The following is a 57,671-nucleotide window of genomic DNA, read 5'->3' on the forward strand; positions in this document are numbered from 1 at the left end:
TCTTGCCCATCTCGACGAAGCGCCCGCCGGGTGCGAGCAGCCGCAGTGAGGCGTCGGTGAACTCGCGGGCCAGCGAGTTGAGCACCACGTCGACGCCGCGTCCGCCGGTCGTGCCGCGGAAACCGGTCTCGAAGTCGAGGGTGCGCGAGGAGGCGATCCGGTCGTCGGCCAGGCCCTGGGCACGCAGCGTGGGCCACTTGGCCGGGCTCGCGGTGCCGTGCACGTCGGCGCCCCGATGGCGGGCCAGTTGTACGGCGGCCGTGCCGACTCCGCCGGTGGCGGCGTGGACCAGCACCGATTCGCCGGCGCGCAGGCCGGCGAGTTCGATCAGGCCGTGATACGCGGTCAGGTAGGCCACCGGGACGGTTGCCGCCCGGGCGTACGTCCAGCCGGCCGGGATCGGGGTCAGCAGTCGGTGGTCGACCACCGCGTGTGCGCCCAGGTTGCCGGGGAGCAGCCCCATCACCCGGTCGCCGACCGCGAGTTCGGTGACGTCCGGGGCGATCTCCAGGATCCGGCCGGCGCCCTCCGCGCCGATCCGGGCGGCCCCGGGGTATCCGCCGAGCGCGATCAGTACGTCGCGGAAGTTCAAGCCGGCGGCGCGCACCGCGATCCGCACCTGGCCGGGCGCCAGGGGGGCGGCGGCCTCGGGGGCGGGCAGCAGCGCGAGGTGGTCGATGCTGCCGGGTTCGGTGACGTCCAGGCGCCAGGGGGTGGGCGGGGCGGGTGGTTCGAGGGCGTCCTCGGGGCGCACCGGGGCCAGCCGGGGTGCCAGGATCGCACCGGCGCGCAGCGCGAGTTGCGGCTCGCCGCCGGCCAGCGCGGCGGGCACCGCGGCGGCCGAGTCGGGGTGTCGGTCCAGGTCGAGCAGGCGAAGTCGGCCGGGGTGTTCGCCCGCCGCCGCCCGCACCAGACCCCACAGGCCGGCGGCGGTCAGGTCGCGGACGTCCTCGCCGGCGTGCGTGGCGACCGCCTCGTGGGTGACCAGGACGAGTTCGGTGTCGATCAGGCGTGGTTCGGCCAGCCATTCGCGCAGCAGCGTGACGGCCCGTTCGGTGACCGCGTGGGTGGCGACGGCGGTGCCCAGGGCCGGGATCGGCCGTTCGAAGGGCACCAGCGCGTACGCGGGCGGCGGCGCTCCGGCGGCGAGCGCGGTGCGCAGCGCGGCCAGGTCGGGCAGCACCCGGACCGCCCGGCCGAACTCCGCGGTGTGGGCGGCCGATCCCGCCGGGTTCGGGTCGCCGTCGCCGAGCACGACCCAGTCGCCCGGCTCACCGACGGCCTCGGCGCCGGGCACCGGATTCGGCAGCGGCACCCAGTGCACCTGATACCAGGCGTCCTCCGCAACGGCCGGACGAGCGCCGAGTCGTTCGGCGGGGATCGCCCGAAGGGTCAGCCGGTCGATCGACAACACGGGCGTGCCCTCGGCGTCGGTCGCGGTCAGCGCGACCGCGTCCGGACCGATCGGCGCGATCCGTACCCGCAGTTCGCGGGCACCGGCGGTGTGCGCCCCGACCCCGGCCCAGACGAACGGCAACCGGGTGGGCCCGCCCGCCGGGCCGCCGGGCAGCAGCCCGACCACGCCGTGCAGTGCGGCGTCCAGCAGAGCCGGGTGGATCAGGTGGCCGGCCTCCTCGGTCGGCTCCGGCAGCGCGACCTCGACCAGCAGGTCGTCGCCGTCTCGCCAGGCGGCGAGCAGGCCGCGGAAGGTCGGGCCGTAGTGGTAGCCCAGCTCGGCGAGCCGCTCGTACAGGTCCGCCACCTCGATCGCCGCGGCGCCCGGCGGCGGCCAGGCGCCGTCGGCGCGGCCGGGTTCGGCGCTCTCGACCGGGCTCAGCCGGCCGGCGGCGTGCCGGGTCCAGTCGTCGGCGTCGGCGGCCCGCGAGTGCACGGTCACCGGCCGGGTACCGTCCGCCTCGGCGGCGCCCACCGCGAGTTCGATCCGCACGGTGCCGGTCTCGGGCAGCACCAGCGGTGCGGCCAGAACGAGTTCGTCGATGCCGCCGGCCCCGGCCTGCGCGGCGGCGTACAGCGCGAGGTCGACGAACGCGGTGCCGGGCAGCAGGACCGAGTCGTGCACGGCGTGGTCGGCCAGCCACGGCGTGCGGTGCGACAACACTCCGGTCCAGACCAGGCCGGAGCCGTCCGCACGGGCGAAACCCGCGCCGAGCAGCGGGTGTTCGCTCGGATCGAAGCCGGCGGTGCTCGGGTCGGCGCCGGGCCGGGGCGCGTCCAGCCAGTGTCGGCGGCGTTGGAAGGCGTACGTGGGCAGGTCGACGCGGCGCACCGCGCGGCCGGACCAGACCGGGCTCCAGTCCAGCGGTGTCCCGGTGACGTGCAGTCGGGCCAGGGCCAGGGTGAAGGTGTGTGCTTCCGGGCGGTCGGCGCGCAGCGCGGCGAGCACGACCGGCGTGAGGTCGTCCAGGCTTGCCAGGGTCAGGGCGGTGAGCACGGCGTCGGGGCCGAGTTCGAGGTAGGTGGTGGTGCCGAGTTCGGCGAGTCGGCGGATGCCGTCGCGGAAGCGGACCGCCTCGCGGATGTGCCGGACCCAGTAGTCGGGATCGGCCAGTTCGGCGGCCTCGGCCACGTCCCCGGTCAGGTTGGAGACGATCGGGATGCGCGGTGCGGCGAAGGTCAGACCCGCCGCTACGGCGCGGAACTCGTCCAGGACGGCGTCCATGTGCGGCGAGTGGAACGCGTGGCTGACCCGCAGTCGTCTGGTCTTGCGGCCGGTGGCACGCCACTTCGCGGCCAACTCGTCGACGATCTCGGCGGTGCCGGAGACGACCACGGAATCGGGGCTGTTGATCGCCGCGATTCCCGCGTCCGCCTCGTGCCCGGCGACCAGTTCGGCGACCTCGCGTTCGGTGCCCTGGAGCGCGACCATCGCGCCGGTCGGCGGCAGCGCGCCCATCAGCCGGCCGCGGGCCACCACCAGGGTCGCGGCGTCGGCCAGGGTGAGCACGCCGGCGATGTGCGCGGCGGTCAGTTCGCCGATCGAGTGGCCGATCAGGTGATCGGCGCGGATTCCGTACGACTCGGCGAGTCGGTACAGCGCGGTCTCCACCGCGAACAGCGCGGGCTGGGTGTACTCGGTCGCGTGCAGCAGCGCGGCCTCGGGGCCGGCCGGGTCGGCGAACAGCAGGTCGCGCAGGGAGCGGCCGAGGGCCGCGTCCAGGTGCACCAGCGCCTCGTCCAGGGCCCGGGCGAACACCGGTTCCACCGCGTAGAGTTCGCGGCCCATCCCGACGCGTTGGCTGCCCTGGCCGCTGAACAGCACGGCCAGCGATCCGGCCGCTCGGGCCTCGCCTCGGCTCAGGTTCACCGCGTCGAGTCCGTCGGTCAGCGCGTCCAGGCCGCGCAGCAGGTCGTCGCGGCCGCTGCCGGTGAGCACGGCGCGGTGGGCGAGGGTGTCCCGGCCGTCGGCGAGCGCGAAGCCCACGTCGCCGAGCGCCACTTCCGGGTGGTCGGCGAGGTGGCCGCGCAACCGCGCCGCCTGGGCGCCCAGCGCCTGCTCGCTCGCGGCGGACAACAACCACGGGCCGGCCTGGTCGGTGCCGCCGGCCGGCGGGGGCGGTGGGGCCTGCTCCAGGATGACGTGTGCGTTGGTGCCGCTGATCCCGAACGAGGACACCGCCGCGCGGCGCGGCCGCTCGTGCCGGGGCCACGCGGTCCGCTCGGCGAGCAGTTCGACGCCGCCGCGCGACCAGTCCACGTGCGGGGATGGCGCGTCCAGGTGCAGGGTGCGCGGGAGTTCGCCGTGTCGCATCGCCTCGATCAGCGCGATCACCCCGGTCACCCCGGCGGCGGCCTGGGTGTGGCCGAGGTTGGATTTGACCGAGCCGAGCAGCAGCGGGCGGTCGGCGGGCCGGTCCGCGCCGTAGGTGGCGAGCAGCGCCTGGGCCTCGATCGGGTCGCCGAGCATGGTTCCGGTGCCGTGCGCCTCGACCGCGTCGACGTCGGCCGCGCTCAGCCGGGCGTCGGCCAGCGCCTGGCGGATCACCCGCTGCTGGGCGGGGCCGTTCGGCGCGGTCAGGCCGTTGGAGGCGCCGTCCTGGTTGACCGCGCTGCCGCGCACCACCGCGAGCACCGGGTGGCCCAGCCGGCGGGCGTCGGACAGGCGCTCGACCAGGACCAGCGCGACGCCCTCGGCCCACGCGGTGCCGTCGGCGGCGGCCGAGAACGGCTTGCACCGGCCGTCGGGGGCGAGGCCGTGTTGCCGGCTGAACTCGGTGAACATGCCCGGCGTGGACATCACCGTGACGCCGCCGGCCAGCGCCAGGGTGCATTCGCCCGCACGCAGCGCGCGGACCGCCAGGTGCAGGGCGACCAGGGACGAGGAGCACGCGGTGTCGACGGTCAGGGCCGGGCCCTCCAGGCCCAGGGTGTAGGCCAACCGGCCGGAGGCGACGCTGCTCAGGCTGCCGGTGAGCAGGTGGCCGCCGTAGCCCTCGGGCGCCTCGTGCAGCCGCGGTCCGTAGTCCTGCGGCATCGCGCCGACGAACACGCCGGCCCGGGTGCCGCGCAGCGTGCTCGGGGCGATGCCGGCCCGCTCGACCACCTCCCACGCGGTCTCCAGGAGCAGCCGCTGTTGCGGGTCCATCGCCGCCGCCTCGCGCGGGCTGATCCCGAAGAAGCCGGCATCGAACGTGTCGGCGTCGTGCAGGAAGCCGCCCGCGCGCACCGAGGACGTGCCGGGCCTGGCGAGTTCGGGGTCGTAGAGCGCGTCCAGGTCCCAGCCGCGGTTGTCCGGGAACGCCCCGATCGTGTCCGTTCCGTCGGTGAGCAGCTCCCACAGTGCCTCGGGGGTGTCCGCGCCGCCGGGCCACCGGCCGCCCGTCGCGACGATGACGATCGGATCGTCCTCGGCTGCGACCGGCGCCGGCGCGGCCCCGGACGATCCCGCATCCGCGGGCACGGTGCCGGCCGTGTGATCCGCGAGGTGGCGGGCCGCCGCCCGGGGGGTCGGGTGGTCGAAGGTCAGCGAAGTGGACAACGGGATGCCGCTCGCGGCGGCCAGCCTGTCCCGGAACTCCAGCGCGCCGACCGAGTCGAAGCCGAGGTCCTTGAACGTGCGGTCCGGGTCGACGGCACCGGGGCCGGCGTGGCCCAGTACGACGGCGGCGGTGGCACGGACCAGGATCAGCGGGTCCGGTCCGGTCGCGACGGCCGGCTCCGGCCCGGTGGCCGGGTCCGCCGGGTCCGCCGGGGCGGGCGTGGCGGGCGTGGCGGCGGCGCGCGTGGCGGTGGGCGCGGCCGGCTCCGCGATCCAGTGCCGGGTGCGCTGGAAGGCGTACGTGGGCAGTGTGGTGCGGCGCGCGGTGGCCGGCAGCGCGGCGGTCCAGTCCACCGGTGTGCCGTGCACGTACACCTGGGCCAGCGAGGTCAGCAGCCGACGCGGCCCGCCGTCGCCGCGGCGCAGCGTGCCCACGGTCAGCGCGGGTGCCCCGGCGGCCTCGTCCGCGTCCAGGGTCTGCCGCAGTCCCATGGTCAGCACGGGGTGCGGGCTCGCCTCGACGAAGGTGCGCCGGCCGTCGGCGAGCGCGGCGCGGACCGCGTCCGCGAAGCGCACCGTGCCGCGCAGGTTGCGGTACCAGTAGTCGGCGTCCAGTGCGGTGGTCTCCAGCAGGCCGCCGGTGACGGTGGAGTAGAACGCGATCGGGCTCGGTGCCGGTGCGATCCCGGCGAGTTCGCGAAGCAGGTCGGCGCGCAGCGGCTCGACGTGCGGCGAGTGCGACGCGTAGTCGACCGGGATGGACCGCACGTCCACGCCGGCCTCGGTGTACTCGGCGAGCAGCGCGTCCAGGGCGTCCCGATCGCCGGACACCACGGTGGAGGCGGGCCCGTTGATCGCCGCGATGCCAACCCGGTCAGCCCGGTCGCCGAGTCCGGCGCGCACCTCGTCGGCGGGGCGCGGGACGGAGGCCATGCCGCCGCCGGGCGCGAGGCCGGTCAGCAGGCGACTGCGTCGGGCCACCAGCCGGGCGGCGTCCGCCAGGGTCAGCGCACCGGCGATGTGCGCGGCGGCGATCTCCCCCTGCGAATGCCCGATCACCGCGTCCGGGCGCACCCCGAACGCCTCCCACAGTCGGGCCAGCGAGACCATCACCGCGAACAACACGGGCTGTACCACGTCCACGCGCTCCAACGAGGGCGCGCCGGGCACGCCGCGCAGGACGTCGTGCGGCGACCAGTCCACGTGCGCCGCGACGGCGTCCGCGCAGGCGTCCAGATGGGCGGCGAACACCGGGGAGGCGTGGCGTAGTTCGACGGCCATGCCGACCCATTGCGAGCCCTGTCCGGGGAAGACGAACACGGTCGAGGTGTGCGGGTGGGCGCTGCCGGTCACCGCGCCGGCGGTCGGCACCGCGCCGGCCAACGCGGCGGTGGCCTCGGTGAGTTCGGCGAGATCGGCGCCGAGTACGACGGCCCGGTGCGCGAACGCGGTGCGGCCCTCGGCCAGGGTCAGCGCGACGTCCTGGGGCGCGGGGTGCTCGGGGTGCGCGGGGTGCGCGGTGGTCGCCGCGTGCAGTCGCTCGGCTTGGCCGCGCAGCGCCCGGGGGTCGCGGGCGGACAGCGGCCAGGGGAGCACGGCGGCGGCCTCGGTGAAGGCGCGCGCTCCGGGCAGGTCGCGGGGGCGGACGGCGGGCGGCTCGCCCAGCACGACATGGCAGTTCGTCCCGCCCATCCCGAACGAGCTGACGCCGGCGAACAGTGGGCGATCCGGGTGCGGCCAGGGTCCGGGGGTGGTCTGTACCCGCAGGCCGGCCGCGTCCAGGTCGATCGCCGGGTTGGGCGTGGTGTGGTTCAGGGTCGCGGGCAGGGTGCGGTGCCGGATGCCCAGCACGGTCTTGAGCAACCCGACGATCCCGGACGCGCCCTCCAGGTGACCGACGTTGGTCTTGGCCGAGCCGACCGCGACCCGATCGGCGCCCGTTCGGCCCGCACCGTAGGCCGCACCCAGCGCGGCAGCCTCGATCGGGTCGCCGACCCGGGTGCCGGTGCCGTGCAGTTCGACGTATTGGATGCGCTCGGGAGCGACACCGGCCGCGTGGGCCGCCCGGCGCAGCACGTCGGTCTGCGCGCCGGTGTCCGGCACGGTGAGCCCGTCGGTGTCGCCGTCGCTGGTGATCGCGCTGCCGTGGATGACCGCGTGGATCGCGTCGCCGTCGGCCAGCGCCGCCGCCAGCGGCTTGAGCAGCAGCACCGCGCCGCCCTCGCCGCGCACGAAGCCGTTGGCCCGGGCGTCGAAGGTGAACGAGCGGTGGTCGGGCGAGAGGCCGCCGAAGCGCTCCGCGCCCACGGTGCTCTCCGGCGCGAGGTTGAGGTGCACGCCGCCGGCGAACGCGAGGGTCGACTCGCCGTTGCGCAGGCTCTCGCAGGCCAGGTGCACCGCGACCAGCGAGGAGGACTGCGCGGTGTCGACGGTCAGGCTCGGGCCGCCCAGGTCCAGCGCCCAGGAAAGCCGGTTGGCGATCAGGCCGCGGGCGACGCCGGTGAAGGTGTGCCTGGTGATCGCGTCCGTGCCGTGCCGGTGCACGACGGTGGACCAGTCGTTGGCGATGGCACCGACGAAGACGCCGGCCCGGGTGCCGGCCAGGACTTCGGGTGGGAGGCCGGCGTCTTCGGCGGCCTCCCACCCGAGTTCGAGGAACAACCGCTGGTGCGGGTCCATCGCGTCGGCCTCGCGCGGCGAGATCCCGAAGAAGGCCGGGTCGAAGGCGTCCACCCGGTCCAGGTAGCCGCCGGGCCGCAGTTCGGCGCCGCGCCGGCGCTCGGCGGTGGGTTCGCCCACCGCGCTGACGCCCTCGCGCAGCAGCTCCCAGAACGCGGCCGGATCGGCGGCGCCGGGCAACCGGCACGCCGTTCCGATGACGGCGATCGCGGTGCCGTGCCGGTCGTTCCTGCTGGTGGTGGTGTTCTCGCGGCTCATCATCGCGGAGTGGTCGCCCCTCATCCGAACGGTCCGTTGCCGAACGGCGACGACTGCGCCGAACGGCCTCCAGATTCGTCCGCCGCACCCCACCGGAATAACCCCTGTCGATCCCCTACCGACCCCATAGGGGAGGACCCGCTTCAGCCGGCGATCTCCTCCTCCAACCACGGCGGCAGGTCGAGTCGGCGCGCCACACCGAGTTTGCGATAGACCCTGGTCAGGTGTTGTTCGACGGTGCTGACCGTGATGAACAACCGACGGGAGATCTCCCGGTTCGTCTGGCCCTGGGCGGCCAGCGCGGCGACCCGGCGCTCGGCGTCGCTCAGCCCCGCGCCGGGTTGTTCCTCGTCGACGGCGGCGGACGCGGCGACCATCGCGGCCGGCTCCGGGGCCCGCACCCGGCCGGGCTCGGCGACCCGGCCGGCCTCGCCGATCCGGGCCGGTTCGTGCAGCGCCGCCGGCTCCCGCGCCTCGGGTATCGCCCCGTCCCGGTCGGGCACCGCGGCCAGCCGGTCACTGCGCGACAACGTACGCGGCGGCGCCGCCTGGCACACCTCGGCCAGGTGCTGAGCCCGCCGCGCGGCCCGCCGGGCCCGACCGAACTCGCCCAACTCGCGGTATGCGTGCCCGAGTTCGGCGAACACCAGAGACAGCTCGAAACGATCACCGCAGGCTTGCAGTTCGCGGATCGCCTCCCACAACAGCGCGGGTCTGCGCCGCAGTTCGACCACCGACGCCTGCACGCTCAGCGCCAGCCCGCGAGTCCGGGACGGCTCGTCGGGCAAGCGCTCGAACTGCTCGGCGAGCAACTCCCGGGCCGCGTCACGGTCGCCCAGCCGCACCTGGGCGCGGGCCGCCTCGACCCGCCACGGCACGATCCCGGGCAGGTCGATGCGCCACGCCGTCATCAGCTCGCCGCAGGACATGAAGTCGCGCAGGGCCGCGTCCGGGCGGTCGGTGGCCAGGTTGTACCGGCCGCACGCGTGCAGGTAGTGCAGCCCGGCCGGGGTGTGGAACATCGCCCCGGGAACCGGGAGTTCCAGGAATCGGGCGGCCTGCTCGTGGTCCCCTCGGGCCACCGCCGAGGAGATCCGCGCGGCCAACGGCACGCCCACCGCGACCCCCCAGCCCTCCGGCGCGATCCGGGTCAGCGCGGTCTTGGCACCGTCCTCGGCGCCGAGCAGGTCCCCCTGGCGGAGCGCGATCTCGCCGAGTACCGCGCTCAACATGGCGTGTGCGATCGGGCTGCGCCGGGCGGCGGCCTGATCGATCAGCGCGACGCACCATTCCTGCGCCGCCGCGGCCCGGTCGGCGTAGACCAGCGCGGTCAGCGTGGAGGTGAGCGATTCCATCGTGGTGTCGTCCAGGCGCGAGCCGCGCAGGATGCGCTCGGCCCGGTCGTACACCCGATCGCCGTCGAGTCGGCCGGCCAGTACGGCCGTCAGCAGGTCCAGCCCCTCGATCCGGCCGATGGTCGCGGGCAGTACGGACACCTCCGGTTCCGGCTCGGGCGAGTCCGCGTCCACGGCCGGGTACCAGTACTTGAGCCAGACCCGGGCGGCCCGCGCCTCGGCGGCGGTGACCCGCGCGTCCGCCTCGCCGGGCCCGCAGGTGCGCCAACCGGCGTCGATCACGGCCTTGGCCTCGTCGAGCCGGCCGTACCAGGCCAGGTAGCGCACGCACACCAGCGCGTCGCGACCGCTGAGCCGGCCGTCCCGGACGGCGCCGGCCAACCACGGCACGTGTCGGGCCGCGGCGGCCGGGTTGACCAGCCATTCCAGTCCGATCAGGAACGCCTTGATGGATACCCGGGTGCATTCGTCCGGCGCGATCCGCTCGGCCAACTTGAGGTAGTCCACGGCGAGCCGCAGATCGCCCTCGGCGACCACCGCCTCGGCCGCCTCGCGCAGCGTGCGTACCGCCCACGGCGCGCGGAAGTCCCCGGCGCCCGCGAGGTGTTTGGCGACCGACTCGGACGGGGCGCCGTCGATGTGCAGCAGGGTCGCCGCCCGGGCGTGCCCACGCTCGCGATCCGGGCGGGTCATCGTGTCCAGCACCGCCGCCCGGGCCCGGTCGTCGCGGAATCGGCCGCAGGCCACCAGTCCGGCGTCGTTGAGGGTGCGCGCCGCGCGGGTGGCCGTGGCGGGTTCGAGTTCGAGCAATTCGGCCAGCCCCCGGGTGGTCTCCGATTCACCGAGCACGGCCAGGCCGCGGGCGACCTGCACGGTGGCCGGGTCGAGTCGGTACAGGCAGCCGACCACCGCCCGGCAGTACGCGTCCGCGACGGTGGGCCGCAGTGGGCGCCGGGCCGGGTCCAGGCGCGCGGCGGGGCCCATGTCCTCCAGCAGCGCCCGGATCAACAGCGGGTTGCCGCCGCTGAGTTCGTGCACGTCGGCGGTCAGCCGGGCGGCGGCGGCCGGGCCGAGTTCGTGACCGAGCAGTTCGCCGACCGAGCCCTTGCCGAGCAGGGCCAGGCGGATGCGCTGGTGATGCGGCTGGCGTTCGACGTCCGCGGCGAACGCGGCGAAGGCGGCCGAGGGCGGGGCGGCGTGCTCTCGCTCGCCGAGCAGCACCAGGACCGAGGCGCTGCGGATCCGGCGGATCAGGTGGGCCAGGAATTGCAGGGACACCGGGTCGGCGTGCTGGATGTCGTCGACCACCACCACGACCGGGCGCGCGGCGGCCAACGTCAGGATCAGCGCGCACAGTTCGTGCACCGCGCGCACCGTGGTGGCGTCCAACGCGTCGGTGCCGCCGAAGGCGGCGGTGTGCGCGCCGTCGTCCAGGAGCCGGTCGATCCGCTGCGCGTCCTCGTCCGGCAACGGCGCGGACTGGACGAGTTGGCGGACCACGCCGAGCGGGAAGTCCTGTTCCATCGGGGTGCCGACGGCACGCAGGAAGAGCGCGCCGTCGGCCGCGGGCCGATCGCCGAAGCTGTGCAGGAGTGCGGTCTTGCCGACCGCGACCGGCCCGCACACGGTGGTCACGCCACCGACGCCCGTCGCGCAGCGGGCCCGCGCGGTATCCAGTCGGCTGAGTTCCTCGGTTCGCCCCACGAAAAACACGTGCCACTCCCCCGGCGGAAATCCAAGTGTTTCCGCGTGTTGAATTCGCTATTAACTCTGATTAATATTTCCCCACGCACGTACCATGCCCGGCCCGAATCGCGGCGGGATATCCACGCCTCGATACGACCGGAACACGCGATTTCGGGGTCCGAGGTGCCGGGTGGGCGCCGGGCGGGCCGGCGGGTCCGAGCGGACCTCGGCAGCGGAGCGGGATCGTTCCGATCCTGGTCGGATGTACGGGCGCGACGGCCGAATGCCCCCGACTATCGGGCAATCCGGGCATCGACCCGACGAACGATCCCTACGACGACGGATTCAGCGACACAGTCCGCTGGACATGCGGGCGAGATCCACGTCGAGGCGGGACACCAGGGCGAGTCGCGAGGCGCTCGCACCACGGGTCCCCTGCACGGCCATCTCCGAGGAAGAAGTAGAAAAGCTCCGAGCCGGTGATCCGGACTTTCGCTTCATAGCTGAACGGCAGTCTAGAAATCCGCCCGCGTCGCGTCAACACGAAGGTGTCGCGAAAGAAAGCCGACACCCGGACGCGCCGTTCGTCCGCTTATGCCGCGGACAGCGCGCACGAACGACCCCCACTCGGACAATCCCGGCCAATTTCCCGATCACGCCCGTACCCACAAGGGTCGGTAGGGGTCCGCTAGGGGTGCTGGGGGTCGGCGCGACGCCACTACTTTCCTGGAAGTGCCGGCGGCGGCCGTTGCTCCGCCCTGGGCGTCTTCGCCCCATCCCCCACTCTCGACAGGACTCGACCATGCGCGCCATCCGTCCACCCGGAATCGTCGGAGCGGCCTTGGCCGCCGCGCTCGTCCTGTCCGCCTGTACCTCCACCACCAAGTCCGGCAACGTCGCCGCCCAGGCGGACGCGGGTCCGCCGGTCCGGGGCGGCTCGGTCACCGTGGCGATCAACACCGAGCCGACCTGCTTCGACATCCACGTCAGTCCGCAGGACATCACCGCGTCCATCCAGCGCAACGTCTTCGACTCGCTGGTCGCCGAGGACGACCAGGGCAACTTCCGCCCCTGGCTCGCCACTTCGTGGGAGGTCGCGCCGGACCTGACCAGCTACACGTTCAAACTGCGCACCGACGTCAAGTTCACCGACGGCACCGCGTTCGACGCGAACGCGGTCAAGGTCAACTTCGACCGGATCGCCGCCAAGAGCACCAAGTCCCAGTACGCGGCCAGTCTGCTCGGCCCCTACACCGGCACCGAGGTGCTCGACCCGGCGACCGTACGGATCCGCTTCGCCAAGCCTTTCGCGCCGTTCCTCCAGGCCGCGAGCACCGCCTACCTCGGCTTCTACTCGCCACAGGCGCTGGCCGCGGCCGGCGACAAGCTGTGCGCGGGCGGCGCACAGTCGGTGGGCACCGGGCCGTTCAAGTTCGCCGCGCACACCAAGGGCCAGAGCCTGACCCTGGAGAACAACCCGGCGTACAACTGGGCCCCGACCGGAGCCGGGCACCAGGGCGCCGCCTACCTGGACAAGCTCACCTTCCGCTTCCTGCCCGAGGACTCGGTACGGGTGGGCGCGTTCGCCGGTGGACAGGTGGACATCGCCGGGTCGATCCCGCCGGTGAACGTCAAGGGCCTGGAGGGGCGCGCGGACGTGCGCATCCTGCGGCACGACTTCGCGGGCGCGGTGTACAGCCTGTTCCTGAACACCACCCGGGCACCGTTCGACGACGAGCGGGTGCGCAAGGCGGTACAGCGTGGGATCAACATCGGGCCGAACGTGCAGTCGATCTACTTCGACCAGTATCGGCGCGCCTGGGGCCCGCTGGGGTCGGCCACGCCCTCCTACGACAAGACGTTGGAGAACAGTTGGCCCTACGACCCGGCGCTGGCCGGGCGGTTGCTGGACGAGGCCGGGTGGACCGGGCGGGACGGGGACGGCTATCGCACCCGGGACGGCAAGCGGCTGAGCGTGCAGTGGCCGAGCGCGCCGGCGGCGGTGCGCGAGCAGCGCGACATCCTGGCCCAGGCGGTACAGGCGGACCTGAAGAAGATCGGCGTCGAGGTACAACGACCGGCACTGGATCTGGGCGCGTTCACCACGAACGCCTACGCCGGCAAGTACGACGTGCTCGACATGAGTTGGGCCCGGTTCGAGCCGGACGTGCTGCGGCTGTACTTCAACTCGTCGAACCTGCCCAGCGCGGGCGGGCAGAACGCGGCCTGGCTGAGCAACCCGCAGATCGACGGGTGGACCGACTCGGCGGCCGCGACGCTGGATCGGCCCACCCGGGACCGGCTCTACGCCCAGACCCAGGCATGGGTGATCGAGCATGCCGCGGTGGTGCCGCTGTACTCGGCGACGACGCTGTTCGCGACCGGCAAGCAGATCAACGGGCTGCGTCTGGACCCGAACGCCTGGCCACTGTTCCACGACGTGTGGAGCGCCCGGCGATGAGCTCCGCCGTGACCCCGGCCGAACCGGCCCGCCTGCCGCGCGTATTGCGTGCGGTGGGCGGGCGGCTGGTGGCGATCGCCTCGGTGCTGCTCGGCGCTGCCACGCTCGCCTTCGCCGGACTCAAGCTGCTGCCGGGTGATCCGGTGGCCACGCTGCTGGGCCCACAGACCACCGCGTCCCCGGCCGTGCGGGCGCAGATCCGCTCCGACTACGGCTTCGATGACCCCGTGATCAGTCAATATCTGCACTATCTGGGCGAGTTGCTGCACGGACGATTGGGTGAGTCCTATCAACTCCAGCAGCCGGTGTCCGCGCTGATCGCCGAACAGTTCGGCTCCACCTTCGAACTGGCCATGTCTGCGCTGGTATTGGCCGTGGTGATCGCCACGGTCTCGGCGCTGGCCACCGCCGGGCGCCGGTCGGCGCTGCGTTCGGCGCTCGGGGCTTGGGAGTTGGTCGCCGTCTCCACGCCGTCGTTCTGGCTGGGCATCGTGCTGCTGACGGTGTTCTCGTTCCGCCTGCAGTGGTTTCCGGTGGCCGGCACCGAGGGCGTGCAGACGCTCGTGTTGCCCGCCGTGACGCTGGCCCTGCCGATCGCCGGGGTGCTGGCCCAGGTATTGCGCGAGGGCCTGGAGAAGGCGCTGGCCGAACCGTTCGTGGTCACCGCGCGAGCACGCGGGCTCGGGCGTGGCGCGGTCCGGGTCCGGCACGCCTTCCGGCACGCGGCGATTCCGTTGCTGACCCTGTCCGGCTGGCTGACCGGCACCCTGCTGGGCGGCACGGTCCTGGTCGAGAAGGTGTTCGCCCGGCCCGGCATCGGTGCGCTGACCCTCCAGTCGGTGAACACCAAGGACATGCCGGTGGTGATGGGCGTGGTGTTGCTGGCCGCCCTGGTGTTCGTGCTCATCTCGCAACTCACCGACGTGCTCTACGCCGTCATCGATCCACGACTGCGGAAGGGATGAGCGGATGACCGCGACACCGACGGCCGACAAACGGCGGGTCCGGATCCGCCGCCGGCCCGCCCCGCGGGCGAGCGTCGTGGTGGCGCTCGTCGTCCTGGTGCTGTTCGCGCTGATCGGGCTCGCGCCCGGCCTGTTCACCGGCACCTCGCCGATCGAGACCGATCCGCTCGCCGCCCTCCGCGGGCCCGGCGCGGAACACTGGTTCGGCACCGATCAGCTCGGCCGCGACGTGTTCGCGCGGGTCCTGCACGGCGCCCGGCCCTCGCTGCTGCTGGGCCTGGGGGCGACCGTCTTCGCGCTGGTCGGCGGGACCCTGTGGGGTCTGCTCTCGGCGCTCGGCGGGCGGGCCGCCGACCAGGTGTGCATGCGCCTGGCCGACATCATGTTGTCGCTGCCCGAGTTGTTGCTCGCGCTGTTCGTGGTCACCCTGCTCGGCCGCGGCACCGTGGACGTGATGGTCGCGGTGGCCATCGCGGCGATGCCCGGTTACGCACGTCTGGTTCGCGCCGAGGCGCTGGTGGTGCGGCGCTCGGGCTATGTCGAGGCGGCGGCGGGCCTGGGGCTGCGCCGACCGGTGCTGATCGTGCGGCATGTGCTGCCCAATGCGATCGGGCCGCTCCTGGTGCTGGGCACGGTCGGCTTCGGCACCTCGCTGATCTACGCGTCCGGGCTCAGCTTCCTGGGTCTGGGCGCCCAACCGCCCTCGCCGGAGTGGGGCGCGATGTTGTCCGAGGGGCGTGGCTTCCTGGAGACCGCGTGGTGGATCGGGGTGTTCCCCGGCGCCGCGGTGACCTGCGCGGTGATCGCGGTGAACGTGGCCGGTCGGCACGCCCGCACCCGATTCGCCGGAGGGACGGCCCGATGACCGGTACTGCCGCGACCGAACCACTGCTCGTCGTGGACGGACTCGATGTGGCCTTTCCCGGCCGCGAACCGGTGGTGCGCGACGTGTCGTTCACCCTGGCGCGCGGCGAATGCCTGGCGGTGGTCGGCGAGTCCGGTTCCGGGAAGAGCGTCACCGCGCGCACCCTGGTCGGCCTGACCGGCGGCGGCGCCCGGGTGAGCGCCCGGCGACTGGCCTTCGCGGGCACCGACCTGACGGCCCTGTCCGAAGCGCGCTGGCGGGCGTTGCGGGGCCGTCGGATCGGCCTGGTCCTGCAGGACGCGCTGGTCTCGCTGGATCCGCTGCGCACGGTCGGCGCGGAGGTCGCCGAGGCGCTGCGCACGCACGCGGTGGTGCCGCGTGACCGGGTCGGCGAGCGGGTGCTCGAACTCCTGGAGGACGTCGGCATCCCGGATCCGGCGCGCCGGGCCCGGCAGTATCCGCACCAGCTCTCCGGCGGCCTGCGCCAGCGTGCCCTGATCGCGTCCGCCCTGGCCGGCGGTCCCGAGTTGTTGCTGGCGGACGAGCCGACCACCGCGCTCGACGTCACCGTGCAGGCCCAGGTGCTCGCCTTGTTGGGCCGACTCAAGGAACAGGGCACCGCCGTACTGCTGATCAGCCACGATCTGGCCGCGGTGGCCGAGCTGGCGGATCGCATCGCGGTGATGTACGCGGGCGAGATCGTCGAACAGGGGCCCACCGAACGGGTCCTGGCCGAGCCGGAGCATTCCTACACCCGGGCGCTGCTGGCGGCGGTGCCGTCCGGCCGGGCGAAGGGCAGCCGGTTGTCCGGACCGGTCGGCCCGACCCGGGCGCCGGTACCCGCCGCGCCGCCGGTCGGTGCGGTGTTGCTGGAGGTGGCCGGGATCGGCAAACATTTCCGGGCACCCGACGGGACCCGGCACGACGCGGTCCGGGACGTCTCGTTCGAGCTTCGGGCGGGCGAAACGCTGGGCGTGGTGGGCGAGTCCGGGTCCGGCAAGACCACGGCGGCGCGGATCGTGCTGGGTTGGGAGCGCCCCGACGCGGGAGCGGTGCGTTTTCGGGACGCGCCGTGGAGCGAGCTGCCCGAGTCCGCGCGACGCCCCTCGCGGGGACGGATCCAGGCCGTACAGCAGGACCCGCTCGGCTCGTTCGACCCCCGGTATCCGGTCGCTCGGATCCTCGGCGAGGCGGTCGCCGCGGCGGGCCTGCCGGGCGGCAGATGGCGTGCCACCAGAGCGGCGCATCGGGCCCGGGTGGCCGAACTCCTGGATCTGGTGGGCCTGTCCACGGATCTGCTGGATCGGCGGCCGCGCGACATGTCCGGCGGTCAGCGACAACGGGTGGCCATCGCCCGGGCCCTGGCGCCCTCGCCCGAGTTGATCGTGTGCGACGAACCGGTGTCCGCGCTGGACGTGTCCATCCAGGCGCAGATCCTGGACCTGCTCGCCGATCTGCGCGCCGAGTTGGGTCTGGCGCTGCTGTTCATCTCGCACGACCTGGGCGTGATCCGGCACGTGAGCGACCGCATCCTGGTGATGAAGGACGGCCGGGTGGTGGAAAGCGGCGACGCCGAGCGGGTGTTCACCCGGCCCGAGGCGCCCTACACCCGCGAGCTGCTGGCCGCCGTACCGCGCCCGATCGCGACCGTCGGGGCGGTGGCGGACCCGGCGGCGCAGGCGGCGGACCCGCACGCGCGTGGTGGACGGGTGCTCAGCGGCGGGGCGGCGCCGTGATCGCGCCGGAGCGCGGGGCGAACGCGCGCAGGAACGTGGTCACTCCGGCGGTGACCGCCCGATCCAGCGCCGCGTCGTCCACCGGCCGGGTACCCAGCGCGGTCAGCGTGGGCAGGTCGCCGGAGATCAGCGCCAGGAACTGGTTCGCGGCGGTGACCGGGTCGTCGATGTCCAGGTGTCCGCCGTGCGCGAGCCGGGCCAGTCGGCCGGCCAGGGCGTCGATGATCCGTACGGTGCCGCCCTCGCGGATGGTGTCGTACAGGTCCGGGAAGCGCGCGGCCTCGGCGTACACCAGCCGTTGGAGCGCCCAGCCCTTCTCGCCCGCCTGACACTGCACGACACGGTGGGCGATCGCGGTCAGCCGCGGATGCAGTTCCTCGGCATCGGTGGGAAACGCCTCCAGGGCTGCCAGGATCCGGCCGCTGGACTCGATCGCGGCCTCGACCACGACGGTGCGGAAGAGGCTCTCCTTGCCGCCGAGGTGGTTGTAGATGGTCGGCTTGGACACGCCGGCCTCGGCGGCGATCGCGTCGATCCCGGCCAGCGTGTAGCCCTCGCGGGTGAACACCGCCTCGGCGGCGGCCAGGATCGCCCGCCGTTTGTCGATCCGTCCGCGCGTGTCGCCGGCGGTTCGCGTCGTCGACCTCTTCGTTCCCTCGACCATGTTGCGACGTTACCAGACGTGCTGTTAATTTTTACTTGCGAGTTTAGTTAACTGATCTCATCGGTAACTTGGAGGCGTTCATGGCCACCGCACCCCCCGATCCGGAAACGAAGATCGACGGACCACTCCTGCGCCTGATGCTGGTGATGCTGCTCGGCGGCGTGATGGGCATCCTGGACACCACGATCGTCAACGTCGGCATCGAAACCCTCGGCGACGAGTTCGACGCACCCCTCAAGACCATCGAATGGGTGGCCACCGGCTACCTGTTGGCCCTCGCCGCGACCGTGCCCCTGGCCGGCTGGGCCGCGGCCCGGTTCGGCGGCAAGACGGTCTGGCTCACCGGCCTGACCGTCTTCCTGGCCGGCTCGGCCCTGTCCGCGATCGCCTGGAACGCGGAGAGCCTGATCGCGTTCCGGGTGCTCCAAGGCGTCGGCGTCGGCGCCCTGGAGCCGACCCTGCTGACCATGCTGGCCCTGGCCGCCGGACCCAAGCGGGCCGGAAAGATGATCGGCATCGTCGGCGCGGTGGTCACCCTGGGGCCGATCCTGGGCCCGGTCCTGGGTGGCGTCCTGCTCGAACACGCCGACTGGCGCTGGATGTTCATCATCAACCTGCCGATCGGGGTGATCGCCCTCGCGCTCGCCTACCGGCAGATCCCGGCCGACCCGCCGCACGCGGGCGACCCGCCGCCGTTGGACGCGCGCGGCATCTCGCTGCTGTGCCCCGGCTTCGCGGCGGTCGTCTACGGCCTGTCCCAGGCCGCCGGCGACAGCGGCTTCGGCGCACCACAGGTGCTCGCGGCGCTCTTCGCCGGCGTCGCGCTGATCGTGGGCTACGTCCGGCACGCGCTGCGCACCGAACACCCGCTGATCGACGTCCGGTTGTTCCGGATCCGCGGCTTCGCGGGCGGCATCGGCGCGGTGTTCCTGACCGGCATCCTGCTGTTCTCGCTGCTGTTCCTGATCCCGCTGTACTACCAGGTGGCCCGCGACCGCGGCGTGCTGGCGGCGGGCCTGCTGCTGGTGCCACAGGGGATCGGCGTCTGGATCGGCATGCCGATCGCCGGCCAACTCTTCGACCGGATCGGCGCCCGGGCGCTGATCCCGTTCGGCGGCCTGCTGGCCGCGCTCGGCATCCTCGGCTTCAGCACCGCCGACGCGGGCACCAACACCGCCGTTCTGGTCGGCTATTCGTTGGTGACCGGCGCGGGCCTGGGCTTCGTCGGCGCGCCCGCGATGTCCTCCGTCTTCGGCTCGGTGGCCCCGGAATCGGTGCCGAGCGCGACCGCGGCCGTCTACCTCGCCAACCAGATCGGCGGCACGCTCGGCATCGCGATCGCCGCACTGGTCCTCCAGAACCGCACCGAAAGCCACGACGTGGTACCCGCGTTCCAGGGCACCTTCGGCTATCTGATCGCCATCGCGGTGGTGGTCGGCGCGGTCGGCCTGGTGCTGCGCCGCGCACCGGCCGCCGCCGCGCCGGACGCCTCGCCGGCCCAGGACACGCCGCTGCCGGAACCGGCCCACCAGGAGGCGTGACCGGCCCCGGGCCCGGCCCGCGACCGCTGCGGCGGCGCGGACCGGGTCCGCCGGCGGATTGCTCGCGCGCCGAGCGTGAGGATCCGCCCGCCGCGGTGTCCCAAGGAGGCAGGACCCGGCGGGAAGCCGGGCCATCTCGGGGGGACGCATGGGGGAAATCGTGCACGGCGGCGCTCGATCGGTCGATCCGGTTCCGGTCGAGCTACGCAAGGGCCCGGCGGCCGACCAACCGGTGACGGCTCCTCGGGTGGCCGCGTCCGGGTCGGAACCGACCGGTCTGCTCTACGACCTGATCCGCTGGCCGATCCGGATCGTCGCGGTCGTCGTGTTGTTGCCGATCCGGCTGGCCTGGGAACTGCTCAAGGTGCTCGGCCGGGGCATCCGGGATCGGGTCCTGTCGCCGGCCGGTCGCCTTGTGCTGCTGCTCGGGCGCGGCCTCGGGTTCGCCATCCGGAATTGGCTGCTGATCCCGGCCGTGCGAGCGCTGCGGGCCGTGGGACGCGCGCTCGATGTGTGGATTTGGGATTTCCTCCTGGTCCCCCTCGCGAAGGCCGCCCGCGCCGCCGTGTTCGCACTCGGCCGCGGACTGCGGTGGCTGGCCGTCGAGGTGGTGTGGCGCGGGCTGTGGTTGGTCGCCCGGTACGGGGTCGTCCGGCCGTTGCGCCGGCTCGGCGCGGGGCTGCTCGCCCTGGCCCGGCTCGCGATCCGCGCCGCCGCACTGCTGGGCGCCGCGATCGCACGCGCCTGCCACTTCCTGGTCGTCGTACCCGCCCGTTGGGGTTGGCGGGCCGCCCGGGTGGTCGGTCGCGGCTTCTGGCGGTGGCTGCACTACGTGCTGATCGTGCCGCTGAAGTGGCTGTGGCGCGGGGTGGTGGCCGGGGCGCGGGTCGCCGGACGCGGTCTGGTCGTACTCGGGCGAGGCGTCGGCTTCGTGCTCCGGCACGCCGTGCTGACGCCGGCCCGGTGGTTGTGGCGTGCCCTGGTCGGCACCGCCGGCCTGGTCGGGCGTGGCCTGCTCCTGGGCGCACGGTTCGCCGTACGTGCGCTGTACCTCGGCGTCGTCGTCCCGATCCGCTGGGCCGGCCGAGGCGCGCTGCACACGCTGCGGCTCGTCGGGCGCGGCCTCGTGGTCGTCGGGCGCGCCGTCGGGGTCGCGTTCGTGCTGGTCGTCGCCCGACCGGTGGTCTGGGCCTGGCATCGGGTCGTCCGGCTCGTCCGCGCGCTGGGCCGGGCGCTGGGCCGGGCGCTGCGCTTCCTGATCGTCCTCCCCCTGCGCTGGGCCGGGCGCAAGGCCGTGCTCCTGGCCCGATGGATCATCCGGGCACTGCGCTTCCTGATCGTCCTCCCACTGCGCTGGGCCGGGCGCAAGGCCGTGCTCCTGGCCCGATGGATCATCCGGGCACTGCGCTTCCTGATCGTCCTCCCACTGCGCTGGATCGGCCGCAGGGCCGTGCTCCTGGCCCGATGGATCGGCCGAACATTGCGCCTGCTGACCGTGCTGCCCGCGCGTTGGGCCGGGCGCAAGAGCGCGTCTGCGGCCCGGCTGGTGATCGGACGACCGTTGGTCTGGGCGAGGACGGCGGTCCTGGCGCCCGCCATCCGCACGATCGCGCACACCTGGCGCGCGACGCTCGCCCCGATCGGCGCGATCTCGCGCACCGTCCGGGCCCAATCCCGCGCGGCCGGCCGCGACGTGCGCCGCGCCCTCTCCTTCGGCACCCGGTCGTCCGACAAGTAGCCGGGCCCGCCGCCCGCCCGCGACCCGCATCCGCATCCGCATCCGCATCCGCATCCGCATCCGCCCGCACCAATACCTGCAAAGCGACCGAACCACCCCGAATCCTGTCCCGACCATGGGGTGTCCATTGCCTGCAACGGCTTCTGGAATGGGCCCAAATCTCGTTGAATGTCGTCGTGGATACGAATGTGGCGACGATTCGGCGTGTGACGACGGTGGCGGACGTGATCGCGGCCGGGGACCTGTTCGACGACCCGGTACGCCCGGACTGGGCGGCCCGCTTCCTGGGCGAGGCGGGGCATCACATCCTGCTCGCCTACCTGGGCGCCGCCCCGGTCGGGATGGTCACCGGCGTCGAGACGACGCACCCGGACAAGGGCACCGAGATGTTCCTGTACGAACTGGCCGTCGCCGAGGACCACCGGCGCCACGGCATCGGCCGCGCCCTCACCGAGGCGCTGGCCGAGCTGGCCCGCAAACGCGGCTGTTACGGCATGTGGGTACTCACCGACCGCGACAACGACGCCGCCGTCGCGACCTACCGCACCGCCGCCGCCGACACCGAGTCCGACCACGTCATGTTCGGCTGGACCTTCGACGACTGAGCCGGCGCGCTCGTCCGTGTCGGGTCGGCCGAATCGGGCACACGTATCCGCGAGCCGGGTCGGCGAGCTCCGGATCCGTCCACCATCCGCCCCCGCGTGGCGTGCGACCGCCCGGTCGAGCCCCTCGCGACGCCCCGAGGAAGCAGGTGCGTGCCATGGCCGAGGTCGTGCGTGAGATCGAGCGCAAGTATGTCGCGCCGGAGGGGGTCGGGGTGCCCGACTTCGCCGGGATGTCGGCCGGGGTGCGGGTCGAGGTCGGCAAGACCGTCGAGCTGGACGCGATGTACTTCGACACGCCCGGTCTGGCGCTGGCCGCGCACGGGATCACGCTGCGCCGGCGGACCGGGGGCGCGGATGCCGGGTGGCATCTGAAGCTGCCCGCCGGGGTGGACGCGCGGGACGAGGTGCGGGTGCCGCTGGGCGCGTCCGAGCGGGTGGTGCCGGCCGAGCTCGCGGTGCGGATCCGGGCGCACACCCGCGACGGCGAGCCGGTGCCGACCGTGCGGCTGCGGACCGTGCGCGAGGTGCGGCTGGTCCGGGCGGGCGGGCCGACCCTGGCCGAGATCGCGCACGACTCGGTGACGGCCGAGGTGTTCGTCAAGTCCGGTGTGACCACGGTGTCCTGGACCGAGGTCGAGGTCGAACTGGTGGACGGTGAGCCGGCGCTGCTCGACGCGCTGGATCGGCGGCTGGTCAAGGGCGGTTGGCGGCGGGCCCCGACGGCGTCCAAGCTCGGACACGCGCTGACCGAGGCGGGTCTGCGACCGCGCCGCAAGGTCGCGAAGCCGCGCGCCGGAAGCGCCGGGGCGGTGGCACTGGACTACGTGCGCGAGCAGATCGACACGCTGCTCGCGTACGACCCCCGGGTCCGGCTCGACGAACCCGACGCGGTGCACCGGATGCGGGTCGCCACCCGGCGGCTGCGCAGCGCGTTCCGGGTCTTCGCACGTGTGCTCGACGAACGGGTGACCGGCATCCTGGGCGCCGAACTCAAATGGCTGGCCGCCGAGTTGGGCCGGGCTCGGGACCAGGAGGTGTTGGCCCAACGGCTGCGCGACCGCCTCGACGCGCTGCCCGCGGAGGCGGTACTGGGGCCGGTGGAGGCCCGGCTGACCGCGTGGGACGCCCGGCGCACCGCCGAGGCCCGGGTCCGGATCCTGGGCGAACTCGACGGCGCGCGCTACTTCGCCCTCCTGGACGCGCTGGACACCCTCGTCGCCCGCCCACCGTTCACCGCCCGAGCGGCCCAACCGGCCCGCCGTCCGGCCGCGGCGGCCCTGCGTCGCAGCGACCGGCGGATCTCCAGGCGGGCCCGCGTCGCGCTGCGCTCCCCCGCCGGGCCGGCCCGCGACGCCGCCCTGCACGAGGTGCGCAAGGCCGCCAAGCGGGTCCGCTACGCCGGCGAGGCCACCCGCCCGGCGCTGGGCAAACCCGCCAAGCGGCTCGCCAGGCGAGCCAAGGAGTTGCAAAGCCTGCTGGGCACCCACCAGGACACCGTGCAGACCCGAAAGGCCCTGCGCCGACTGGCCATCGGGGCGCACAGCGCGGGCGAGAGCGCCTTCACGTGGGGCCTGCTCTACGGCGAGGAGGTTGCTCTCGCACGGCGCATCGAGGCGGAATTCCCGGCCCAGTGGGCCGACTACGCCCGCCCGCGAGTACGCCGGGGCCTGTAGCCGACCGGGGCCGACCGGGCCTCGATCCGAGCGCGCGCAGATCACGAGTCGGGCGTTCCGCTTTTGGGTTGCCGAGCCAACCGCTACGGTCGGTCCCAGCGCACGTGGGGCGGGCGCGCGACTGCGCGCACCGAGGGTGTGGGATCCAGGGGTGGGCATGGACGACTGGCGTTTCGACGTACCTACGAGCGGCAGCAAGCACCTGCCTCCGGATCCCGGGTACATCAAGGGACTGGCCAGTCAGGGCTACCGCTTCGAGGAAGCCGTGGCCGACCTGGTGGACAACTCGATCGACGCCGGCGCCTCGGACGTCGTCGTGCATTTCCAACGCAGCGGCGACCTGCTGACCTCGCTGGTCATCGTGGACAACGGACGCGGGATGACCGAGGCCGAGTTGGACACCGCGATGACCGTGGGCAAGCGGCGCGCGTACGACGACCGGGCGCTCGGCATGTTCGGGATGGGCCTGAAGGCGGCGTCCTTCAGCCACGCGGACAGCGTCACCGTGATCAGCCGGGCCAAGCGGGCCGGCACGGTGGGCCGGCGCTGGCGTACCGAGCAGGCACAGGAGAGCTTCCAGTGCGACATCGTCGAGTTGGAGTTCGCCAAACGATTCCTGGATCGCTACGACGAGTACGTGATGTGGAACGGCACGGCGGTGCGCTGGGACGGCGTCCGCGACTTCCCGGCCCGCGGCGACGCCGGGCAGACCGACATCTACCTGACCAAGACGATGCGCTCGTTGGCCGACCACCTCGGTCTGCACCTGCACCGGTTCCTGGCCGACGGGCGGATCCGGATCACCATCGCGGTCTCGGGCAGCGACGAGGAAACGCCCCCGATGACCTGGCAGGTGATCGGCGTCGACCCGTTCGGCTACCCGATCTCCGGACTCCCGGGCTACCCGCGCACGTTCACCACCACCCTGGAGGGGGTCGGTCCGCTGGAGCTGACCGCCCACGTGTGGACGCCGCGCTCCAACGCCGAGCAGTTCCGCCTGCCCGGCGGCATCGTGGCCCGCCAGGGCCTGTACGCCTACCGCAACGACCGCCTCGTGCAGGCCGGCGGCTGGCACGGGCTGCGTCAGAGCGAGCAACACCTGTCGCTGGCCAGGATCGAATTCGACCTGCCGGCCGAGTCGGAACACGCCTTCGGACTCACCGTCAAGAAGGCCGAACTCCAGCCGATCCCGGGCTTCGTGGACGCGGTCGAACGCGCGACCGACGCCGAGGGCCGGACCTTCCTGGACTTCCTGAAGGACGCCGAGGGGGCCTACCGCCAGGCCCGCACCACCACCCGCGAGCGCAAGGCGGTGTTGCCGCCCGGGAAGGGCTTCGCCCCGGAGCTGCGTGCCGCGATCGAGGAGGAACTCCCGTTCGTGCCGGGTGAGGAGCCGATCGACGTGCGCTGGGTGCCGCTGGGCGGCGACGTATTCTTCGAGATCGACCGGGAGGAGCGCAGGCTGCTGCTGAACAAGCAGTTCCGCGCGGCGCTGCTCGGCGGACGACGCGCCGTCCTCAACGACGTGCCGGTGCTCAAGACGCTGCTGTACCTGCTGATGAACGAGGCGTTCACGGGCGAGCGGATCGGCCCCCGGGTCAAGGACAACCTGGACCTGTGGCAGTCGCTGTTGTTGGCCGCGGTGAAGAACGAGACGGCGAAGTACGGCTCCGAGGGGGCCTCTTGAGTGCGGACCGGCGCAGCAGGCATCTGAGCTGCGACGCGCTGCGCGACCATCTCGACAACCGGATGCCGATGCTGATCCCGGTCGAGGGCGACCCGCCGTTGTTCTGGCACCTGGAGGCGGGCGGACAGCGGCCGGCGCTGCGTATCCCGGTCGAGCCCGGGACGAAGGCACCGCGGTTGGGGATGCAGGGCATTCGGGCGGTGTGCGTGCTGGACGGGGGTCAACAGTTCCTGCACGTGTTCATCGAACGCGTGGATCTGCTGCGCGAGTTCCACATCGTGTGTTGTGAGATCGCCGATCGCATCCAGCAGGAGGACACGGCGCCGGTCGTTGCCGTGCAGACCACGGTGCTGGCGTGGCGCAGGTTGTTGGCCCGGGGGCGGCGGATGTCGCTGGAGGAGGAGATCGGCCTGTTCGGCGAACTCCTCACGCTGATCGGCCTGGCGGCGGTCCGCGGCTGGCACGCGGCCATCGCGGCGTGGCAACACCCGGAGTGCACCGACCACGACTTCACCGTCGGCCCGTACGACGTCGAGGTCAAGACCGTGGCCGGGCCGGCCCGCATCCACACCATCCACGGCCTGGGCCAACTCGCGCCGCACTCGAAGCGACCACTGTGGTTCGTCTCGCATGTGCTGGAGCAAAACGACCACGGCCGCACGGTGCTCGGCCTGATCGAGGGCATCCGCTCGACGATCCGGGTGCGTGCGCCGGGCGCGCTGGACGACTTCGACGCCCGCCTGAAACTGGTCACCGGAAACGAGAGCGCGATCCCGCGCGAACATCACTGGGCCCCCGCCGGCGTCCCCCTGGCGTTTCCCGTCGACGCGGCCTTCCCCCGACTGACCGACGACATCTTCGCGCTGCTGCCCGAGCCCGCGGTGGCCCGCATCAGCGACATCGACTACCGCATCGACGTCGCCGATCTGATCCCCTCGATCGCGCCCTCCCCGGACGGGCTCGATCGCGCGGTCGACCTGCACGCGCTGCCGCCCGACGTCGCGTCGGACCTGTCCGAGCCGAACCACCCGAAGGACGAGCACCGATGACCGACGACCTCGCGCTGCTCGCGCTGCACCGGGCGGCCTTCGGCGGCATGTCGGTGCGACCGAAGAACCTGGCCAAGGCACTGGCCTACCAGGCCGACGAGCACACCGGGGCACTTCCCGACCTCGGCGAGGGGGCGCTGCGCCGCAGACTGCATCACGCCCACCCGGACGATCCGCTGCTGATCCTGTGGCGCGATCGGCTCAGCCGCTGGGACTTCGCCGACGGCGAGACCGCGCCGAACACCGAGGAACGCCGCACCGCGACCTACCAGGCCCTCGGCCTGGAGCCGGCCACCCGTGAACTGCTGGACCGTCGCTCGCCGTTCGCGCGGAGCAGCGGCGCCGTGGTGATCACCGACGAGGGTTGGGATCCCTGGTACACCCAGGAAGTGGCCCGACACCACAGCCACTACTGGGATGCCTACCGGGACACCCTGCTCGGCAAGAAGTGGGCCCCGGAGGCGGTTGCCGCACTCGATCGCAACACCAGCCGCGTGGTCGAGCGACTGGCCGACCCGACCTGTGAACAGCCGTACCAGTCCAAGGGCTTGGTCGTCGGCTACGTGCAGAGCGGCAAGACCGCGAACTTCACCGGCGTGATCGCCAAGGCGATCGACGCGGGCTATCGGCTGGTGATCGTGCTCACCGGCACGATCGAGGCGCTGCGCGCCCAGACCCAGCGCCGCCTGGACATGGAACTGGTCGGGGTCGAGAACATCTACTACGGCCAGGACCCGGATTCGGGCACCCTGGCCTTCCGCGACTACGACTACCTGGACGACCGGGACCGGCTGGACGGCGGGTTCCTGCGGCACGGCGCGCTGCCGTCCCGGCTCGGCGGCTTCGACATCGTCCGGCTGACCCGGCATCAGGACGACTACCAGGCGCTGCGCCAGGGGCTCAGTGCGCTGGAGTTCGAGAAGGCCGACCGGTTCACCCCGCTGTACGCGCCGGAGAACCTGCACCGCAGCTCGGCCCGGCTGATGGTGGTCAAGAAGAACGCTTCGGTGCTCAAGAAGCTGGTCAAGGACCTGGGGCGGATCAAGACCGAGCGCGGCGAGATCCCGACGCTGATCATCGACGACGAGTCCGATCAGGCGTCGGTGAACACCTCGGATCCGAAGAAGTGGGCGCAGGACCAGGTCCAGCGCACCGCGATCAACGGGATCATCTCGGAGTTGCTCGGGATGTTGCCGCGCGCCCAGTACATCGGCTACACCGCGACGCCGTTCGCCAACGTGTTCATCGATCCGGCCGACGCCGAGGACATCTTCCCCAAGGACTTCGTCATCTCGTTGGACCGCCCGGACGGTTACATGGGCGTCGCCGACTTCCACGACATCGATTCCACCATCCCCGTCGACGAGCGCACGGTGGCCAATTCGGCCGGACTCGCGCACGTGCGTTCGGTGCGACCGCTGCACGACGACGACGAGACCGACCTGTGCACGGCGATCGACATGTTCGTGTTGACCGGCGCGATCAAGTTGTTCCGTGAGGACCACGGCCTGGGCGCCGACCACTTCCGACACCACACGATGCTCGTGCACGAGTCGGTGAAGACGCATGTACACCGGGACCAGGCCGAGTTGATCAACGCGATCTGGCGCCGCGCGGGCTACCTCGGCTCGGGCGCGCAGGCGCGGCTGCGGCAGTTGTACGAGCAGGATGTGCGGCCGGTCAGCGAGGCGCACGCGGCGGGCGCGGCGATCCCCGCGTCCTACACCGACATCGCGCCGTACATCGGCATCGCCGCGATGCGGATCGAGGACTCGATCGGCAGCCCGGTCGTGGTGATCAACGGCGACAAGGAGATCGAGCAGCGCACGGCCGACTTCGACCGGCAGAAGGTCTGGCGAATCCTGGTCGGTGGCGCCAAGCTCTCGCGCGGTTTCACCATCGAGGGCCTGACCGTCTCCTACTACCGGCGCAAGACGCTCGCCGCCGACACGCTCATGCAGATGGGGCGTTGGTTCGGATTCCGCAAGAACTACCGGGACCTGGTCCGGCTCTACATCGGCCGGGACGAGGGTGGCCGCAACGGCGACCTGTACGAGGCGTTCGAGGCGATCTGTCGGGACGAGGAGGAGTTTCGCGACCAACTCCGGCTGTACGCCGAACTCGTCGACGGGGCGCCGCAGGTGACGCCGGCCCAGATCCCGCCGCTGGTCACCCAGCGACTGCCCTGGCTCAAGCCGACGGCACGGAACAAGATGTTCAACGCGGAGTTGGTGGAGACCCGGTCGCCGGGGTTGTGGGTGGAGCGGGCCGGATATCCGACGAAGGCGGCCGAACTGCGTTACAACGTCCAACAGTTCGCCCCGGTGATCGAGGCATTGCAGCCCGAACAGGTCGAACTGGCCTTTCCGCAGGAGGATCGGCTGCGCCGATTCCCGGCCTACCTGGGTCGGATCACGAACGAGCGGCTGCTGCCGGTGCTGCGTGAGCTGCGCTGGTCCGACCCCGGCCAGTTCGGCCCCGACCTGATGTACCTGGAAAACCCCAAGATCTCCGGCCACATCGAGGATTGGGTGGTGATCGCCCCGCAGTTGCAGAGTCCCGACCGCGATTCGGTGACCCTGCACGGTTTCGGCCCGCTCGCCGTGGTCAGCCGCAGCCGACGTACCGGCACCCTGTTCAACCGGGTCAGTTTTCCGCAACACCGCTATGTCGCCCGGCGCATCGCCGGCAGCGCCGCCTCGATCGGCGACACCGTCGCGGACGGCCTGGTCGCGCCCCGGCGCGGTTGTCTGCTGCTCTACCCGACCATGGAGCCCGATCGCAACGAACTGGTGATGGCCTTCGCCCTGGTCCCGCCCAGCACCGCGGTCTCCCCCGACCGCCGCCTGGTCGCCTTTCGCGCCAAGGACTCCTCCCGAGCCGCCTCGGCCATCGTGGCCACCCCGGTCTGACGCCGCGCGCATCCGGTCGACAGGCTCGGCCGGTCGAGGGCTCGGCCGGCGGGCGCGGGGACGGGGAGCCGGACTCGTCCCGGCCGCCGGCCGACCGCGGCGCCCGCTGTCCATCGGCGACCGGCCGGTGGTCTCGGCGGCCTTGGTGCCGCCGTTTCGCCCACCTGTTCGGCCGCCGGGCCGACGGGCCCGACCGGACCCGGAGCATCGCCGAGCGGTGATCGCGAGCGGCGCCGCCCTCCGCCCCAGCGAGGCCGACGCCCTCGGCTCCAACTGGTCCCGGACGACCCGGCGGTGCGCTACAACCGGGCGTTCATCCCGCAGGAGGTGGGGCGTTGGGACGACGCGCCGGCCGATCTGGATGTGGCCGCGGAGCTGGTTCCGGACGACGAGGACATCCGCGCGGCTCGCCGGGAGTGTCTGGCGAGAGTACCCGCCGCGACCTGATCGGCGACGGGGACCGGGATCCGTTCGCCGCGTACCCGAGAGCCCGCACGAACGACGAGGCCACAGCCCGTGCGCCGTGGCCTCGCCGGTATCAGTGCGGTGCCTCCGCCGGTGCGCCCGGGGCGGGTGGGCCCGGCGCCGTTGCACCCGCAGTCGATGCGCCCGCAGTCGGTGCGCCCGGAGCTAGTGCACCCAGAGCGACCACACGGTGCCGCCGTTGTTGAGACACAGGTACACCGGGCCGTGTGCCGGCGCGGCGGCCCGGCCGGCCGCGTCGCAGGACGCCTGCGTCGGGTAGTAGCCGTACAGGAAGAAGCTGCCGCCCGGTGACGGATCGGCCATCGCGGGCTGCGCGGCAGCCCCTACACCCAACAACGCCGCGGTCAACGCGACACCCGCCATAGCCTTGCGCATGTGCTCGACTCCATTTCTCGCCCCGAGGGCAACTCGGGTCAGTGGAACGGTAATTCGGGCCGTGCTGCGGTACCGGCGCGCACTCGGAAAACGCTAGCCGCCGGCCGGGTCGCGAGCAATAGGTCTATACCAATCGAATCGATCCACACGCTTCTCACACGGAGCGCGGACGACCGGCTCGCGCACCGCGCCGGAATGCTTCGCCGACCGCGACCGTTGCACGTAGGACGGCCGGCGGCGCCACGATCGCCGGCGGCACCGGAGGAGATGCGCATGCCGACACCCCCGCAGGGCCACCTCGTGACGACCGTGCACAGCACACAGACCGTGACGGTCGAGATCGACGGCGAGATCGTCGCTCGATCCGAGCGCCCGGTGGTGCTCTACGAGACCGGACTGCCGATCCGGTACTACCTCCCGCCGGACGACGTGGAGTTGACCCGCTTCGAGCCCACCGACACGCACACCACGTGTCCGTTCAAGGGTGAAGCCTCCTACTGGACCTATCAGGGCAACGGCGGCACCGGCCCGCGCACCGACGTGGCCTGGGCGTACACCGATCCGATCGACTCGGTCCCCGACATCGCCGGCCACCTGTGCTTCTACGACACGGTCGCCCGGATCACGGTCGAGGGAGAGCCGCCCGCGCCGCCGGCCTGACCCACGATGGCGTGCGCGCGGGGCGGGCCGCCGGACCGGTCCGCCCCGCGCTCATGCTCAGCAGCTCAGGTTGTTCCCGGCGGTGGTGCCGAGAACGGCCACGAACGACTGGTAGCTGTTGATCCGGCTCTGCACCTGTGCGGGGTTGCCGCCGTTGCATTCCAACGCGCCGTTGATGCTGCGGATCGTCTCGCCGAAGCCCGCCCCGTTGACCATCGCGTTGTGCGGGGTCATGGTGCCGGGGCCGTTCTGGGTGTTCCAGTACCAGAGGCCGGTCTTCCAGGCGACGGCCGGATCGTTCTGGACCAGGTTGGGATTGTTCAGCAGGTTGATGCCCAGGGCGTCACCCGCCGCCTTGTAGTTGAAGTTCCAACTCAGTTGGATCGGGCCGCGCCCGTAGTAGGCGGCCTGACCGGCCGGACACCCGTACGGCTGACTGGCGTCGCAGTAGTGCGGGTAGTTAGCGGTGTTCTGCTCGACGATGTGGACCAGGCCGCCGGTCTCGTGGTTGACGTTGGCCAGGAAGGCCGCCGCCTCCTGCTTCCTGACCGTGTCGCTGCCGGTCTTGGCGAAGCCCGGGTAGGCGCTCAACGCGGCGGTCAGGCCGGCGTACGTGTAGAACGGGTTCCGGCTCGGGAACATCTGGTTGAACTGCGCCTCGCTCACCACGAAGTCGCCCGGATTGCCGCCGTTGCCGCCCGTGCTTCCGCCGGTGGTGCCACCGGTGGTGGATCCGGTGCAGGTGAACGGCTCCCAGAACCAGGTGCTGATCACCGGGTCGTAGCCCGGGTTCGCGTTCTTCGCCCGGTAGAGGTTGCCGTTCGTGTAGCGCACCACGTCACCGACCGCGTAGTCGTGGCCCGCGACCCAGTTCGGATACGTACAGGTGCCGCCCCCACCGCCGGTCGAACCGCCGGTCGAGCCACCGGTGGTCGGGTCGCCCCCGCCACCACACGAACCCTGGTCCGCCCAGACGTCGGTGGTGCCGGGCGTCTCACCCTGCGTCCACCACTTCGCACCCCAGTTGTGGCCGTTGTACGAGGCGGTCGCCCCACCCGTGTAGACGGCCGACGAACTCCATCCGGTCGCGCAGCCGGCCGCGGCCGCGGTCGAGGCGAACGGCAACACCGCCGCACACGCGCCCACGACCGCGATGGCCAACAGGAACACCATGATCCGGCTTCTGGGCACGGCGAGCCCGGAGGACGGCCCGGACCTGGAAAGTCTCGACATGGAAAGCCAACTCCCTCACGCGGGGGACATACCGCGCTTGATCGACGACGGGAAGTACCGCTAGGCGTACTCCAACTGCCGTACCGGGACCGGCGCGTGCCTCGTTCGAGGCCCCTGGACGGGATGTTGCGGGGCTCACTCAATACGAATGGTCTATACCAGTCAAGGGTCTGTGCGACATTCGTCCCACCCTCCGGGTGCCGCGCGTCGTCCGGCAACGACGACGGGAGCCGCCCCGCCCGCTCGGCGGTACCGGCTCCCGTCGCAACATCGAGGGCTGCTTCGCGGCGTTCACCAGGGCCGGCGCGATGTCGACGATCACGTCACCGCGCGCCGTACGACTCCATCGGCGCGGCCCGGCACGCCGCTTCGTCCGCCGGTGCGAGATGACTCATTGTCGCGCCGGTGCCCCCGCCGGCACCTGCGCGGGGCCGGCGGGGGCACCGGCCCCGGCTCGCCGCCCGTCGAGCGCGAAGAATCGCCGCGCGTTGCCGCCCAGGATCGATTCCCGTTGCTCCGGGGTCAGTTCCGGGCAGGCCCGGACCACCTCACCGGGTTCCGACTCCCCCAGCGGGAAGGGGAAGTCGGTACCGAGCATGACCCGGTCGGGCCCCATCACCTCGACCAGCAGCCGCAGCGCGCGCGGGTCGAACACGGCCGAGTCGACGTAGAACCGGCGCACGTACTCGGACGGCGGTCGGGGCGAGTCGGCCCGGACCAGGTCCCGGTTGTGCCAGGCGTTGTCGGCTCGACCCAGCAGGAACGCGAAGCTGCCGCCGCCGTGGCAGAAGCACAACTTCAGCGACTCGGGCAGCTTCTCGAACGCGCCCTGGAGGATCATCCCGAGGATGCTGAGCTGGGTCTCGGCGGGCATCCCGACCAGCCACGGCAACATGTGCCCGCGCATGCGCTCGCCGCCGAGCATGTCCCACGGGTGCACGAGTACCGGGATCTCCTCGGTGGCGCAGTGCGCGAGGAATTCCACGATCCCGTCGTCGCCGAGGTAGCGCTCGCCGACGTGGTTGCCGATGTGCACGCCTCGGTGCCCGGCCGCCGCCGCCCGGGACGCGGTCTCGCAGGCCGCGCCGATGTCCTGGAGCGGGACCTGGCTCAGCGGCAACAACCGCTCCGGGTCGAGCGAGCAGTAGTCGAGGATGCGGTCGTTGACCAGGTCGCACCACTCGACGGCGCGGGCGGGCTCGGCCGCGTAGCCGAACATCAGCGGTGTCGAGGAGATCGCCTGCACGTCCACGCCGAGCGCGTCCATGTCGGCCAACCGACGCTCGGGATCCCACAGCGGCGCGATCACCGGTCGGTACTCGTCCTCGCCGCTCATCATCATCCCGGTGCCGTCACCGTGGACCCGCAGCCACGGCTCGCCCGCACCCGTCAGGATGCGGCTCTCGGCCTGCGAGATCCTCGGGAAGACGTGCGAGTGGACGTCGATGACAGTCACGGAACCTCCGTGGTTCACCGCCGGGCTCGGCCGGCGGTCGGGGCAGTGGTGGAGATCGGGTCACGCGGCAGCGGGTCGGGCGGCAGCGGTGGTACCCGGGGTCAGGCGGAGGTGTCGGTGCGCGGCACGGTCCGCGGGCGCAGCGCGTCCGGCCACTGCCGACCCGGGTGGGTGGCACCGCAGTGCGGGCACGTGCGGTCGCCGTCGTAGAACGCCTCGAACAGCGGTGGCAGGTCGTCGACGATCGAACGCACCTGTACCGGCGAGCGGTTCACCAGGTGGTGACACTCGACGCAGTACCACTCGAACGCGTCGATCAGGCCCTCGGTCCGGCCGAACTCGACCACCAGACCGATGCTGCCCGGCTCCGGCCGCTGCGGCGAGTGCCGCACGTGCGGCGGCAGCAGGAAGACGTCGCCCTCGTTGATCTGGACGTCGACCGGCGGCTTGCCCTCTTCCTCCATCACCCGGAGCACCATGTTGCCCTGGAGCTGGTAGAAGAACTCCTCGATCGGGTCGTCGTGGAAGTCGGTGCGCTGGTTGGGCCCGCCCACCACGGTGACCAGCAGGTCGGCCTCCTGCCAGATCTGGATGTTGCCGACCGGGGGCTTCAGCAGGTCACGGTGCTCGTCGATCCATCGGGTGAAGTTGAACGGCAGGCCGTTGGTCAGTTTCGGCAGGCTCATCTCGCGGTTCCTTTCTCGCACGGTCGCTCGGTCGGCTCGGTGACTTCAGTCGCTTCGGTCGCCTTGGCCGCCTTGGTCGCCTTGATCGCCTTGGTCGCTTCGGGGCCGGACCGCGTCGGCCGGGTCCGACCCGGTGGAGCGGGGCCGCTGCGGCAGGTACGCGACGCAGGAGATCTCGATCAGCAGGTGCGGGTGCGGGAGTTGGTGCACCGCGACGGTCGTACGGGTGGGGCCGGTCTCGTCGAAGAACTCGGCGTAGACCTCGTTGTAGCCGCCGAAGTCGTTCATGCTGACCAGGTAGGTGGTGAGCGAGACCGCATCGGCCAGGCCGCCGCCGGCCGCAGCCAGCAGGTCGGCGATGTTCTCGATCACCGCCCGGGTCTGCGCCCGGATGTCCAGGTCGGTGGTCCCCATCGCGTCCGCGCTCGCGCCGACGAAGGTGCCGTCCGGCCGCCGGGAGCTGGTGCCGGACACGTAGACGAAGTCGCCGGCCCGCTTGACGTGCGGGAATCGGCCGCGCGGGGTGGCCTTGCCGGCGACCAGGATGCCGTCGTCGGCGCTCATCGGGTGGTCACCTCCGCGCGACCGAGGCCGGCCGCGGACACGCGCACGTGCACACCCTTGGGCAGTGGCATCGCGGCGGTGGCAGCCCCCGCGAGCACGACCCAGCCGGGCCGGAGTTCGAGACCGGCCTCGGCGGCCAGTCGGGCCGCCGCGATCAGCGAACGCAGCGGGTTGCCCAGGATCGCCGCCGAGGAGCCGCTCGCCACGACCCGCCCGTCGATCTCGACGAGCAGACCCAGGTTGCTCAGGTCCAGCCCGGCCGGGTCGTGCCAGGTGCCGAAGCCGAAGCCGGCCGCCGAGGCGTTGTCCGCGATCACGTCGGGGAGGGTGAAATCGAAGTCGGCGTAGCGCGAGTCCAGGACCTCGTAGGCGACCGCGACGCCGGCGACCGCGCGGACCGCCTCGGCGGGGGTGACCGTGCCGGACAGCGGGCTGCCGATCAGGAAGGCGATCTCCGGCTCGATCCGGGGATGGATCAGGCCGCCGGGGTCGAGTACGCCGCCCTCCTCCACCAGCATCGCGTCGGTGAGCAGGCCCCAGATCACGTCGTCCACGCCCATCTGGATCATCTTGGCGCGGCTGGTGAAGCCCATCTTGACGCCGATCAGCGCCTCGCCCCGGGCCAGCCGGCGGTCGATCACCGCGCGCTGTACCCGGTAGGCGGTGGTCAGGTCCAGGTCGGTGCTGTCGGTGGGGCGGGCCACCGTCCGGTGTGCGAGGGCGGCTTCGTCGAGGGTGTCGGCGAGGCGGGCGACGAGTTCGGCGTCGGTGTCGAGTCGGTTGTCGGTCACGAGGTCTCCTCCTGCGAGGTCGTCGCCGCGAAGGCGACCCGTACGTCGCCCAGCCCGTCGATCCGGGCCTCCAGCACATCCCCCGGGGCGACCGTCACCATCGGGCCGAGCGCGCCGGTGAGCACGGTGTCCCCGGCGCGCAGCGGGCGGCCCAGCCGGACGAGGGTGTCCGCGAGCCAGATCGCCGCGTTCAGCGGGTGGCCCAGGCAGGCCGCGCCGGTGCCGGTGGAGACCGGTTCGCCGCGCCGCTCCAGCACCATGCCGGCCAGGCGCAGGTCCAGGTCGCCGAGCGCCCTGGGCCGGTTGCCCAGCACGTACATCCCGGAGGAGGCGTTGTCCGCGACGGTGTCCGCGAGGGTGATGTCCCAGTCCCGCACCCGGCTGCCGCACACCTCGATCGCGGGCAGCGCGAAGGCGGTGGCCCGGATCAGGTCGGCGACGGTGTGCCGCTCGTGCGTCAGGTCGGCGTCCAGCACCAGGGCCACCTCGGCCTCGGCCCTGGCCTGGAGCACCGCGCCGACCGGGATCTCGGCGCCGTCGGGCACCGCCATGTCCGCGTACAACATGCCGAAGTCCGGCTCCTGCACCCCGAGTTGGCGCTGAACGGCGGCGGAGGTGAGGCCGATCTTGCGGCCGACCAGGCGGCGGCCCTCGGCAAGGCGACCCAGGGTCAGCCGCTCCTGGACCGCGTACGCGTCCTCGACGCCGGTGATCAGGTCACGGATCGGCGCGCACGGCACGCCGCTCCGCTCCGCGTGGAGCAACCGTTCGGCGGCCGCTTCGATTGCATTGCTCGTTGCCTGTGTCGCTGTCACTGTCGGGAACCGATCCTTCGGATCTTGATGCGGATGCGGATCTTGAATCAGATCTTGATGCAGATATTGACCGGCTCGGAGAAGAAGTCCAACGAGTACTCGCCGCCCTCCCGGCCGATCCCGGATGCCTTGATCCCGCCGAACGGCGTCCGCAGGTCGCGCAGATTCCAGCAGTTGACCCACACGATCCCGGCCTCGACGCGCGGGGCGACCCGATGCGCCCGGGACAGGTCGCGGGTCCAGACGGTGGCGGCCAGGCCGTACCGACTGTCGTTGGCGAGCGCGATCGCCTCGTCCTCGGTGTCGAACGGCAGCACGTGGCAGATCGGCCCGAAGACCTCCTCCTGTACGGTGCGCGCGCTCTGCGGCAGGCCGGTGAGCACGGTCGGCTCGACGTGGAACCCGCCGTCGCGCTCGTCGCCGAAGCTCGGCACCCCACCGCCGGCGACGACCGTGGCGCCCTCCGCGACCGCCAGCCGGTAGTAGGACAGCACCTTGTCCCGGTGCGCGGCCGAGATCATCGGCCCGTAGTCGGTCAACGCCCCTGCCCTTGAACCGAGTTCGGCCACGAAGGCGGCAAAGATCGAGCGCTCGACGTAGACCCGTTCGGTGCACAGGCAGATCTGGCCGGAGTGGGTGAACGCGGACCGGACGGTGCCCGCCACGGCCTCCTCGAAGTCCGCGTCGGCGAACACGATCGCCGGGTTCTTGCCGCCGAGTTCGAAGGACACCGGGGTGATGTGCTCGGCGGCCTTGCGCATGATCGCGGTGCCGGTCGCCGATTCGCCGGTGAAGGCGATCGCGTCGACGCCCGCATGCGCGGTGAGGAACTCGCCGGCCGCGCCCGCGCCATGACCGTGGATCAGGTTGAACGCACCGACCGGCAGCCCGGCTTCGTGGATCACCTCGGCCAGCAGCGTCGCGGTGCCCGGCGTCTCCTCGGACGGCTTGGCGACCACGGTGTTGCCGGCCGCGAGCGCGGGCGCGACCTTCCAGGTCAGCAGCAGGAGCGGGAGGTTCCACGGCGAGATGATCGCGACCACGCCCAGCGGGCGGCGCACGGTGTAGTTGAGCGCCTGGCCGACGCCGCCGCTCCAGCCGGGCACGGCGGTCGAGTGGGCGCGCTCGGGCCGGCCGTAGAGCAGGTCGGCGTAGGCCCGGAAGTTGCCGATCGCCCGCGGGATGTCGACGCCGGCCGCCAGTTCGCGCGGCTTGCCGGTGTCGGCGACCTCGGCGTCCACGAACTCGTCGAACCGGGCCTGGATCCCGTCCGCGATCCGCCGCATCGCCTCGGCCCGCACCTCGACACTCGCCACCCCCCACTCGGCCAGCGCCCCCCGCGCGGCCGCCACGGCGGCATCCACAACCCCCCGATCGGCCTCGGGCACGTCCCCCACGACGGCCCCGTCCACCGGGTTCACCAGCGCAAAGACGCCGTCACCCGCCCGGGTGAACTCCCCCGCCACATAGTGCGCAGGCAGCACACCCTCCCCGGCCACCGACCGTCCCATCGCCCATTCCCTTCGCCGCAAGCCCCATCACAGGGAGCCTCTCCCGCCAACGACATGCCCGTCCAATACTCTTTGGACCGCAACACATGCCCTTTTCGGTATGACGAAGCGGGTCGGCGACCGGCCGGCCAAAACCGTCCGACCCCCACCCTCAGCCCGGTGGCCCGCAACCGTCACGTGCGGCGTTGGCGGCCAACACGGCGCGCAGGATGGCGTCCGAGGCCGGCAATGACGTCCCGGGCTTGATCGTCAGCAGGTACTGCACACTGCCCGCCGAACACCGGGCGAAGTATCCCGAGCCCTGGCCGTCGATCACATGCGACTCGGCAACCTTTCCCACCGTCTCGGGAGTGGGCGCTCGCGCGTATTCGAGGTCGGCCAGTACGCCGCGACGCACCTCCAGCCGAAGCGCCGACACCTCGTTCGGCTTCGCCGCCTCCGAAACGACGCAGTCCTCCCACCCGGAATCGCGCCCCGACCAGCGCTCGACCCAGGTGGGATGCGCACCGAGATCGACCCCGGCCGGCGACACTCCGCACAACGTCGCCCCCTGCCCAAACGCGGTGGGCACCACCTCGCCCCGCCGAGCCGGCGCGGGCAGCTCCGGCATCGTGCAGCCCGCCTTCCGCCGCGCGACGTTGGTCAACGTCACCATCGTCGACGCGATCCGCTCCCGGTTCCCGGCCCTCCCGGGCACCCCGAGTCGGAGGGGTCGCTCGGGGCTGTGCACATCCTCGGCGGTCACCCGGGCGAACGATGTCCCCCCATCGGCCATGCAGGGCGGAACTCGCAGCCAACCATCGAGATCCGAGGCCATGCCGAGCAGCCCATCCCCCAACGGCATCGAAATCGGCAGCCGGGCGCCAACGCCGTAGTGCTGGCCGGTCGACCAGTAGTCCCCGTCGAGGGCGTACCGAAACGCGACCTGCGGCCGGCCCCGGACCTTGCTGTACACCAAGCACTCATTGCCACCGGAGGCCGGATAGCGAAGCGCATCCTTCCGCACCGCCTCCCCGTACTCCCCAGGTGGCAACAACGTCGCCAACTCGTCCGCGCTCAGCAACCCCCAGCAATAGCTCCGCGCCCGATCCGACGTGCTCCGCGTCGACAGGAACACGACCAGCCCCACGATCAGCCCGACAACCAGGACCCCGACAAGCACAAGGACACCGCGCCGACGACCGAGAAACGCTTTCACTTCATCACGATTTCCGACGGAACAATCGCACTGTAAGCACGACCGGCCTCATTACCGAGTTCCACGCTCTTATAAGTCGGGTTTTCCGCCATCCAGGTTCTCATGACACCTTCCACCTGAACCCGTCCGCTGACATACGCGCCGTGCACTTGCTCCCTTGCCTGCTCACCTGCATCAGGCGGAAATGCTTGATAAAATTCCCCGACGATCCCATTTACGCCTACGGTTGCGATGGCTGCGATGGGAGCGATGATGCCATGAGTCTGGACTGCCGCCGCAGCCTTGAAGAGTGCACCGGCGGATATCCCGTCGATGCTCGCGCCGACCCACCGCTCGTATCGCTTGTCGGCTTCACCCTCTGCCAGGTCGCTCGCAGCCGCCCGGTCCAGAACGTCCTTCGATACAGCCGCATCCAGGAATCCGAAGGCATCGCCGGAGTCCCTCGCAAATGTCTGCACTCGGCCGAAGTCCGGTTGCGCCGACTCCCCCGCTATGAGACTCAGAGCGGCGCGCGTGTACCTTTCCTCGGCCTCCTTCAGTACGGTGATGTTCGCCGGTTCCTCAGCCAGCCCGGAAAGCACATTTCGCATGGTCTCGCGCGGAATATTCGCAGTGGGACTCGCTTGCGGAATCGCGTTCGTATCCTTGGTGGCACTTTCCTGAGTCAGCGCGAGATGCAGAGATTCCGAATTTTTCGCCAGAATCTCGGTCAGGCTCCCACGCAGGGCGCCGGACTCGCTCAGGATCGGAGGAGCATCCTTCGCACCGAGCGTGGTCATCACGTTCTCCACCACACCGGCCATGGCGGGTGTGGTCAGTCGGCCGTGGTCGCCGCAACGAGGGCATCACCGAACGCGTCGAGGTGGGGGCGTTCCCGGTCGACCGGGTTCAGCGGATCGACGAGGGCGTGCGTGAAGGCGATCTGCTCCACGTGTGCCTTGCCCTTCGGGCCGGTGAAGAAGTCCGTCGACGCGTCGGCGTTGTGGGAAAGGGTCACCAGGAACCCGTTGACCGGGTCGCGGGCCGGATCCGAGCCCCACCCCTGACCGTTGTTCATCGACTTGTCGAAGGCCAACAGGTCCTCGCCCACCGCGCCCAGGAACTTGGTGTCGTACGTGCCCTCCCGCAGTAGCCGATCGAGCTTTTGATATCCGAATACCGACCCATTGCCGGGCCCTCCGGTGGTCTGCTCCACCTCGCGCCCGGCCTCCTTGAGACGCCGCATCCACTCGGCGTCGCCCGCCAGTTCCGCGCCGGCCGTGGAAAGTGCACCCCTGACCCGCCCCTCGATCAGCCTGGCCGTTTCGCGCGTCGCCTTCGGGCCGCCCGCGCCGCCGAGCGTTTCCAGTTTCTCGGTGGCGTCGAGCAGGCGTCCGGGACCGAGCATTCTCAGGAGTTCGGCATCGAAACCCGGGTTTGTGCCATTCTGCTTGAGCAGGGTTTCCAGGAAGGCGAGATCCTGCGCGTTCACTTTCCCGGTGTCGAGCTTGGACAGGAGTTCGGTGGCGCGCATCGCATCAGCGGTCGAGTCTCCCCCGAGCGCACGGGCGTTGAAGTCGTCCTTGGGGCCGAAATCCACGTTCTTGCGCATCGTATTGGCGGCGACAACGTCGGCGTCGGTCGCCTTCTGCAGCGCGGCGGCGATGCGAGCGGCTATGTCCTTGGCCTGCGATTCGAGTGAGGCGTGCTCGCTGTCCGTATCGGCCTGCCAGGTGAGGCGGCCGTCGGGATGGCGGGTGATCCTGCTGCGGCGGGCGGCTTCGAGCGCATCCCGGACCGCGTTCCGTGCCGCCCGCAATTCGCCTGCGGCCTCCCGAGCGATCGACGCCATCGCCCCGGACTCGGCTCGGATGGCTTCCAGTTGGGCACCGACATAGCCGATGAGCTCCACCGCCCGACGACCGTCGTTGCTGTCCCAACCGCCGCCGCGCAAGGGGCCGATCACCTCGTGCTCCACCGACTCCCGGCGCCCGTTCATCGCCGCGCTCAGTTGTTCCCAGGAAGCGGCGACGGCATCGAGCGCGTCCGGTGAACAAGCTTCGAGATCCTCGATGGTCAACGTCACGGAAACAATCTCCCGACTTCATGAGCCAATCGTTCCGCGCCGACCGCCCGGAACGGCGACGAGATTAGCAGTCGAGACGATCCGCCTCCGGCGAAATATGCACCCACTCGATATAGCCGATAACATTTAATGCAAAAAGTCCGAATCATCCGGCAGGCTGCTTTTGCGGAATGATCCATTTCTGTTTTCGAGGGCTCGCCCGCAAGTATGCTCGGTCGCGTTTCGTGGCCCTGTCGGGCCGATCCATTTTCCCGATCACGAAAAGAGTTCTCATGGCCGGCGGCGAGAGCATGGACATGATCATCAACCCCTGGCGCTACCAGGATTCCGCCGCACCCGCACCACCCGAAGCCAAGCCCACCGACCCACTGGCGACCCGGCTCCAGTCAACGATCGACCCGGGCGGCGGCGGATCGGTCCGGGTCGACGCGAGCGTACTCGACACCTCGGCGACCCGACTGGAGCAACTGCGCGGCGAAGTCCAAGGCAGCGTTCAGAACTCGCTCCGAGGCGGGACCGATCACGCCGCGGTGGGTCGAAATCTGGAGGTCACCAAAGCCGTCCAGTACGTACACGATCGTTGGACGGAGAAGCTGACCCATCTGCTCGAAGACATGCAGGAGCGGGTGACCCGGGTCCGCAAGGCGGCGGACAACTGGGATCACACGGAGGCCAACGTCACTCGGTCCATGCAATAGGCCGCCCGCCGGCACGAGGAGCCGTCGTCGACCAACCCCCTGAGGCGAGCATCTAATGCCTAGGATCAGTTTGACCCATTAGTATGACGGGCGGTAGAACTGACTCAGCACCCCGCCGAAGAAGGTAGAGATCATGGGTATCGCCGCCGTTCCCCAGGTTGTACATCGTTTTGTGGAGGTTGGCGGGGTTCGGGTGTTCTATCGGGAGGCCGGGCCCGTGGATGCGCCCACGCTGCTGTTGTTGCATGGGTTTCCGTCGGCGTCGCATCAGTTTCGTCGGCTGATGGATGTGTTGGGCAACGACTTTCGGCTGGTTGCGCCGGACTATCCCGGTTTCGGGCACACCGAGGTGCCGGCCGGGTTCGAGTACTCGTTCGAGCGGCTCGCCGATGTGATCGAGGGGTTCGTGGACGCACTCGCGTTGGAGCGGTACGTGCTCTACACCTTCGACTTCGGTGGCCCGGTCGGCCTGCGGCTGGCCGAGCGGCGGCCGGCGGCGGTGGCCGGGCTGATCGTGCAGAACGCCAACGCGTACGACGAGGGTCTGTCCGAGATGGCCCGCGGCTTCGTCGCGCTCACCCCCGACGTGCCGGGCGCCCGGGAGCAGGCCGCCGAGCTCCTGGTGTTGCCGGTCACCCGGGGCCAGTACGAGGGCGGCACCGCCGACCCGACCCTGGTGGCCCCCGACGGCTGGACCCTGGACCAGCACTTCCTGGACCGGCCGGGGCGCAAGGAGGCCCAGGTCGATCTGGCGCTGAACTACCACACCAACGTCGCGCTCTACCCGAAGTGGCAGACCTGGTTGGCCGAACACCGCCCGGCCACGCTCATCCTCTGGGGCCGCAACGACATCTTCTTCCCGGAGCCCGGTGCCCACGCCTACCTGGCCGACCTCCCCGACGCCGAGGTGCACATCCTGGACACCGGCCACTTCGCCCTGGAGGACAAGCTGCCGGAAATCGCCCCGCTGATCGCCGACTTCCTCACCCGCGTCGGCACCGGCGGCTGATCGCGACCGCCGAGCGGGGCACGGGGCGGCCAAGGGCGGGAAGGTGCCGCGTGGCGGGGCGAGTGGGCGATAGGTTGGCAAACACGTTGTTGCCGAACGAAAGCGGTTCCCGGTGGATGTCGCCCGCGCCATGGCCCACGACCCGCACGGTGTCTTCGCCCGGATGCGTGAGGCCGGCCCCGTGCATGCGATCGTCGCGCCGGACGGCAGCCCCGCATGGCTGGTCACCAGGCACGCGGACGTCCAGGCGGCCCTCGGCGACCCCCGATTCTCGCTGGACAAACGGCACGCCAAGCCCGGCGGCTACAAGGGCTTCGAACTCCCGCCCGCCCTGGACGCCAACCTGCTCAACATGGACCCGCCCGACCACACCCGCCTGCGCCGCCTCGCCGGCCAAGCCTTCACCCCGCGACACACCGCCGACCTGCGCCCCCGGCTCGAACGCACCGTCGAAGCCCTGGCCGACGAGTTGGCCGGCCGTGAACGCGTCGACCTGGTCAAGGACTTCGCATCGCCCTTCGCGGTCGGCGTGATCTGCGAACTGCTCGGCGTCCCGGTCGAGTCCCGGTCCGACTTCCGCACCTGGACCAACGCGGTACTGGGCGCGGACGCCACCCGCGAGGGCATCCGCTCGACGGTGCGCGAGATGTACTCGTTCTTCGTCGCGCTGCTCGCCGCCAAGCGCGCCGACCCCGGGCCCGACCTGTTGTCCGCGCTGATCGCCGCCCGGGACGCCGACGACCGGCTGAGCGAGGACGAACTCACCTCGCTTGCCTTCCTGCTGCTCTTCGCAGGCTATGAAAACTCGAGCAATCTGATGGCCGGTGCCCTGTACGCGACGATCGAGGACGAGGCGTTGCGCGACGCGCTACGCGCCGATCCGGCGGCGATTCCGGTGCTGGTCGAGGAGGTGGCCCGGCACATGTCGCCGGCCCTGCTCGCGATCCGCCGCTTCCCGCTCCGGGACGTCGAACTCGGCGGCGTCACCATCCCGGCCGGCGACACGGTCTTCCTGTCCATCGCGGCGGCCAACCGCGACCCGCGCCGCTACGCCCGCCCGGACCGGATCCGGCTCGACCGCCCCGATCCGGCCCGCCACCTGAGCTTCGGCCAGGGCATCCACTACTGCATCGGCGCGCCGCTGGCCCGTCTGGAGGCCGAACTCGCGGTCCGCACCGTCCTGACCCGCTTCCCGAAGGCACGCCGGTACGCGCCGATTTCCTGGCAGCCCTCGGTCCGGGTTCGCGGCCTGGGTTCCCTGCCGGTCGAACCGGGCAACTGACCGCGCCCGAACGGCCGACTGTCACAACTGTGTGCGAACCCGGTCCGGCGGCCGGTTACCCCGTGACGTCCGGGCCGAAAAGCACGACAGTGTAGGCAGCACGACAGGGGATCGACGGTGCGACGCCACGACCGTCGAAGGGCGGCGTGCAACGGATGGGGAGTCGGAGCAGATGTCTGTTCGTCGAGCGGTTGCCACGCATGTGCACGAGCACCGTGTGCCGGGCGTGCGTTGGTGGACCCGCCGCACCACGCAGGCCGCCGCGATGTGCGCGCTGATGATCGTGGCATTGGTCGTCGGACCTTCACTCGGCATCCTGCCGTCGCTGTCCGAGCGCGTCGACGGCGTCAGCCGGATCACGAACATGGTCCACGACTCGGACACGCCGGTCCACAAGCGCTGACCTCGGGCGACACCCGGGCCCGCGCGCCCGACTTGCCCACAGCGCCGAACGCTCCGGGCACCGCCGGCGCCCGGAGCTCCTCGGGCGCGGGTCAGAGCTGCACCGACTCGATCACCCGCCGCAGGCCGACCTCCAGGACCTGCGGGTCGTTGTCGTCCCTCGTGACGTGGTCGAACAGCACCCCCTGGAGCAGCGCGAGCATGACGTGCCCGTCCAGGGGCGCGTTCGTGGACCCCATCGCCAGTGCGATCACCTCCGCGAGGCCGCGGAACTCGGCCTGGCACCGGATCAGCGCCTCGCGCACCAACGGCTCGCGTGCGCCCGCGAGTTCCAGCTCCAGGCGAGCCAACTGCACGTCGCGCGTCGCATCCCACCACACGCGCATGAACCGGGCCAGCTCCACGTAGTCGATCACGATCGGCCGGACCGCCGTCATCCGCATCAGCTCGTGGGTGACCTGGCCCGCGTACTCGCGATCCAGCGCGGCCATCCGTTCGACCACCGCCAGGATGAGCTGATCGCGGGTCTTGAAGTAGTACGTGACCGAGCCGTTGGGCAGCCCCGCCTCCTCCTGTACCGCGCGGTGGGTCAGCCCGCGCAGACCGTGGGTGGCCAGCACCCGGATCGACGCGTCCAGCATCAGCGTGCGCCGGTCCACCCGACCGGAGCCTATGACCGGGGCGGGCGCGTCGGGTGTGACCGGTGCGGCCGAAGTCACGACGTGGGGTTCGGACGGAGTGCTGTCGGGATCGTTCACGTGCGGCATGTCTCCAGTATCCCCGAGCTTATCCCCGAGCTTGACGCCTGTAGAAATATTCTCTACAACTATAGAACTTACTTCTACGAACGTAGGAACATCCGATGGCTTCCTCAGGGATACCCGCCACCGAGTCCACGATCGGGGCCCGCGCCAACCCCTCCGACGCGTCCGACGCCGTCGCTGCGGCCCTCTCCCCCGGCCGCCCGGTGAACCCGAAGCTCGTCCTGCTGCTCGTCTGCGTCGCCCAGTTCGTACTGCTGGTCGACGACACGATCGTCAACGTCGCGCTGCCGACCATCGGGGACGATCTCCACTTCACCGAGAGTTCGTTGTCCTGGGTCACCAACGCCTACTTCCTGACCTTCGGCGGCTTCCTGCTGATCGGCGGCGGCCTGGCCGATCTGCTGGGCCGGCGCCGCCTGTTCGGCATCAGCCTGATGCTGTTCGTCCTGGCCTCGGCGGTCTGCGGGATCGCGCCCACCGACGGTGTGCTGATCGGCGCGCGGGCCGCGCAGGGCATCGCCGGCGCGCTGCTCTCCCCCGCCGCGTTGTCCATCCTGCTGGCGACCTTCCGCGAACCGGCCGAGCGAGCCCGCGCACTCGGCACCTGGGCCGCACTCACCGGACTCGGCGCGGCCACCGGACTGCTGCTCGGCGGCGCGCTCGTCGAGTGGACGCACTGGCGCTGGATCTTCCTGATCAACCTGCCCATCGGTGCCGTCGCCCTGCTCGCGCTGCCCCGAGTGATCGGCCCGGACGATCGCGAAGCGGTGCGCCGTGTACCGGACTTCGCCGGCGCGGCGATCGGGACCGCCGCCGTCCTGACGCTGGTCTACACCGTGGTGGAGACCGATACGCACCCGTGGGACTCGACCCGGACCCTGCTCGGCCTGGCCGTCGCGGCGCTGCTCGCCCTCGGCTTCACGCTGCGCCAACGCACGGCGGCCGAACCGCTGTTGCCCCGTGCGTTGTTGCGGATGCGGCATCTGGTCCTGGCGGACGTCCTGGTACTGGTCGCGGCCGGTGGCCTGTTCGCGATGTTCTTCTTCCTGACCCTGTACATGCAGCGGGTCCAGGGGTGGTCCCCGATGCGTACCGGCTCGTCGTTCCTGCCGTTCAGCGTCGGCATGGGCCTGGGGGCGGCGATATCCACCAAACTGATCGCGAAACGTGGTCCGTTGCTGCCGGTGAGCGTGGGACCGGCGATCGCCGCGGGCGGCATGTGGCTGATGAGCCGCCTGGACGAGCACAGTTCGTACACCTGGCACCTGCTGCCCGCGCTGGTGGTCACCGGCCTCGGCCTGGGCGTGGCGTTCGTCGCGATCATCCACACCGCGACCGGCGGCGCGGGCGAGGGCGAAGGCGGCGTCGCCTCGGCCATGGTGACGACCTGTCAGCAGATCGGCGCGGCGATCGGCATCGCGGTCCTGGTCACGATCGCGACCAACCACACCAAGGACCGGATCGCCGCCGGCGTGCTCAAGGAACGGGCCGCGGTGGAGGGATTCAGCCGAGCCTTCGAGATCCAGGCGGGCCTGATGGGCGTGGCGGCCCTCCTGGGCATCGTGGTCGGCGTGGCCACCCGACGACACCACGCCGGTCGCAAGTAGGTCCGACCGAAGGTGCGGGCCCGGTCGGTGCGCGGCGCACCGACCGGGCCCGAGTCGGTTGCCCTCGAAGTCGAGTCGCCTGCCGTCGAGAGCGGGTCGAGGCCGGCCCGGGGCTCGGGTCCGCCGAACCGGTGAACTCCGGCCGAGTCGTGCGTGTCCTCGCGATCGTGGGTCCCGGACATGTGCAAGACACTCGGCATGGACACCACCTCTGCCACGTCGCGCCGTACGTTGCTGATGGGCGCCGCCGCCACCTTCGGTCTGCTGACCTTCGCCACCCCGTCCGCCGTCGCGACCGACGGACAGCCCGCCCCCCGCCCCGCCTTCGTCCGACAACCGGTATGCGAGGTCGAGGCCGGGCCGCGGCGCATCGCGGTGACCTTCGACGACGGTCCGCATCCCGAGTACACCCCGCAGGTGCTGCGGGTGTTGCGCAGATACCGCGTGCCCGCCACGTTCTGCGTGGTGGGTACGGAGGTCGAGCGGCACCCCGAGCTGCTCCGCGCGATCCACGACCAAGGCCACGCGATCGCCGGCCACACGTGGTCGCACGCCGATCTGCAACAACTCTCGCCGACCGCCGTCGCCGAGGAGGTGGAACGCGGTCTGAGCGCGATCGGCCGCGTGTTGCCGGACCTTCGGGTCGACTGGTTCCGCGCGCCGTACGGCCGGTGGTCGTCCGAGGTGATGGGCGTGCTGAGCGCGAACGGCCTGAACCCACTGGGCTGGTCCGTCGATCCGCGGGACTGGGAGCGGCCCGGCGCACCCGAGATCGTCAAGCGGGTGCTGGCCGCGACCACGACCGGCTCGATCATCCTCAACCACGACGCGGGCGGCGACCGCGAGCAGACGGTGGCCGCACTCGAAGTGTGGCTGCCCCGACTGCTGACGAGCGGCTACCGCTTCGTCCAGCCCTGACCCGACCGGGCCTGCGGCGCCTCGGGCTCCTGCCCCCACGCCGCAGGCATCACCCCCGCCCGCTGAGGCGCGGATCGGCTTCCGGGTGTCGGTGTCGGCTGGCACACCGACAATTCGGCCACAAGCGACATCCGTGTCTCCGGGGAGTCGATGTCCAGCCATCGGGCACGTCTGCGCACCGTTTTCGGCGCCAAGCACACCTGGCTCGTCCTTGCCGTCGTCATAGTCCTGATGTCGGCTACCCAATTCTGGCTGCCGGGCTGGTGCTCCTGGTTCCTGTTCCCCGTCATCCACATCGCCGGGGGCATCGCCATCTGCTGGAACGTGGACGACCGGGAGATCGCCGAAGACGAGCGCATGGAGTAGCGGGCCCAATCCGGGCGGCGCGGCCCGGAGCACCCCGAGCACCCGGTCACCCGCGGGCGAATGCCTCGGCGCGCTTGGTGCAGGTTTCGCAGCGGCCGGTCAGCGCGACCGCGGTCGGATCGAGGGCGAAGCCCTGTTCGCCGGCCAGTCGGGCGGCGACCCCGTCCAGCAGGTCGCCCGGCGCGTGGCTGACCGTGCCACAGACGCGGCAGCGCACATGCACGTGTGTGCCGCCCACCAGGTGGCCCGCCAGGTGGTAGGTGGCCGCGTCGTGCCGCAGCCGGGTGAAGGCGACCAGGTCGAGGCGCTCCAGCGCGTCCAACGCGCGGTAGATGGTGGTGCGATGCACGCCCGGCGCCGCGCGGGAGACCGCGGCGAAGATCGCGTCGGCGCTCAGATGTTCGTCGGCGTCCGCGAGTGCCCGAAGCACCGCGGTGCGCGCCACCGTGACCCGCTCGCCGTGCGCGCGGATCTGCCGCACCGCCTCGACGACCGGGTCGGGGGTGGGGTGCTGCACACCGTCGTCCATATGCAACAGTGTCGCATCTGGCCGGTGGGCAGCCCGACCTGGGGTGCCGGGCCGGCGACGGCGATACGAGACATCCAGGGACGACGAAGGACGGTGGGTGCGGTGGTGGTCCGGGAGCGCGACGACGCCTGCCCCGGAGTCGTGGACACGTCGCCGGCCGACGACGGCCTGATCGCGCGCGTACGCCTCCCGGGCGGCCGGCTCGACCCGGCCCAAATTCGCGAACTCGCGGTCCTGGCCGAGCGATTCGGCACCGGCTCGGTCGACCTGACGGCACGCGCCAACGTGCAGCTGCGCGGCTTGGCCGAGGCCGACCTGCCCGCCTTCGCCGACGCCGTGGCCGCGGCCGGTCTGATGCCCTCGCGCAGCCACGACCGCGTGCGCAACATCCTCGCGAGCCCCCTCGCCGGCCGCGATCCGAACGCCCTGCTGGACGCCGACGCCGTACTCGCCGCCGTCGACCGGGCCCTGTGCGCCGCACCCGACCTGACCGCCCTCTCCGGCCGCTTCCTGGTCGGCATCGACGACGGCGGGCTCCCGATCGCCTCGGCCCGGCACGACCTGGACCTCGTCGCCCACACCGAGCACACCTTCGCGCTGCACGTCGCCGGCCACGACACGACCCGGCGCTTCGGCCCCGCCGACGCCCCGGCGGCCGTCGTGCACACGGCCCGCGCGTTCCTGGCCGCCCGCGCCCGATCCGGCGCCTGGCACATCCGCGAACTCCCCGACGGGGCGGCCCGTTTCGCCGCCGACCTCGCGGCCGATCCCGGCCTGCCCGACCACGCTCCCGCGGGCCCCGCCCGATCCCGGCGAGCCGACGCCGGCCAACCGCCGATCGGCGTACTCGCCCAATCCGACGGCCGCTTCGCCGTCGGAGCCCTGGTGCCACTCGGCCGCCTGACGCAGCATCACCTGGCCGCCCTGATCGCGCTGCGGACCGAACTGCGGATCACCGGCGGTCGAGGCGTCGTGCTTCGTGACGTGACCGACCCGGACGCGACCCTGGCCGCCCTCGAAGCGGCCGGCCTCCCCTGCGACCCCGCCTCCCCGTGGCGCGGCGTGACCGCGTGCAGCGGCCTGGGCGCATGCCGCCGAGCATTGGCCGACGTGCGCACCGAGGCCACCCGGCACGCCCTGGGCCGCCGCTCCCCCGACGCCGCCCCGGACCGCGCCGACACCCACTGGGTCGGCTGCTCCCGGGCCTGCGGCAAGCCCGCCGGCGCGACGCTCCTGGTCGCCCGCGAGGACGGCACCTACGAAACCGCCCCGCCCCACCCGCCACACGACCACCCCCTCGGGCAAAGGAGCAGCCGACGTGGATGACTGGATCAAGGACGGTGCCGAGATCTATCGGCGCTCGTTCGCGACCATCCGGGCCGAGGCGGACCTGGCCCGCTTTCCCGAGGATGTCTCGCGCGTCGTCGTTCGGATGATCCACGCGTGCGGCATGACCGACCTGCCGCAGGACGTCGGCTTCCATCCCGAGGTGGCCCGGGCCGGGGCCGAGGCGTTGCGGGCCGGCGCGCCGATCCTGTGCGATGCCAACATGGTGGCCTCCGGGGTGACCCGCAAGCGGCTGCCCAAGGACAACGACGTGCGCTGTCTGCTCACCGATCCGCGGACGCCGGTGCTGGCCGCCGAGCAGGGCACCACCCGCAGCGCCGCTGCCGTGGACCTGTGGGTCGACGACCTCGCCGGTGCCGTGGTCGCGGTCGGGAACGCGCCCACCGCGCTGTTCCGCCTGCTCGAACTGATCGACCGGGGCGCGCCGCACCCGGCCGCGATCGTCGGCATCCCGGTCGGCTTCATCGGCGCGGCCGAGTCCAAGCAGGCCCTGGCCGAACACCCCGCCGGCATTCCCTACCTCGTCGTCCACGGCCGCCGCGGTGGCAGCGCGATGACCGCCGCCGCCCTGAACGCCCTGGCGAGCGAACAGGAATAGCCGCGGCGCCGAACCGGAGTCCGCCCGGATTCCGGAGCCGAAAGCCCCGAACCGCACCGCACACCCGCACCCCGCACCCATCCCCCAGGAGCGCAGCGTGACCACCACCGGCCGCCTGTACGGCATCGGCCTCGGCCCGGGCGACCCCGAGCTGATCACCCTCAAGGCACATCGCCTGATCACCTCGGCCGACGTGGTCGCCTACCCGGTCAAGAAGGGTGCGCGCGGCGTCGCGATCACCATCGCCGAGCCGTATCTGAGCGACACCCAGCTGCGCCTCCCGCTCGAATACCCGGTGACCACCGAGAGCACCGACCACCCGGGTGGGTACGACGGCGCGCTCGCCGACTACTACGACTCGACCGCCGCCGAGATCGCCGCGCATCTGGACGCCGGTCGCGACGTCGCGGTGTTGTGCGAGGGCGACCCGTTCTTCTACGGCTCGTACATGTACTGGCACGAACGCCTCGCCGACCGCTACCCGGTCGAGGTCGTGCCCGGGGTGACCTCGGTCAGCGGGGCGGCGGCGGTGTTGGGACGGCCGCTCGTGCAACACGACGAGGTGCTCACGATCCTGCCCGGCACGCTGCCGCCCGAGGTGCTCGCGGCGCGGCTGCGGACCACCGACTCGGCCGCGGTGATCAAGCTCGGCAAGCGGCATTTCCCGGCCGTACGCGATGCGTTCGAGCAGGCCGGCTTGGCCGATCGCACGTGGTACGTGGAGCGGGCGACCACCGATCGGCAGCAGGTGCGCCCGCTCGCCGACGTGGTTCCGGACGAAGTGCCGTACTTCTCCCTGGTGATCACCCCGTCCGCCGCCCCCGGCGGCGAGTTCGCCACCAACCGCACCCCGTGCGCGCCCGAGCCGGCGTACGTGTTGCCCGAACCCACCGGCGAGCTCGGCTCGATCGACGTGGTCGGCCTCGGGCCGGCCGGTCCGCAATGGCTCACCCCGGACGCGCACGCGGCCCTCGCCGCCGCGGACCACCTGGTCGGCTACGGCCCGTACGTGGACCGCGTCCAGCCCCGCCCCGGCCAGAAGCGCCATCGCACCGACAACCGGGTCGAGGCCGAACGCGCGCGGCACGCCATCGCGTTGGCCGAGGCGGGCGGCCGGGTCGCGGTGGTCTCCTCCGGCGACGCGGGCGTGTTCGCGATGGCGTCCGCCGTACTGGAGGCGGCGCACGAGACCGCGACCGAGGTCCCGGTCCGGGTGGTCGCCGGGCTGTCCGCGATGCAGGCCGTGGCGTCGCGGGCGGGGGCGCCGCTGGGTCACGACTTCTGTGTGATCAGCCTGTCCGCGATCCTCAAGCCGTGGGACGTGATCGAGCGTCGGCTGACCGCCGCCGCCGAGGCGGACCTCGCGGTCGCGATCTACAACCCGGCCTCCAAGACCCGGCGCACCCAGGTCGCGGACGCCCGCGACCTGTTCCTCAAGCATCGCGCCCCGGGCACCCCGGTCGTGGTCGGCCGCGACGTCGGCGGCCCGACCGAGTCGGTGCACGTGGTCCGGCTGGCCGACCTGGACCCGGAGCTGGTGGACATGCGTACGCTGCTGATCATCGGCTCGTCGCAGACCCGCACCTACCCCCGGCCGGACGGCGGCACCGGCGTGTACACGCCGCGACGCTACCCGGCCTGACGGCCCGAGCCGTGTCGACGACGATCCCGGGTCGGGTCGCCCCCGCACGGCCGGGGCGGCCCGGTCGAGGCGCCGAGATCGACGCGCGACGGTCGTATGTCACAGTGAGTGGCGTGCGCGACTCACGTCCCGGCCGCCGCGGCCGACCCGTCCAGGACCCACCGCGCGGCGGCTGCCGCGTCGGTGACCTGTTCCGGCGCGCACACCCGGGGACGGCGGATCAGCACCACCGGCAGGCCCAGCTCCCGGGCGGCGGTGAGCTTGGCCGCGGTGAGGGCGCCGCCGCTGTCCTTGGTCACGATCGCGTCGATGCGCCGGTCACGCATCAGCGCGATCTCGTCCCCGACGGTGAACGGGCCCCGGGACAACAGGACTTCGCAGGCCCGCGGGAGCGCTCCGGTCGGCGGCTCGACGCTGCGCAGCAGGAACCACAGGTCGTCCAGGTGGGCGTAGGGCGCGGTCTCCAGGCGACCCGTGGTCAGGAACACCCGTCGGGCCAGGCCGGGCAACACCCGCGCGGCTTCGGCCGCGGAGTCGACCGGATACCAACGGTCACCCGGCACGGCCGTCCATCCCGGCCGTTGCAGGCGCAGCAGCGGGACGTGCGCCTCGGCACACGCGGCGACCGCGTTCGCCGAGATCCGGGCCGCGAACGGGTGGGTGGCGTCGACCACCGCCGCGACGCCGCGCGCCCGCAACCACGCGACCAGTCCGGGCACGCCGCCGAAGCCGCCCACCCGGGTCTCGCCGACCGGCAGCACGGGTGCGCTGGTCCGCCCGGCCAGCGACGAGACGACACACAGCCCCGGTACGTCGACCAGACGCGCGGCAAGCACCCTCGCCTCGGCGGTACCGCCGAGCAACAACACCACGCGGCCCGCCCCGGCCCGGGAGGCGAGCGGGACGGGCGCCTCGGTGAATGCCTCCGCTCCGCCGGGTCCACCGGATCCGCTCGACCCGCTCGACCCGCTCACGATTGGCTCCTCGACCGATGACCGGCCCCGATCGTCTGCGCCGCGGCTGGACCACCGGCGCGTGTGCGACCGCCGCGACGACCGCCGCCTACCAGGCCCTGTTGACCGGCGAGTTCCCCGACCCGGTGACGGTATGGCTGCCCGGCGGCCAGACGCCCGCGTTCGCGCTCGCCGTCGAGGAGCTCACCGCGCCCACCCGGGTCGCCATGGCCGGTGTGGTCAAGGACGCCGGCGACGACCCGGATGTCACCCACGGTGCGCTGATCCGGGCCACCGTCCGGCACGCGGCGCCCGGCACCGGGGTGACCTTCCGGGCCGGCCCCGGCGTCGGCACGGTGACCCTGCCCGGCCTCCCGCTCGCGGTCGGCGAACCCGCCGTCAATCCCGTGCCACGCAAGCTGATCCGCGAAGCGGTGGCCCGGGTGGCCGCCGCGCACGGCGGTACCGGCGACGTCACGGTCGAGTTGTCCGTGGACGACGGCGCCCGGATCGCCGAACAGACCTGGAATCCGCGCCTGGGCATCCTGGGCGGGCTGTCCATCCTGGGCACCACCGGCGTCGTCATCCCGTACTCGTGCTCGGCCTGGATCGACTCGATCCGGCGCGGCATCGACGTCGCGCTGGCCACCGGCGAGACACACGTGCTCGGCGCGACCGGCACCACCTCGGAGCGGGTCGGGGCGCAGGTGTGCGGCCTGTCCGGCACCGCGCTGTTGGACATGGGCGACTTCGCCGGCGCGCTGCTCAAGTACCTGCGTCGGCACCCGATCCCGCGCCTGACCATCGCCGGCGGCTTCGCCAAGCTCTCCAAGCTCGCCGACGGCCATCTCGACCTGCACTCGGGTCGCTCGCAGGTGAACCTGGACGCGCTCGCCGACCGGGCCGCGGCGGTCGGCGGCGACGCCGCGTTGGCCGCGCACATCCGCGCCGCGAACACCGCCCTGCACGCGCTCGAACTGGCCCGGGCGGCCGACGTCCCGCTCGGCGACGCGGTCGCGGAAGCCGCCCGCGACGCCGCCCGGTCGCTGCTGCGCGGCAGCGAACTCCCGATCACCGTCGACGTGATCGCGATCGACCGCGCGGGCACCATCGTCGGCCGCGCCGCGCCGGCCTAGATCGCGGCGATCCGGACCCGCGCCGCTCACCCGACCGGCCTCGGCTCGCCACGATCGCGGATCTCGCTGTACAGGTGGCTGTCGCAGAAACCCGGTTCACCCAGCACCCGGCCGACCATGATGATCGCCACCGCCTTGATCCCGTTGTCGCGCACCAGGGACACCAGGTCCGCCAGTTCGCCGCGCACGATCAGTTCGTCCGGGCGGGACGCGCGCGCGACCACCGCGACCGGGCAGTCCGCGCCGTACAGCGGGGTCAACTCGGCGACCACCCGCTCGACTCGACCGACCGCCAGATGCAGCACCAGCAGCGCGCCGGACCGGCCCAGCGTGGCCAGGTCCTCGCCCGGCGGCATCGCCGTCGCGTTGCCCGCCACCCGGGTCAGGATCACCGTCTGGCCCACCGTGGGCAGCGTCAGCTCGCGGCCCATCGCCGCCGCCGCGGCGGCGAACGCCGGTACGCCCGGGGTGATGTCCCACGGAATGCCCAGCGCGTCGAGCCGGCGCTGCTGCTCGGCCACCGCACTGAAGAACGAGGTGTCGCCGGACTGGAGGCGGGCCACGTCGTGCCCGGCCGCGTGCGCGGCGCGCAGTTCCTCGACGATCTCGTCCAGGTTCAGCTCGGCGGTGTCCACCAGTCGGGCTCCGGGCGGTGCCGCCTCGACCAGTTCGCGCGGCACGAGCGCGCCGGCGTACAGGCACACCGGCGACGCGGCGATGATCCGCAACCCCCGCACCGTGATCAGGTCGGCCGCGCCGGGCCCGGCGCCGATGAAGTGCACGGTCATGGAACTACTCCTCGTTCGCATCGGAAAGCGGCTTGACCGCCACCCACTGGGTGACCGGCATCGCCGGCCGCCATCCGGTGAACCGGCCCACGGGGGCGGACCGGGTGACCTGAAGGCGCGTCAACTCCCCGCCGTACGCCGCACGATGGCGCAACACCTCGGCCTCGGTCTCGGCCACCACCGCGTTCGCGACCAGCCGGCCACCGGGGCGCAAAGCGGCCCAGCACTCTTCGACCACGCCCGGCACGGTCAACCCACCGCCGATGAACACCGCGTCCGGGGCCCGGCCCACCCGCTCGCGGAGTGCCTCCGGCGCCCGACCGACCACGATCCGCAACGCCGGCACGCCCAGCGCGACCGCGTTCGCCCGGGCCCGCTCGGCCCGGTCCTCGCGGGTCTCGAAGCCGACAGCCCGGCACGACGGATGCGTGCGCATCCACTCGATGCCGATACTGCCGCTGCCCGCGCCCACGTCCCACAACAACTCGCCGGGACGAGGCCCGAGCACGGCCAACGTCACGGCGCGGATCTCGCGCTTGGTCAACTGCCCGTCGTGGGCGTAGGCATCATCCGCCAGACCGGGAGCCCGACTCAGCCCGGGGCCGTCCGCGCACTCGATCGCGACCACGTTCAAGTCCGCGAACCGCCGCTCGGGAGCCGCCGCGAGCGCGTCGGCGGTGCCCCGCCACGTCGACTCGGCCGGGCCACCCAGGTGTTCCAACACGGTGACCGCGCTCGTCCCGAAGCCGCACTCGCCCAACAAGGCGGCGGCCCGACCCGGCGTGGAGCCATCCGCGCTGAGCAGCAACACCCGTGCCCCGGCGAACAGTTCGGCGGCCAATCCGGCCAGCGGTCGGCCCACCGCGCTGACCACCGGGACGGCCTGCACCGACCAGCCCAGCCGCGCACACGCGAGCGAGGCCGACGAGGGAGCCGGCAGCACGACGACCCGCTCGGCGCCCAACTCCCGGACCAGCGCGGCCCCGACGCCGTAGAACATCGGGTCCCCGCTGGCCAGCACGCACACCTGCCGGGCCCCGGCCAGGGCGGCGACGAAGTCCACCGAGAACGGCGACGGCCAGCGGACCCGCTCGGCCGCCACCCCCTCCACCATGGCCAGGTGCCGCGCGCCGCCGACCAATACGTCGGCAGCGCCCACCAACGCCCGGGCCGCCTCGGAGAGTCCGGCCCAGCCGTCGTCCCCGATCCCGACCACGGACACCGTCCGGGTCGGCGTCGGGGCGTCCCGCTCAGGCATCCCCCGCGTCCTCGCCGCCTTCGAGGTCGCCCTCGACGTCGAGGTAGACCTCACGCAGGCCCTCCAGAGTGGCGGCCTCCGGCTTCTCCCACATGCCTCGGTCGGCGGCTTCGAGCAGCCGTTCGGCGATGCCGCGCAGCGCCCACGGGTTGGACGTGCGCATGAACTCGCGGTTGGTCTCGTCCAGGACGTATTCGCCCGCGAGCCGCTCGTACATCCAGTCGGCGACCACACCGGTGGTGGCGTCGTAGCCGAACAGGTAGTCCACCGTGGCGGCCAGCTCGAACGCGCCCTTGTACCCGTGCTTGCGCATCGCCTCGATCCAGCGCGGGTTGACCACCCGGGCCCGGAAGACCCGGGCGGTCTCCTGCTGGAGCGTGCGGGTGCGGACCGCGTCGGGCATGGTCGAGTCGCCGATGTAGGCCGCCGGCGCGGTGCCGGTCAGCGCGCGCACGGCGGCGACCATGCCGCCGTGGTACTGGAAGTAGTCGTCCGAGTCGGCGATGTCGTGCTCGCGCGTGTCGGTGTTCTTGGCCGCCACCGCGATCCTGCGGTATGCGTCCTCCATGTCCTCGCGGGCGAACACCCCGTCCAGGCCCCGGCCGTAGGCGTAGCCGCCCCAGGTCGCGTAGACCTCGGCCAGGTCCGCGTCGTCGCGCCAGGTGCGCGCGTCGATCAGCGGCAGCAGCCCCGCGCCGTAGGCGCCGGGCCGGGAGCCGAACACGCGCGTGGTGGCTCGGCGCGCGTCGCCGTGTCGGGCGGTGTCGGCGCGCACGTGCGCCCGGACGTAGTTGTCCTCGTCCGGCTCGGCCAGCTCCGCGACCAGCCGCACCGCGTCGTCGAGCAGCAGCACCACGTGCGGGAACGCGTCCCGGAAGAACCCGGAGATGCGCACCGTGACGTCCACGCGGGGGCGGCCCAGCTCGGCGAGCGAGATCGCCTCGATGCCGGTCACCCGCCGCGACGCGTCGTCCCACACCGGACGCACGCCGAGCAGCGCCAGTACCTCGGCGATGTCGTCGCCGCTGGTGCGCATCGCGCTGGTGCCCCACACCGAAAGGCCCACCGAGCGCGGCCAGTCGCCGTCGTTGTCCGCGCGGTAGCGGGCCAACAGCGAGTCGGCGAGGGCCTGTCCGGTCTCCCAGGCCAGTCGGCTCGGGATCGCCTTCGGGTCCACCGTGTAGAAGTTGCGGCCGGTCGGCAGCACGTTGACCAGCCCGCGCAGCGGCGAACCGCTGGGCCCGGCCGCGACGTAGCCGCCCTCCAGGGCGTGCAGCACCGCGCCGATCTCGTCGCCGGTGCGGTCCAGGCGCGGCACGATCTCGGTCGCGGCGAACGCCAACACGTCGGCGACCGCCGCCGATTCGGCGCCCAGCACCTCGTGTGTGACGGCCAGGGCCCGGGCCGGGTCCCAGCCACCCGCCTCCATCGCCGCGACCAGGCGATGGGCGCGGTCCTCGGCGTCGTCGGTCTCGGTGCGCGAGGCACCGCCGCCCTCGACCAGGCCCAGCGATTCGCGCAGGCCCGGGAGCGCGGCGGCCTTGCCACCCCACACCTGACGGGCCCTCAGCATCGCGGTGACCAGGTTGATCCGGCCCTCGCCGGTGGGCGCGCTGCCCAGGATGTGCAGGCCCTCGCGGATCTGCGCGTCCTTGACCTCGCAC

The 57,671-nt window shown here is 72.1% G+C and carries 44 protein-coding genes (2 of these 44 cut by a window edge); 24 read left to right on the top strand and 20 right to left on the bottom strand.

Annotated features, from left to right (window positions below; translation table 11 throughout):
• Together ABZ374_RS12050 and ABZ374_RS12055 are read right to left on the bottom strand one after the other, a co-directional pair.
• A protein-coding gene (locus ABZ374_RS12050; RefSeq protein ID WP_360309745.1) for a type I polyketide synthase crosses the window boundary here: on the bottom strand, window positions 1–7,957 show its 5' portion. It extends 1,625 nt beyond the left edge of the window; the window shows 7,957 of its 9,582 coding nt (coding positions 1–7,957); its start codon is at window positions 7,955–7,957; its stop codon lies off the left edge, out of view.
• Window positions 7,958–8,076: 119 nt separating this feature from the next.
• Window positions 8,077–11,001 (bottom strand): AAA family ATPase, encoded by a 2,925-nt coding sequence (locus tag ABZ374_RS12055; protein ID WP_360309747.1) that lies wholly within the window; start codon window positions 10,999–11,001, stop codon window positions 8,077–8,079.
• A gap of 775 nt (window positions 11,002–11,776) precedes the next feature.
• Here ABZ374_RS12055 and ABZ374_RS12060 point away from each other — a divergent pair.
• The 4 genes from ABZ374_RS12060 to ABZ374_RS12075 are packed head-to-tail and all read left to right on the top strand — an operon-like array spanning window position 11,777 to window position 17,001.
• Window positions 11,777–13,435, top strand: a complete 1,659-nt coding sequence (locus ABZ374_RS12060) for an ABC transporter substrate-binding protein (RefSeq protein ID WP_360309749.1) — start codon at window positions 11,777–11,779, stop codon at window positions 13,433–13,435.
• Window positions 13,432–14,400 carry an ABC transporter permease gene (locus ABZ374_RS12065; RefSeq protein ID WP_360309751.1) on the top strand — a complete coding sequence of 323 codons (969 nt, stop codon included), beginning with the start codon at window positions 13,432–13,434 and terminating at the stop codon, window positions 14,398–14,400. Before ABZ374_RS12060 ends, ABZ374_RS12065 begins: the two co-directional genes overlap by 4 nt.
• Before the next feature lie 4 nt (window positions 14,401–14,404).
• Complete coding sequence (locus ABZ374_RS12070; protein WP_360309753.1) at window positions 14,405–15,265, top strand: ABC transporter permease; 861 nt, start codon at window positions 14,405–14,407, stop codon at window positions 15,263–15,265.
• Window positions 15,262–17,001, top strand: a complete 1,740-nt coding sequence (locus ABZ374_RS12075) for an ABC transporter ATP-binding protein (RefSeq protein ID WP_360309755.1) — start codon at window positions 15,262–15,264, stop codon at window positions 16,999–17,001. The genes ABZ374_RS12070 and ABZ374_RS12075 overlap by 4 nt, the downstream gene beginning before the upstream one ends.
• Here ABZ374_RS12075 and ABZ374_RS12080 read toward each other — a convergent pair.
• Window positions 16,979–17,665 carry a TetR/AcrR family transcriptional regulator gene (locus ABZ374_RS12080; protein WP_360309757.1) on the bottom strand — a complete coding sequence of 229 codons (687 nt, stop codon included), beginning with the start codon at window positions 17,663–17,665 and terminating at the stop codon, window positions 16,979–16,981. The two genes, ABZ374_RS12075 and ABZ374_RS12080, sit on opposite strands and share 23 nt — an antisense overlap.
• A gap of 80 nt (window positions 17,666–17,745) precedes the next feature.
• Between ABZ374_RS12080 and ABZ374_RS12085 the strand changes: the two genes are divergently transcribed.
• The 8 genes from ABZ374_RS12085 (at window position 17,746) to ABZ374_RS12120 (ending at window position 29,317) form a co-directional block, all read left to right on the top strand.
• The gene (locus ABZ374_RS12085) at window positions 17,746–19,206 is read left to right on the top strand and encodes a DHA2 family efflux MFS transporter permease subunit (RefSeq protein WP_360309759.1); all 1,461 of its coding nucleotides are present in this window, start codon (window positions 17,746–17,748) and stop codon (window positions 19,204–19,206) included.
• A gap of 148 nt (window positions 19,207–19,354) precedes the next feature.
• Window positions 19,355–20,944: a hypothetical protein gene (locus ABZ374_RS12090; protein WP_360309761.1), complete on the top strand. Its 1,590-nt coding sequence runs from the start codon at window positions 19,355–19,357 to the stop codon at window positions 20,942–20,944.
• A gap of 206 nt (window positions 20,945–21,150) precedes the next feature.
• The gene (locus ABZ374_RS12095) at window positions 21,151–21,549 is read left to right on the top strand and encodes a GNAT family N-acetyltransferase (RefSeq protein WP_360309763.1); all 399 of its coding nucleotides are present in this window, start codon (window positions 21,151–21,153) and stop codon (window positions 21,547–21,549) included.
• A gap of 155 nt (window positions 21,550–21,704) precedes the next feature.
• Window positions 21,705–23,222 (top strand): CYTH and CHAD domain-containing protein, encoded by a 1,518-nt coding sequence (locus ABZ374_RS12100; RefSeq protein ID WP_360309765.1) that lies wholly within the window; start codon window positions 21,705–21,707, stop codon window positions 23,220–23,222.
• A 157-nt stretch (window positions 23,223–23,379) separates the two neighbouring features.
• Complete coding sequence (locus tag ABZ374_RS12105; protein ID WP_360309767.1) at window positions 23,380–24,909, top strand: ATP-binding protein; 1,530 nt, start codon at window positions 23,380–23,382, stop codon at window positions 24,907–24,909.
• The gene (locus ABZ374_RS12110; RefSeq protein ID WP_360309769.1) at window positions 24,906–25,958 is read left to right on the top strand and encodes a PD-(D/E)XK motif protein; all 1,053 of its coding nucleotides are present in this window, start codon (window positions 24,906–24,908) and stop codon (window positions 25,956–25,958) included. The genes ABZ374_RS12105 and ABZ374_RS12110 overlap by 4 nt, the downstream gene beginning before the upstream one ends.
• Complete coding sequence (locus ABZ374_RS12115; protein ID WP_360309771.1) at window positions 25,955–28,870, top strand: Z1 domain-containing protein; 2,916 nt, start codon at window positions 25,955–25,957, stop codon at window positions 28,868–28,870. Before ABZ374_RS12110 ends, ABZ374_RS12115 begins: the two co-directional genes overlap by 4 nt.
• Before the next feature lie 294 nt (window positions 28,871–29,164).
• A complete protein-coding gene (locus tag ABZ374_RS12120; RefSeq protein ID WP_360309773.1) occupies window positions 29,165–29,317 on the top strand; it encodes a hypothetical protein in 153 nt (50 codons plus the stop codon).
• A gap of 183 nt (window positions 29,318–29,500) precedes the next feature.
• Here ABZ374_RS12120 and ABZ374_RS12125 read toward each other — a convergent pair whose 3' ends face one another.
• Entirely contained in the window at window positions 29,501–29,731 is a 231-nt protein-coding gene (locus tag ABZ374_RS12125; RefSeq protein WP_360309775.1) for a hypothetical protein, read from the bottom strand.
• Window positions 29,732–30,004: 273 nt separating this feature from the next.
• On the opposite strand from ABZ374_RS12125, the gene ABZ374_RS12130 reads away from it, so the two are divergent.
• A complete protein-coding gene (locus tag ABZ374_RS12130; protein WP_360309777.1) occupies window positions 30,005–30,391 on the top strand; it encodes a DUF427 domain-containing protein in 387 nt (128 codons plus the stop codon).
• A gap of 57 nt (window positions 30,392–30,448) precedes the next feature.
• Here ABZ374_RS12130 and ABZ374_RS12135 read toward each other — a convergent pair whose 3' ends face one another.
• The 10 genes from ABZ374_RS12135 to ABZ374_RS12180 form a co-directional block, all read right to left on the bottom strand.
• Window positions 30,449–31,624 (bottom strand): glycoside hydrolase family 19 protein, encoded by a 1,176-nt coding sequence (locus ABZ374_RS12135; RefSeq protein WP_360309779.1) that lies wholly within the window; start codon window positions 31,622–31,624, stop codon window positions 30,449–30,451.
• Between the two features lie 391 nt (window positions 31,625–32,015).
• Window positions 32,016–33,080, bottom strand: a complete 1,065-nt coding sequence (locus tag ABZ374_RS12140) for an amidohydrolase family protein (RefSeq protein ID WP_360309781.1) — start codon at window positions 33,078–33,080, stop codon at window positions 32,016–32,018.
• A 101-nt stretch (window positions 33,081–33,181) separates the two neighbouring features.
• On the bottom strand, window positions 33,182–33,766 hold the full coding sequence (locus ABZ374_RS12145; RefSeq protein ID WP_360309783.1) for a 3-hydroxyanthranilate 3,4-dioxygenase: 585 nt from the start codon (window positions 33,764–33,766) through the stop codon (window positions 33,182–33,184).
• Between the two features lie 45 nt (window positions 33,767–33,811).
• Window positions 33,812–34,330 (bottom strand): RidA family protein, encoded by a 519-nt coding sequence (locus ABZ374_RS12150; protein WP_360309785.1) that lies wholly within the window; start codon window positions 34,328–34,330, stop codon window positions 33,812–33,814.
• Window positions 34,327–35,121 carry a fumarylacetoacetate hydrolase family protein gene (locus tag ABZ374_RS12155; RefSeq protein WP_360309787.1) on the bottom strand — a complete coding sequence of 265 codons (795 nt, stop codon included), beginning with the start codon at window positions 35,119–35,121 and terminating at the stop codon, window positions 34,327–34,329. Before ABZ374_RS12155 ends, ABZ374_RS12150 begins: the two co-directional genes overlap by 4 nt.
• On the bottom strand, window positions 35,118–35,936 hold the full coding sequence (locus ABZ374_RS12160; protein WP_360309789.1) for a fumarylacetoacetate hydrolase family protein: 819 nt from the start codon (window positions 35,934–35,936) through the stop codon (window positions 35,118–35,120). The genes ABZ374_RS12155 and ABZ374_RS12160 overlap by 4 nt, the downstream gene beginning before the upstream one ends.
• A gap of 47 nt (window positions 35,937–35,983) precedes the next feature.
• Window positions 35,984–37,447 carry a 2-hydroxymuconic semialdehyde dehydrogenase gene (locus tag ABZ374_RS12165; RefSeq protein WP_360309791.1) on the bottom strand — a complete coding sequence of 488 codons (1,464 nt, stop codon included), beginning with the start codon at window positions 37,445–37,447 and terminating at the stop codon, window positions 35,984–35,986.
• Window positions 37,448–37,598: 151 nt separating this feature from the next.
• Entirely contained in the window at window positions 37,599–38,609 is a 1,011-nt protein-coding gene (locus ABZ374_RS12170) for a hypothetical protein (RefSeq protein WP_360309793.1), read from the bottom strand.
• 32 nt (window positions 38,610–38,641) lie between these two features.
• Window positions 38,642–39,448 carry a hypothetical protein gene (locus ABZ374_RS12175; protein ID WP_360309795.1) on the bottom strand — a complete coding sequence of 269 codons (807 nt, stop codon included), beginning with the start codon at window positions 39,446–39,448 and terminating at the stop codon, window positions 38,642–38,644.
• Window positions 39,449–39,459: 11 nt separating this feature from the next.
• Complete coding sequence (locus tag ABZ374_RS12180; protein ID WP_360309797.1) at window positions 39,460–40,710, bottom strand: hypothetical protein; 1,251 nt, start codon at window positions 40,708–40,710, stop codon at window positions 39,460–39,462.
• 272 nt (window positions 40,711–40,982) lie between these two features.
• Here ABZ374_RS12180 and ABZ374_RS12185 point away from each other — a divergent pair, with 272 nt between their 5' ends.
• The 4 genes from ABZ374_RS12185 to ABZ374_RS12200 all read left to right on the top strand — a co-directional run bounded on the left by ABZ374_RS12185 (window position 40,983) and on the right by ABZ374_RS12200 (window position 44,102).
• Window positions 40,983–41,408: a hypothetical protein gene (locus ABZ374_RS12185; RefSeq protein ID WP_360309799.1), complete on the top strand. Its 426-nt coding sequence runs from the start codon at window positions 40,983–40,985 to the stop codon at window positions 41,406–41,408.
• A 217-nt stretch (window positions 41,409–41,625) separates the two neighbouring features.
• Window positions 41,626–42,417 carry an alpha/beta hydrolase gene (locus ABZ374_RS12190; protein ID WP_360309801.1) on the top strand — a complete coding sequence of 264 codons (792 nt, stop codon included), beginning with the start codon at window positions 41,626–41,628 and terminating at the stop codon, window positions 42,415–42,417.
• A gap of 130 nt (window positions 42,418–42,547) precedes the next feature.
• Window positions 42,548–43,699 carry a cytochrome P450 gene (locus ABZ374_RS12195; protein WP_360309803.1) on the top strand — a complete coding sequence of 384 codons (1,152 nt, stop codon included), beginning with the start codon at window positions 42,548–42,550 and terminating at the stop codon, window positions 43,697–43,699.
• Window positions 43,700–43,871: 172 nt separating this feature from the next.
• The gene (locus ABZ374_RS12200) at window positions 43,872–44,102 is read left to right on the top strand and encodes a hypothetical protein (RefSeq protein ID WP_360309805.1); all 231 of its coding nucleotides are present in this window, start codon (window positions 43,872–43,874) and stop codon (window positions 44,100–44,102) included.
• 91 nt (window positions 44,103–44,193) lie between these two features.
• Here the strand turns inward: ABZ374_RS12200 and ABZ374_RS12205 are convergent, their stop codons facing one another.
• Window positions 44,194–44,868 (bottom strand): TetR family transcriptional regulator, encoded by a 675-nt coding sequence (locus ABZ374_RS12205; protein ID WP_360309807.1) that lies wholly within the window; start codon window positions 44,866–44,868, stop codon window positions 44,194–44,196.
• Between the two features lie 95 nt (window positions 44,869–44,963).
• Here ABZ374_RS12205 and ABZ374_RS12210 point away from each other — a divergent pair, with 95 nt between their 5' ends.
• The 3 genes from ABZ374_RS12210 (at window position 44,964) to ABZ374_RS12220 (ending at window position 47,756) form a co-directional block, all read left to right on the top strand.
• Entirely contained in the window at window positions 44,964–46,472 is a 1,509-nt protein-coding gene (locus tag ABZ374_RS12210) for an MFS transporter (RefSeq protein ID WP_360309809.1), read from the top strand.
• A 198-nt stretch (window positions 46,473–46,670) separates the two neighbouring features.
• A complete protein-coding gene (locus ABZ374_RS12215) occupies window positions 46,671–47,390 on the top strand; it encodes a polysaccharide deacetylase family protein (RefSeq protein WP_360309811.1) in 720 nt (239 codons plus the stop codon).
• A gap of 150 nt (window positions 47,391–47,540) precedes the next feature.
• The gene (locus ABZ374_RS12220; RefSeq protein WP_360309813.1) at window positions 47,541–47,756 is read left to right on the top strand and encodes a hypothetical protein; all 216 of its coding nucleotides are present in this window, start codon (window positions 47,541–47,543) and stop codon (window positions 47,754–47,756) included.
• A gap of 46 nt (window positions 47,757–47,802) precedes the next feature.
• Here the strand turns inward: ABZ374_RS12220 and ABZ374_RS12225 are convergent, their stop codons facing one another.
• Window positions 47,803–48,285 (bottom strand): Fur family transcriptional regulator, encoded by a 483-nt coding sequence (locus ABZ374_RS12225; protein ID WP_360309815.1) that lies wholly within the window; start codon window positions 48,283–48,285, stop codon window positions 47,803–47,805.
• On the opposite strand from ABZ374_RS12225, the gene cobG reads away from it, so the two are divergent.
• From cobG to ABZ374_RS12240, 3 genes are all read left to right on the top strand, one after another.
• Window positions 48,286–49,611 (top strand): precorrin-3B synthase, encoded by a 1,326-nt coding sequence (gene cobG / locus ABZ374_RS12230; RefSeq protein WP_360309817.1) that lies wholly within the window; start codon window positions 48,286–48,288, stop codon window positions 49,609–49,611.
• The gene (locus ABZ374_RS12235; protein WP_360309819.1) at window positions 49,604–50,230 is read left to right on the top strand and encodes a precorrin-8X methylmutase; all 627 of its coding nucleotides are present in this window, start codon (window positions 49,604–49,606) and stop codon (window positions 50,228–50,230) included. The genes cobG and ABZ374_RS12235 overlap by 8 nt, the downstream gene beginning before the upstream one ends.
• 97 nt (window positions 50,231–50,327) lie before the next feature.
• Window positions 50,328–51,872 (top strand): precorrin-2 C(20)-methyltransferase, encoded by a 1,545-nt coding sequence (locus ABZ374_RS12240; RefSeq protein ID WP_360309821.1) that lies wholly within the window; start codon window positions 50,328–50,330, stop codon window positions 51,870–51,872.
• Window positions 51,873–51,994: 122 nt separating this feature from the next.
• Here ABZ374_RS12240 and ABZ374_RS12245 read toward each other — a convergent pair whose 3' ends face one another.
• Window positions 51,995–52,744 carry a cobalt-precorrin-6A reductase gene (locus tag ABZ374_RS12245; RefSeq protein WP_360309864.1) on the bottom strand — a complete coding sequence of 250 codons (750 nt, stop codon included), beginning with the start codon at window positions 52,742–52,744 and terminating at the stop codon, window positions 51,995–51,997.
• A gap of 119 nt (window positions 52,745–52,863) precedes the next feature.
• Here ABZ374_RS12245 and ABZ374_RS12250 point away from each other — a divergent pair, with 119 nt between their 5' ends.
• Window positions 52,864–53,961, top strand: coding sequence for a cobalt-precorrin-5B (C(1))-methyltransferase (locus tag ABZ374_RS12250; RefSeq protein ID WP_360309823.1), 1,098 nt, complete (start codon window positions 52,864–52,866; stop codon window positions 53,959–53,961).
• A 26-nt stretch (window positions 53,962–53,987) separates the two neighbouring features.
• Here ABZ374_RS12250 and cobM read toward each other — a convergent pair whose 3' ends face one another.
• The 3 genes in view from cobM to cobN are tightly spaced (at most 4 nt apart) and all read right to left on the bottom strand, a layout consistent with a single transcriptional unit that may run on beyond the window.
• Complete coding sequence (cobM, locus tag ABZ374_RS12255; protein ID WP_360309825.1) at window positions 53,988–54,749, bottom strand: precorrin-4 C(11)-methyltransferase; 762 nt, start codon at window positions 54,747–54,749, stop codon at window positions 53,988–53,990.
• 4 nt (window positions 54,750–54,753) lie between these two features.
• Entirely contained in the window at window positions 54,754–56,007 is a 1,254-nt protein-coding gene (gene cbiE, locus ABZ374_RS12260; RefSeq protein ID WP_360309827.1) for a precorrin-6y C5,15-methyltransferase (decarboxylating) subunit CbiE, read from the bottom strand.
• Window positions 56,000–57,671 carry the final stretch of a cobaltochelatase subunit CobN gene (cobN, locus tag ABZ374_RS12265; RefSeq protein ID WP_360309829.1) on the bottom strand. The gene runs 1,976 nt beyond the window's last position, so 1,672 of the gene's 3,648 nt are visible here — the last part of the coding sequence; its start codon lies off the right edge, out of view; it ends in the stop codon at window positions 56,000–56,002. Before cobN ends, cbiE begins: the two co-directional genes overlap by 8 nt.

This window comes from Embleya sp. NPDC005971 (genome assembly GCF_040629175.1).
Lineage (GTDB): Bacteria > Actinomycetota > Actinomycetes > Streptomycetales > Streptomycetaceae > Embleya.

Bases quoted from the DNA above. Each gene is read 5' to 3' on its own strand.
- ABZ374_RS12060 (WP_360309749.1), top strand. From the start codon at position 11,777: ATGCGCGCCATCCGTCCACCCGGAATCGTCGGAGCGGCCTTGGCCGCC.
- ABZ374_RS12065 (WP_360309751.1), top strand. From the start codon at position 13,432: ATGAGCTCCGCCGTGACCCCGGCCGAACCGGCCCGCCTGCCGCGCGTA.
- ABZ374_RS12070 (WP_360309753.1), top strand. From the start codon at position 14,405: ATGACCGCGACACCGACGGCCGACAAACGGCGGGTCCGGATCCGCCGC.
- ABZ374_RS12075 (WP_360309755.1), top strand. From the start codon at position 15,262: ATGACCGGTACTGCCGCGACCGAACCACTGCTCGTCGTGGACGGACTC.
- ABZ374_RS12080 (WP_360309757.1), bottom strand. From the start codon at position 17,665: ATGGTCGAGGGAACGAAGAGGTCGACGACGCGAACCGCCGGCGACACG.
- ABZ374_RS12085 (WP_360309759.1), top strand. From the start codon at position 17,746: ATGGCCACCGCACCCCCCGATCCGGAAACGAAGATCGACGGACCACTC.
- ABZ374_RS12090 (WP_360309761.1), top strand. From the start codon at position 19,355: ATGGGGGAAATCGTGCACGGCGGCGCTCGATCGGTCGATCCGGTTCCG.
- ABZ374_RS12100 (WP_360309765.1), top strand. From the start codon at position 21,705: ATGGCCGAGGTCGTGCGTGAGATCGAGCGCAAGTATGTCGCGCCGGAG.
- ABZ374_RS12105 (WP_360309767.1), top strand. From the start codon at position 23,380: ATGGACGACTGGCGTTTCGACGTACCTACGAGCGGCAGCAAGCACCTG.
- ABZ374_RS12115 (WP_360309771.1), top strand. From the start codon at position 25,955: ATGACCGACGACCTCGCGCTGCTCGCGCTGCACCGGGCGGCCTTCGGC.
- ABZ374_RS12125 (WP_360309775.1), bottom strand. From the start codon at position 29,731: ATGCGCAAGGCTATGGCGGGTGTCGCGTTGACCGCGGCGTTGTTGGGT.
- ABZ374_RS12130 (WP_360309777.1), top strand. From the start codon at position 30,005: ATGCCGACACCCCCGCAGGGCCACCTCGTGACGACCGTGCACAGCACA.
- ABZ374_RS12135 (WP_360309779.1), bottom strand. From the start codon at position 31,624: ATGTCGAGACTTTCCAGGTCCGGGCCGTCCTCCGGGCTCGCCGTGCCC.
- ABZ374_RS12145 (WP_360309783.1), bottom strand. From the start codon at position 33,766: ATGAGCCTGCCGAAACTGACCAACGGCCTGCCGTTCAACTTCACCCGA.
- ABZ374_RS12150 (WP_360309785.1), bottom strand. From the start codon at position 34,330: ATGAGCGCCGACGACGGCATCCTGGTCGCCGGCAAGGCCACCCCGCGC.
- ABZ374_RS12165 (WP_360309791.1), bottom strand. From the start codon at position 37,447: ATGGGACGGTCGGTGGCCGGGGAGGGTGTGCTGCCTGCGCACTATGTG.
- ABZ374_RS12175 (WP_360309795.1), bottom strand. From the start codon at position 39,448: ATGGCCGGTGTGGTGGAGAACGTGATGACCACGCTCGGTGCGAAGGAT.
- ABZ374_RS12185 (WP_360309799.1), top strand. From the start codon at position 40,983: ATGGCCGGCGGCGAGAGCATGGACATGATCATCAACCCCTGGCGCTAC.
- ABZ374_RS12195 (WP_360309803.1), top strand. From the start codon at position 42,548: ATGGCCCACGACCCGCACGGTGTCTTCGCCCGGATGCGTGAGGCCGGC.
- ABZ374_RS12200 (WP_360309805.1), top strand. From the start codon at position 43,872: ATGTCTGTTCGTCGAGCGGTTGCCACGCATGTGCACGAGCACCGTGTG.
- ABZ374_RS12205 (WP_360309807.1), bottom strand. From the start codon at position 44,868: ATGCCGCACGTGAACGATCCCGACAGCACTCCGTCCGAACCCCACGTC.
- ABZ374_RS12210 (WP_360309809.1), top strand. From the start codon at position 44,964: ATGGCTTCCTCAGGGATACCCGCCACCGAGTCCACGATCGGGGCCCGC.
- ABZ374_RS12215 (WP_360309811.1), top strand. From the start codon at position 46,671: ATGGACACCACCTCTGCCACGTCGCGCCGTACGTTGCTGATGGGCGCC.
- ABZ374_RS12220 (WP_360309813.1), top strand. From the start codon at position 47,541: ATGTCCAGCCATCGGGCACGTCTGCGCACCGTTTTCGGCGCCAAGCAC.
- ABZ374_RS12225 (WP_360309815.1), bottom strand. From the start codon at position 48,285: ATGGACGACGGTGTGCAGCACCCCACCCCCGACCCGGTCGTCGAGGCG.
- cobG (WP_360309817.1), top strand. From the start codon at position 48,286: ATGCAACAGTGTCGCATCTGGCCGGTGGGCAGCCCGACCTGGGGTGCC.
- ABZ374_RS12250 (WP_360309823.1), top strand. From the start codon at position 52,864: ATGACCGGCCCCGATCGTCTGCGCCGCGGCTGGACCACCGGCGCGTGT.
- cobM (WP_360309825.1), bottom strand. From the start codon at position 54,749: ATGACCGTGCACTTCATCGGCGCCGGGCCCGGCGCGGCCGACCTGATC.
- cbiE (WP_360309827.1), bottom strand. From the start codon at position 56,007: ATGCCTGAGCGGGACGCCCCGACGCCGACCCGGACGGTGTCCGTGGTC.